Annotated in this window: 48 protein-coding genes and 3 tRNA genes (1 of these 51 running past the window's edge); 34 read left to right on the plus strand and 17 right to left on the minus strand. The window is 37.5% G+C overall.

Annotated elements, in window-relative coordinates; translation table 11 throughout:
• The first annotated feature begins 270 nt into the window (after positions 1-270).
• The 4 genes from LUD75_RS16135 to LUD75_RS16150 are packed head-to-tail and all read left to right on the plus strand — an operon-like array spanning position 271 to position 4,326.
• Entirely contained in the window at positions 271-1,767 is a 1,497-nt protein-coding gene (locus tag LUD75_RS16135; RefSeq protein ID WP_232706852.1) for a thioredoxin family protein, read from the plus strand.
• A 3-nt stretch (positions 1,768-1,770) separates the two neighbouring features.
• Positions 1,771-3,177 (plus strand): 23S rRNA (uracil(1939)-C(5))-methyltransferase RlmD, encoded by a 1,407-nt coding sequence (rlmD, locus tag LUD75_RS16140; protein WP_232706853.1) that lies wholly within the window; start codon positions 1,771-1,773, stop codon positions 3,175-3,177.
• A gap of 41 nt (positions 3,178-3,218) precedes the next feature.
• Positions 3,219-3,692: a DUF6452 family protein gene (locus LUD75_RS16145; protein WP_232706854.1), complete on the plus strand. Its 474-nt coding sequence runs from the start codon at positions 3,219-3,221 to the stop codon at positions 3,690-3,692.
• Entirely contained in the window at positions 3,658-4,326 is a 669-nt protein-coding gene (locus tag LUD75_RS16150) for a DUF6048 family protein (protein ID WP_232706855.1), read from the plus strand. The genes LUD75_RS16145 and LUD75_RS16150 overlap by 35 nt, the downstream gene beginning before the upstream one ends.
• Before the next feature lie 276 nt (positions 4,327-4,602).
• Here LUD75_RS16150 and sppA read toward each other — a convergent pair whose 3' ends face one another.
• Complete coding sequence (sppA, locus tag LUD75_RS16155; protein ID WP_232706856.1) at positions 4,603-6,348, minus strand: signal peptide peptidase SppA; 1,746 nt, start codon at positions 6,346-6,348, stop codon at positions 4,603-4,605.
• Between the two features lie 21 nt (positions 6,349-6,369).
• Between sppA and folK the strand changes: the two genes are divergently transcribed.
• The 6 genes from folK to LUD75_RS16185 all read left to right on the plus strand — a co-directional run bounded on the left by folK (position 6,370) and on the right by LUD75_RS16185 (position 13,786).
• Positions 6,370-6,786, plus strand: a complete 417-nt coding sequence (folK, locus tag LUD75_RS16160) for a 2-amino-4-hydroxy-6-hydroxymethyldihydropteridine diphosphokinase (protein ID WP_232706857.1) — start codon at positions 6,370-6,372, stop codon at positions 6,784-6,786.
• A 21-nt stretch (positions 6,787-6,807) separates the two neighbouring features.
• Positions 6,808-8,238, plus strand: coding sequence for an OmpA family protein (locus LUD75_RS16165; RefSeq protein ID WP_232706858.1), 1,431 nt, complete (start codon positions 6,808-6,810; stop codon positions 8,236-8,238).
• A 22-nt stretch (positions 8,239-8,260) separates the two neighbouring features.
• A complete protein-coding gene (locus LUD75_RS16170; protein WP_232706859.1) occupies positions 8,261-9,703 on the plus strand; it encodes an OmpA family protein in 1,443 nt (480 codons plus the stop codon).
• A gap of 82 nt (positions 9,704-9,785) precedes the next feature.
• Positions 9,786-11,687, plus strand: a complete 1,902-nt coding sequence (locus tag LUD75_RS16175) for an ATP-dependent DNA helicase RecQ (protein ID WP_232706860.1) — start codon at positions 9,786-9,788, stop codon at positions 11,685-11,687.
• 196 nt (positions 11,688-11,883) lie between these two features.
• Positions 11,884-12,834, plus strand: a complete 951-nt coding sequence (gene fmt, locus LUD75_RS16180; protein ID WP_232706861.1) for a methionyl-tRNA formyltransferase — start codon at positions 11,884-11,886, stop codon at positions 12,832-12,834.
• Positions 12,835-12,955: 121 nt separating this feature from the next.
• On the plus strand, positions 12,956-13,786 hold the full coding sequence (locus LUD75_RS16185) for an endonuclease/exonuclease/phosphatase family protein (RefSeq protein ID WP_232706862.1): 831 nt from the start codon (positions 12,956-12,958) through the stop codon (positions 13,784-13,786).
• Between the two features lie 32 nt (positions 13,787-13,818).
• Here the strand turns inward: LUD75_RS16185 and LUD75_RS16190 are convergent, their stop codons facing one another.
• Together LUD75_RS16190 and bglX are read right to left on the minus strand one after the other, a co-directional pair.
• On the minus strand, positions 13,819-14,565 hold the full coding sequence (locus LUD75_RS16190; protein ID WP_232706863.1) for a hypothetical protein: 747 nt from the start codon (positions 14,563-14,565) through the stop codon (positions 13,819-13,821).
• Positions 14,566-14,588: 23 nt separating this feature from the next.
• Positions 14,589-16,811: a beta-glucosidase BglX gene (gene bglX / locus LUD75_RS16195; protein ID WP_232706864.1), complete on the minus strand. Its 2,223-nt coding sequence runs from the start codon at positions 16,809-16,811 to the stop codon at positions 14,589-14,591.
• Between the two features lie 393 nt (positions 16,812-17,204).
• On the opposite strand from bglX, the gene LUD75_RS16200 reads away from it, so the two are divergent.
• Both LUD75_RS16200 and LUD75_RS16205 read left to right on the plus strand, forming a co-directional pair.
• Complete coding sequence (locus tag LUD75_RS16200; RefSeq protein ID WP_232706865.1) at positions 17,205-19,064, plus strand: M1 family metallopeptidase; 1,860 nt, start codon at positions 17,205-17,207, stop codon at positions 19,062-19,064.
• A gap of 114 nt (positions 19,065-19,178) precedes the next feature.
• Positions 19,179-20,714, plus strand: coding sequence for a helix-turn-helix domain-containing protein (locus LUD75_RS16205; RefSeq protein ID WP_232706866.1), 1,536 nt, complete (start codon positions 19,179-19,181; stop codon positions 20,712-20,714).
• A gap of 387 nt (positions 20,715-21,101) precedes the next feature.
• Here LUD75_RS16205 and LUD75_RS16210 read toward each other — a convergent pair whose 3' ends face one another.
• The gene (locus LUD75_RS16210; RefSeq protein WP_232706867.1) at positions 21,102-22,106 is read right to left on the minus strand and encodes a zinc metalloprotease; all 1,005 of its coding nucleotides are present in this window, start codon (positions 22,104-22,106) and stop codon (positions 21,102-21,104) included.
• 398 nt (positions 22,107-22,504) lie between these two features.
• Here LUD75_RS16210 and LUD75_RS16215 point away from each other — a divergent pair, with 398 nt between their 5' ends.
• Both LUD75_RS16215 and LUD75_RS16220 read left to right on the plus strand, forming a co-directional pair.
• Positions 22,505-23,212 carry an FKBP-type peptidyl-prolyl cis-trans isomerase gene (locus tag LUD75_RS16215; RefSeq protein ID WP_232706868.1) on the plus strand — a complete coding sequence of 236 codons (708 nt, stop codon included), beginning with the start codon at positions 22,505-22,507 and terminating at the stop codon, positions 23,210-23,212.
• 122 nt (positions 23,213-23,334) lie between these two features.
• Entirely contained in the window at positions 23,335-24,138 is an 804-nt protein-coding gene (locus tag LUD75_RS16220) for a hypothetical protein (protein WP_232706869.1), read from the plus strand.
• Between the two features lie 106 nt (positions 24,139-24,244).
• On the opposite strand, the gene clpB is transcribed toward LUD75_RS16220, so the two are convergent.
• On the minus strand, positions 24,245-26,836 hold the full coding sequence (gene clpB, locus LUD75_RS16225) for an ATP-dependent chaperone ClpB (protein WP_232706870.1): 2,592 nt from the start codon (positions 26,834-26,836) through the stop codon (positions 24,245-24,247).
• 413 nt (positions 26,837-27,249) lie between these two features.
• Here clpB and LUD75_RS16230 point away from each other — a divergent pair, with 413 nt between their 5' ends.
• From LUD75_RS16230 to LUD75_RS16295, 14 genes are all read left to right on the plus strand, one after another.
• On the plus strand, positions 27,250-28,794 hold the full coding sequence (locus LUD75_RS16230; protein ID WP_232706871.1) for a helix-turn-helix domain-containing protein: 1,545 nt from the start codon (positions 27,250-27,252) through the stop codon (positions 28,792-28,794).
• A gap of 178 nt (positions 28,795-28,972) precedes the next feature.
• Positions 28,973-29,917: a T9SS type A sorting domain-containing protein gene (locus LUD75_RS16235; protein WP_232706872.1), complete on the plus strand. Its 945-nt coding sequence runs from the start codon at positions 28,973-28,975 to the stop codon at positions 29,915-29,917.
• A 215-nt stretch (positions 29,918-30,132) separates the two neighbouring features.
• Positions 30,133-32,805 (plus strand): reprolysin-like metallopeptidase, encoded by a 2,673-nt coding sequence (locus LUD75_RS16240; RefSeq protein ID WP_232706873.1) that lies wholly within the window; start codon positions 30,133-30,135, stop codon positions 32,803-32,805.
• 126 nt (positions 32,806-32,931) lie between these two features.
• Positions 32,932-33,732, plus strand: a complete 801-nt coding sequence (locus tag LUD75_RS16245; protein ID WP_232706874.1) for an enoyl-CoA hydratase-related protein — start codon at positions 32,932-32,934, stop codon at positions 33,730-33,732.
• A gap of 116 nt (positions 33,733-33,848) precedes the next feature.
• Entirely contained in the window at positions 33,849-34,262 is a 414-nt protein-coding gene (locus LUD75_RS16250) for a hotdog fold thioesterase (RefSeq protein WP_232706875.1), read from the plus strand.
• Positions 34,263-34,391: 129 nt separating this feature from the next.
• Positions 34,392-40,541 (plus strand): fibronectin type III domain-containing protein, encoded by a 6,150-nt coding sequence (locus LUD75_RS16255; protein ID WP_232706876.1) that lies wholly within the window; start codon positions 34,392-34,394, stop codon positions 40,539-40,541.
• A gap of 107 nt (positions 40,542-40,648) precedes the next feature.
• Entirely contained in the window at positions 40,649-41,266 is a 618-nt protein-coding gene (locus LUD75_RS16260; RefSeq protein WP_232706877.1) for a hypothetical protein, read from the plus strand.
• Positions 41,267-41,310: 44 nt separating this feature from the next.
• On the plus strand, positions 41,311-41,697 hold the full coding sequence (locus LUD75_RS16265) for a four helix bundle protein (RefSeq protein WP_232706878.1): 387 nt from the start codon (positions 41,311-41,313) through the stop codon (positions 41,695-41,697).
• Positions 41,698-41,747: 50 nt separating this feature from the next.
• Positions 41,748-42,038, plus strand: a complete 291-nt coding sequence (locus LUD75_RS16270; RefSeq protein ID WP_034966172.1) for a transcriptional regulator — start codon at positions 41,748-41,750, stop codon at positions 42,036-42,038.
• 58 nt (positions 42,039-42,096) lie between these two features.
• Entirely contained in the window at positions 42,097-42,936 is an 840-nt protein-coding gene (locus LUD75_RS16275) for a metallophosphoesterase (RefSeq protein WP_232706879.1), read from the plus strand.
• A gap of 17 nt (positions 42,937-42,953) precedes the next feature.
• A complete protein-coding gene (locus LUD75_RS16280) occupies positions 42,954-43,244 on the plus strand; it encodes a hypothetical protein (protein ID WP_232706880.1) in 291 nt (96 codons plus the stop codon).
• An 11-nt stretch (positions 43,245-43,255) separates the two neighbouring features.
• Positions 43,256-43,741, plus strand: coding sequence for a ubiquinone biosynthesis protein COQ4 (locus tag LUD75_RS16285; RefSeq protein ID WP_232706881.1), 486 nt, complete (start codon positions 43,256-43,258; stop codon positions 43,739-43,741).
• A 30-nt stretch (positions 43,742-43,771) separates the two neighbouring features.
• The gene (locus tag LUD75_RS16290; RefSeq protein ID WP_232706882.1) at positions 43,772-45,166 is read left to right on the plus strand and encodes a DUF4173 domain-containing protein; all 1,395 of its coding nucleotides are present in this window, start codon (positions 43,772-43,774) and stop codon (positions 45,164-45,166) included.
• Positions 45,129-45,626 (plus strand): hypothetical protein, encoded by a 498-nt coding sequence (locus tag LUD75_RS16295; RefSeq protein WP_232706883.1) that lies wholly within the window; start codon positions 45,129-45,131, stop codon positions 45,624-45,626. Before LUD75_RS16290 ends, LUD75_RS16295 begins: the two co-directional genes overlap by 38 nt.
• A gap of 129 nt (positions 45,627-45,755) precedes the next feature.
• On the opposite strand, the gene aroQ is transcribed toward LUD75_RS16295, so the two are convergent.
• The 8 genes from aroQ to LUD75_RS16335 all read right to left on the minus strand — a co-directional run bounded on the left by aroQ (position 45,756) and on the right by LUD75_RS16335 (position 49,772).
• Positions 45,756-46,163 (minus strand): type II 3-dehydroquinate dehydratase, encoded by a 408-nt coding sequence (aroQ, locus tag LUD75_RS16300; protein ID WP_232706884.1) that lies wholly within the window; start codon positions 46,161-46,163, stop codon positions 45,756-45,758.
• Between the two features lie 79 nt (positions 46,164-46,242).
• Complete coding sequence (locus LUD75_RS16305) at positions 46,243-46,842, minus strand: hypothetical protein (RefSeq protein ID WP_232706885.1); 600 nt, start codon at positions 46,840-46,842, stop codon at positions 46,243-46,245.
• Between the two features lie 4 nt (positions 46,843-46,846).
• Positions 46,847-47,467 carry a hypothetical protein gene (locus LUD75_RS16310; RefSeq protein WP_232706886.1) on the minus strand — a complete coding sequence of 207 codons (621 nt, stop codon included), beginning with the start codon at positions 47,465-47,467 and terminating at the stop codon, positions 46,847-46,849.
• Between the two features lie 167 nt (positions 47,468-47,634).
• Positions 47,635-47,706: transfer RNA gene (locus LUD75_RS16315), tRNA-Glu, on the minus strand.
• 107 nt (positions 47,707-47,813) lie between these two features.
• Positions 47,814-47,885: transfer RNA gene (locus LUD75_RS16320), tRNA-Glu, on the minus strand.
• 11 nt (positions 47,886-47,896) lie between these two features.
• Positions 47,897-48,151 carry a 30S ribosomal protein S20 gene (rpsT, locus tag LUD75_RS16325; protein WP_034972803.1) on the minus strand — a complete coding sequence of 85 codons (255 nt, stop codon included), beginning with the start codon at positions 48,149-48,151 and terminating at the stop codon, positions 47,897-47,899.
• Between the two features lie 234 nt (positions 48,152-48,385).
• Entirely contained in the window at positions 48,386-49,201 is an 816-nt protein-coding gene (locus tag LUD75_RS16330) for an anti-sigma factor (protein WP_232706887.1), read from the minus strand.
• 1 nt (position 49,202) lies between these two features.
• Positions 49,203-49,772: an RNA polymerase sigma factor gene (locus LUD75_RS16335; protein ID WP_232706888.1), complete on the minus strand. Its 570-nt coding sequence runs from the start codon at positions 49,770-49,772 to the stop codon at positions 49,203-49,205.
• A gap of 283 nt (positions 49,773-50,055) precedes the next feature.
• On the opposite strand from LUD75_RS16335, the gene msrB reads away from it, so the two are divergent.
• From msrB to LUD75_RS16355, 4 genes are all read left to right on the plus strand, one after another.
• Positions 50,056-50,526, plus strand: coding sequence for a peptide-methionine (R)-S-oxide reductase MsrB (gene msrB / locus LUD75_RS16340; protein ID WP_232706979.1), 471 nt, complete (start codon positions 50,056-50,058; stop codon positions 50,524-50,526).
• 111 nt (positions 50,527-50,637) lie between these two features.
• On the plus strand, positions 50,638-51,207 hold the full coding sequence (locus LUD75_RS16345) for a fasciclin domain-containing protein (protein WP_232706889.1): 570 nt from the start codon (positions 50,638-50,640) through the stop codon (positions 51,205-51,207).
• 91 nt (positions 51,208-51,298) lie between these two features.
• A complete protein-coding gene (locus LUD75_RS16350; protein ID WP_232706890.1) occupies positions 51,299-52,012 on the plus strand; it encodes a ferritin-like domain-containing protein in 714 nt (237 codons plus the stop codon).
• A gap of 29 nt (positions 52,013-52,041) precedes the next feature.
• The gene (locus LUD75_RS16355; protein WP_232706891.1) at positions 52,042-52,854 is read left to right on the plus strand and encodes a ferritin-like domain-containing protein; all 813 of its coding nucleotides are present in this window, start codon (positions 52,042-52,044) and stop codon (positions 52,852-52,854) included.
• A 109-nt stretch (positions 52,855-52,963) separates the two neighbouring features.
• On the opposite strand, the gene LUD75_RS16360 is transcribed toward LUD75_RS16355, so the two are convergent.
• Entirely contained in the window at positions 52,964-54,031 is a 1,068-nt protein-coding gene (locus tag LUD75_RS16360; RefSeq protein WP_232706892.1) for an SDR family oxidoreductase, read from the minus strand.
• Positions 54,032-54,287: 256 nt separating this feature from the next.
• On the minus strand, positions 54,288-54,866 hold the full coding sequence (locus LUD75_RS16365; RefSeq protein WP_232706893.1) for a Crp/Fnr family transcriptional regulator: 579 nt from the start codon (positions 54,864-54,866) through the stop codon (positions 54,288-54,290).
• Positions 54,867-54,980: 114 nt separating this feature from the next.
• Here LUD75_RS16365 and LUD75_RS16370 point away from each other — a divergent pair, with 114 nt between their 5' ends.
• On the plus strand, positions 54,981-55,679 hold the full coding sequence (locus LUD75_RS16370; RefSeq protein WP_232706894.1) for a DUF1826 domain-containing protein: 699 nt from the start codon (positions 54,981-54,983) through the stop codon (positions 55,677-55,679).
• Between the two features lie 66 nt (positions 55,680-55,745).
• On the opposite strand, the gene LUD75_RS16375 is transcribed toward LUD75_RS16370, so the two are convergent.
• A tRNA-Glu gene (locus LUD75_RS16375) sits at positions 55,746-55,820 on the minus strand.
• A 58-nt stretch (positions 55,821-55,878) separates the two neighbouring features.
• Complete coding sequence (locus LUD75_RS16380; protein ID WP_232706895.1) at positions 55,879-57,162, minus strand: N-acetylmuramoyl-L-alanine amidase; 1,284 nt, start codon at positions 57,160-57,162, stop codon at positions 55,879-55,881.
• Positions 57,163-57,204: 42 nt separating this feature from the next.
• On the opposite strand from LUD75_RS16380, the gene LUD75_RS16385 reads away from it, so the two are divergent.
• Positions 57,205-57,671, plus strand: partial view of a putative LPS assembly protein LptD gene (locus tag LUD75_RS16385; protein WP_232706896.1) — the 5' portion only. The gene runs 2,155 nt beyond the window's last position; the window shows 467 of its 2,622 coding nt (coding positions 1-467); the start codon lies at positions 57,205-57,207; its stop codon lies off the right edge, out of view.

The raw sequence follows: 57,671 nt of genomic DNA on the forward strand, positions 1-57,671 counted from the left end.
CTCCTTCATTCTTTATTGAGTGAAGGAGTTTTTTTGTGTATATTCAAAACTAATATGAACTTGTGATATTAATTGATATAAAATTATTTAATAATTAGATTGGAATATCATTTAATCTATAATCTTAGATTTATTGTTTACGATAACATCAACTGATTTCTCAAAATGCCATTAAGGATACTTAAAATCTGTTAATCTTATAATAAAAATGTTGATTTCATTTTTTTTCGAATCTTAATTAGATTATTTTTGCACAAATTAATTTTTAAAATGAAAAAATACTTAGTTCTTCTTTTAATTGCTCTAATGGTAGTTTCTTGCTCCAAGATTAAAGTTGAAGGAAATGTAAAAGGAGGTTCTCCTCTGGAAAGAATAGAATTTATTGAAGCATCTGGTGTAGCCACACTTCCGCTTGTGAACATTGGTCTTGATGAAAAAGGTAATTTCAAAGGCGAATTCAAAGCACCGAAAAATGGAATGTATGCGATGACTTACGCTGGTAAAATGAATTTCATTTATCTAAAAAAAGGTCAGACACTAAACATTTCCGGAGATGCTGCTACTTTTCCTGAGGTTTACAAAATCGAAGGCGATGCCAAAAAGAATAATGACTTCATCACAGCCACTCAAAAATATTTGGAAACTTACAGTTCTAAGTTGAACATGCAAATGCTTCAGAAAAAAGAGCCTGAGTTTTTAGCTGATATTAAAAAAATCCATTCTGATCTTGAAAAAAATCTTGAAGAGAATGCTGATAAATTAGGTGCAGACAGCGAAGTGGTTAAACTTAAAAAAGATGAGCTGACAACTAATATTCTGACATTCTTAGTTCAGTATCAATCGACACACGGCCAGGTGAGCGGCGATCCATCTTTCAAGGTGACAAAGAATTTCACAGATTATGAGAAAACGTTGACTGAGAATAATGACAGAATGGTTGAAAATCTTCCAGTCTACAGAAATTATTTGTTAAACAAAGTAGGCCAGGATTTCCAGACTTATGCGGAAAAACAAACTGATAAAAATACAGCCAGTATGTCGGCGATCTTCGCAAGATTCTTATCTACTCACAAAGATCTGTCTCAGAAAACCAAAGATTATTTGTTGGCTTTTGTAATTGCTAAATTTGATCTTAATCCTTATACTAGCGAAGTGGAAAAAGTTAAAAAAATCAGCGACGAATATATCAAGGATTCTGAAGTGAAGAAAGATCTGAACTCTGCTATCAATGCTGTGTTCGGATTGAAAAAAGGTGAAGAAGCGCCTAAAGTAAGCTTAACAAAATTAGACGGTAAATCTGGAAATCTGGAATTGAACAGCAAACCAACTTTGGTTATGAGTTATGCTTCGTGGAATCCTTACATCGGACAATCTACAATTCCTGTCTTGAAAGAGGTTGTGAACTTTTACAAGTCTAAAGTAAACTTTGCATTCGTAAATCTTGACGATACTAAAGATCAATTCACAAAGACAGCTAACGCATTGTTAAAAGGAATTCCTGGAACTAGTTATTATGCAGATGGCGGATTGCAGTCCGACTACGCAAAGAAATTCTTTATCTACGGATTCAAAATTCCTGGTTTCTTTTTACTTGACAAAGATGGAAAGGTAGCAAGCCAGACTTTTTATAATTTAGGTGATGCTAAGTTTGTAGAAGAAATGAATAAAATTTCAGGTCTTCAGGCACCTACTGTAAATCCACAAGCTCAACTGCAAAACGAATTGTTGCAACAGAATCCAAATGCAGATTCTGCAAAAACAAAATAATAAATGAAACAAAGAAGAAACAAAATTCTTGAAAATATTAAACTCCTTTCCGCAGGTGCGAAAGGAGTTTCTGTTGGTAAGACAGAAGATGGTAAAACGGTCCTTGTAAAAGGTGCCGTTCCCGGAGACCTTGTCAACGTAAGAGTCAAGAAATCAAAAAGCAACTATTTCGAAGGTGAAGCGGTTGAAATCCTGGAATATTCTGAGCATAGAGTTGAGCCAAAATGTATCCACTTCGGAGTTTGTGGCGGCTGCAAATGGCAGAATATCGCTTATGAAAAGCAACTCGATTTCAAACACAGTGAAGTGGTAAACAATATCAGAAGAATTGGCGGTTTCCCGGAATTCGAAGAGATTCCAATTCTAGGTGCGCCAGACCAGTACTTCTATCGGAACAAAATGGAGTTCTCATTTTCCAACGCCCGTTGGCTGACACAGTATGAAATCAGTTCAGAGGAAAACTTTGGTAATAGAGATGCTTTAGGATTTCACATTCCAGGGATGTGGAGCAAAATTCTGGATCTGAAAGAATGTTGGCTTCAGGAAGATCCGTCTAACGCAATCAGATTGGCAGTAAAGAAATATGCTGTCGAAAATGGACTGGAGTTTTACGATGTCAAAGAACAAAAAGGTTTCTTAAGAACTTTGATGCTTCGTCAGAATTCCAAAGATGAATGGATGGTACTTTTCCAATTGTACAGAGAAAATAAAGCGGATAGAAATAAGTTATTTGATTTTCTGTTAAGCCAATTCCCTCAGATTAAGACTTTGGTATTTGCGATCAATTCAAAAGGAAATGACAGTATTTACGATCTTGATATCCAGACTTACTTTGGAGAAGGTTTTATTTATGAAGAAATGGACGGTCTCAAATTTAAGATTGGTCCTAAATCTTTCTTCCAGACCAATTACAAGCAAGCCTTAGAACTATACAGAAAAACATTGGAGTTCGCCGATCTTAAAGGTGATGAAGTGGTTTATGATTTATACACCGGAACTGGTACAATCGCACAATATGTTGCAAGAAATGCAAAACAGGTTATCGGAATTGAATCCGTTCAGGAAGCTATCGACGCAGCCATAGAACATGCGGAACTGAACGGACTTACAAACACTACTTTCTACTGTGGCGATATGAAAAACGTCTTCAATGATGAGTTTCTGGCCAACCATCCGAAAGCAGATGTCTTGATCACGGATCCGCCAAGAGACGGGATGCACCAGAAAGTTGTGGAGCAGATTCTGAAACTGGCGCCGGAAAGGATTGTTTATGTAAGCTGTAATTCTGCAACACAGGCAAGAGATATCGCTTTGATGAAAGAAGATTACGAATTGGTAAAGATCCTTCCGGTTGATATGTTCCCGCAAACGCATCACGTAGAGAACATTGCTTTATTGATAAGAAAATAAGGTTTAATTTAGTTTAATATCTAAAGCCTAATATCTAAAAAATGAAAAACTTATTATGGATTTTCGGAGTGTTGCTGCTTCTCACAAGTTGTGGAAGTGATGATGATATCTGTCTGGGCGAAGAATCTACGCCTAGATTAAAACTCAAATTCAGAAATGCTAGTAACAATTTGTTGACAACCGTAGACACACTCTATGTAGATGTAGATTATGGGAAGACACCGCTTACGAGCATAATTTATTCTGCAAACGTGGATTCTGTGTTTGTGCCTTTGAGAATCGATGAAAGTCCTTATACAGATATTTATTTCAGAACCAGAAGAGGGCAGACAGGCAGCAAGTTGCGAGTTACTTATGATAAAAAATCAATTTATGTTTCGCCGGCTTGCGGTTTCAAAATCAATTATGAAAACCTGGAACCTGAACTCACAGGAACTACTCCCGTACAAGATATTCAAACCAATAACACAACATTGACAGATGAGAACAGCATCAATTTTTATCTGCGCTTTTAGCCTCCTATCGATTTCGCTTTTCTCCCAAACAAAAGTGGAAGAGAAGAAGCAGGATTCTGTCAAATGGAAGTACACGCCCAATTTTACCGTTGGCGTGGATGTTCTTAATCTGGGAAGCAGTTTTTTCAGTGACAGACAGATGATTCAGGGATTTGTTTCCAGCAGAATAAGCAAGAAGGTGCACGCTGTTATAGATCTCGGTTACGATAACAATATCTATCAGAAAAATGGTTACGATGTGAAAGCAGATGGCCTGTTTGCCAAGATTGGCGGATTCTATATGCTGTCTATGGATCCTGAGAATGATCTCAATGGTTTCTACGCCGGGGCAAAACTCGCGGGAAGTTTCTACAATCAGGAGTACAAAGCAGTGCCGGTGAAAGGTCTCAACAGTGACGGCGTTTTCATCGCATTCGATCCTTCCACGCAGAGCAGTTACTGGATTGAGGCTTCGTTGGGAGCAAGAGTCCAGGTTTTCAGCAGCAACTTTTTTATTGATGTCAATGCTCAGCCACGATATTTGGCCTACACTACCAAGCAGGAAGAGATTAAACCGATGATTGTCCCCGGTTTTGGGAAGAGTTCCGGAAGCTTTAATATGGGTTTCAGCTGGAGCATCGCTTATAAGTTTTAAAATTTAGAGTCCGCTGTCTGCGGGCTTTTTTTATGCAATCGATTCAATGAGTATAATTTGGGCAGCTATTCTGCTTTCCACTCCCTCCCGATTTTGCATCGGGATTCGTTCAAGTTGATCCGTAGCAGAGTTTTCTATATGGCTATCAAAAATAATTAAAAGTCAATTATTGATGTTATTAAATCTCCATTTCTATTATCAAGGTTTATAAAACAAAAAGCACAAAACAGATTGCCTGCTTTGTGCTTTTTAAAAATTATACTGTTTAGATTTTTACTAATTCACTTTGATATTGAATGGCATTTCCATCATTACAGAGGCTTTAGCATTAGGATCTGTTACCTGTTGGAAAATCTTGAAATTCTCTTTGCCAATTTTATTTTTAATGACTCTAGTAGAGAAATCCTCATCGGTTTCAGAAGAGAAGATTTGCTCAAATTTTGACATTTTTGCAGGGTAAGTTGATACACCGTAGTCTTTCACCTCAGCTTTTTTTGCAGCGTAATTGATGGCGTCCTGCAAAGTTCCCAGCTCGTCTACCAGTCCGATTTGTTTTGCTCTCACGCCGGACCAGATTCGCCCGCCGCCTACAGCATCGATTTGTTCAAAAGACTGTTTTCTGTTTACTGTTACGAAGTGTACAAAACGCTGATAGGTAGATTCTACACTTCTAGTCATAATTGTCAATGTGCCTGGACTAAGACCATTGATGGCGGAGATCATATTAGAATTGGCATTCGTCGTCACCGCATCGCTTCGTATGCCGTTCTTTGCAGCCAACTCTTTGAAGTAAGGAATTACGCCAAACACCCCGATCGATCCGGTGAGAGTATTCGGTTCGGAGAAAATCTTATCAGCGCCCATTGCGATATAGTAACCTCCCGATGCGGCATAATCTCCGAAAGAAACGATCACCGGTTTTTTGCGTTTCAGCTGCTGCATTTCGAAAAGAATTTCGTCCGATGCATTAGCACTCCCACCAGGCGAATTGATTCGGAACACAACTGCTTTGATATCATCATCTTTCTGAAGCTTTTTGATTTCCTTCACAAAGTTTTCAGAATAAATACCGTCGTAACCTTTTCCATTGTTGATGGATCCGGAAGCGTACAGAACCGCGATTTTACTTTTACCATCCTTAGAATCGATGTCGTTTGCATATTTTGCAAAAGAGATTTTGTTGATCTTTTTGTCAGCGTCGATGTTCAGTTTTTTCTTGATGATATTATCGTACTCACTTTTCTGAATCAGCTGATCCGCCAATTTATATTGTAAACTCAAGTTTGGAAGGTAGCTGTATAGGCTGTCTGTAATGGTTTTCAGTTCTCCGGTAGGGATTTTTCTGGATGCAGCAATCTTACTGGAAGTATTTGCCCAGATATCATTGAGGAGCGTTGAAAGCTGCTCTTTGTTTTCAGGAGAGATCTCATCTTTCAGGAATGGCTCAACCGCCGCTTTGAATTTTCCGTGACGGATCACCTGAATGCCTATTCCATATTTTTCAGCAAAGCTTTTGAAGAAAGTAACTTCGGCAGACAGACCTTTCAGTTCTATGCCGCCGGCTGGATTCAGATAATATTTATCCGCTACAGACCCAAGATAGTAAGCACCTTGAGAAACGGAATTACCGTAAGCGTAAACGAATTTGCCGCTCTTTTTGAAATCAATCAAAGCATTTCTGATATCATCAAGTTGCGTAATGCCAGCATTGATATTATCTGCCTCAATACTTATTCCTTTGATTTTATCATCAGTTTTAGCATTATTAATAGCTTTTAAAACATCATACAATAAAACTGCTTTTTGTTCTTTATTAATAGAGAAAAAATCTTCCTGATCTTCGGAAGGGCTGTCTATTATTTTTGTTTTAAGATCTAAAGTGAGAACAGAATTGGATTTGACATCCGAAGTTTCTGATATAGACGATAAAATAATAAACCCGATAAAAAATGCAAAAAACCCTGCAATCACAATAAAAATTGCAGTTAAATTTGCGAGAACTAGTTTGAAAAAACTTTTCATTATAAAATTAATTTGTTTGATATGTCGTACAATAGTGTGGTTTTGTTACTTGGAAGCAATATAAATAATCCGGAAAATAATATCCAAATTGCTTTGAAGAAAATAGAGAATGAAGTAGGCCCAATATTAAAAAATTCTGAATTAATTACTTCTGAACCCGTAGAGTTTGAAAGTTACAATAATTTTTGTAATATTGCAATTCAATTAAAAACACAATTTTCGCCTATAGCACTGTTAGGCCAACTGAAGAAAATTGAAAGAGAAATGGGTCGCACCAGGGATTCTTCGGATTTTGGAAGTTATCAGGACAGGATTATAGACATAGATATCATATTATATAATAATATAAAGTTTATCTCCAATAAGCTTATTATTCCTCATCAAAAAAATCTTTATGAACGGGATTTTGCCAGAGAAATCATAAATGAAATAAGATAAATTGGTTTAACACAAATGATTATGAAGAAAAAATTATTTTTACTACTAATGCTGCCGGTTCTTGGTTTTGCACAAACCACTGAGACCACTACAAGCAGCGAAACTCCTCAAACACAACCATTCAACAACAAAAGCCGACTTTTTAAAGATTGGTCAATTTCCATTGGCGGAGGTGGTGCTTTTATGACCAATGCGGATCTTACGTCTTTCTATGACGGAGATATCAATTGGGGTTACAATGGCTATATCAGTATAGATAAACAGATCACCCATACTTTTGGGCTCTCTCTTTTGTATACAAGAGGAGAAACCAAACAGAAAGCTTATTTGAACGATGCGGCTGGGGTAGCTCACGGCTATACGAAGTTTAATCAGATTGCATTGCTAGGAGATGTTAATTTCTCTAATATTATGAGAAGGGTGGATAACAAATCTACTTTCAGATGGGCATTGCACGGTTACGCAGGAATTGGCTTTATGGGTTACAAAACTTTCTTACAGGATAACAATACCCTAAGCAAATGGCCACTCTATATCGATCAAAAAATTGGAATCGGTACTTTCAGTTACATTGGAGGTGTTGGTTTGAAATATAATGTTTCCAGATTACTCGATTTAGAATTGCGAACCTTGTACATTGTAAGTGGTGATGAAGAATTTGATGGCGGTGGCTGGACGAGAAATGCAGCTCCAGGATATAACTTAATCAATGATTCATACACTGATAATGCCTGGTTGGTAAATCTTGGTATTTCTTTCAAATTAGGAAAACATCCGGATCATCTTCGTTGGGTAGATCCGTTGCAGAAAGCTTATAATAATACTGCCGCATTAGAAGAGAAATTTGCAGACTTCAAAGTTTGTGAAAAAGGAGATCTTGATAATGATGGCGTTTGTGACGATTGGGACAGACAACTTGATACACCGGCTGGTGCGAGAGTAGATGGAGCTGGTGTTGCACTGGATCTAGATATGGATGGTGTAATTGATCTTAATGACAAATGTGTAACTGTTCCCGGACCTATTGCAAATAATGGCTGTCCGACGGAAAAAGCAGCTAGCCCACTTCCAACAAAGCAAATTGCTGTTGACGAAATCAATAAGTATTTCAATGGAATAGAATTTGAATTGAGCAAAGATGTCATCAGACCAAAATCTTACCAGGATCTGAACAAAGCTGCTGATATTATCAAAAGCTTAGGCGGAGGTGAAAGTTTTATTGTAGTTGGTGCTACAGACAGCAGAGGTTCTGCAGAATTTAATAAAAAATTATCGCAAGCCAGAGCTAATGCAGTTCTTGCTTACTTAGTAAATAAAGGTGTATCTTCATCCGTTCTAACTGCAGAAGGCAGAGGAAAAGATGATTTGAAATATACAGAATGCGATCCGGCAACAAAATGCCCGGAGTGGAAGAATGAAGCGAACAGAAGAGTATATTTCATCGCAAAATAATTAATAAAAAAAACATTCAAATATGAAACAAAATTTATTATCATTATTAGCAGTAGGTTTATTGCTACCTATGAGCTTAGCAGGACAGGAGAAATCTACGGATGCCAACTCCGGGTCTCAAAATGTTTCCCCATTTACACAATCTTCAAAAAGATTTAATGACTGGTCTGTATCCATTGGTGCAGGTGTACCTTTGATTCAGTCTGCTGATATGACATCCATTAAAAATGGTAACGGAAAAAACCTTTTTGGTTATTCTGCTTATATTAGTGTTGATAAGGCAATCACGCACGCTTTCGGACTTAATCTACAGTACGATAGAGGCGAAACAAGACAAGGGCAGGCAAATACTAAAGATCATGTGGTGATCACGGGAAATCATCCTGCTGGTAGAACACAATATAATGCGATTTCAATTTTAGGGGATCTTAATTTCTCTAATCTTCTTAGAAGAGTAGACAACAAATCTCCTTTCAGATGGGCTCTACACGGATACGCTGGTATCGGAACATTAGCTTACAAATCTTACAGACAAGATCCAGGTCCGGTTTACAACAGCCAGGTTCTTAACAATGAGATCAAACCATTTAAATTGAACTCTCTTTTCGGACAGGCTGGAGCAGGTCTTAAATTTAAGGTTAACAATAGAATTGATTTAGAGGGTAGAGTAATGTACGTTGTAACTGGCGATGATGAATTCGACGGTGCAGGCGTTGGACAGACAGGTTATAACCTGACTGAAGATCAAATCTCAGACAACTTCTTCAATACAACTTTAGGTCTTACTTTCAAACTTGGTAAGCACGAGTCTCACTTGATGTGGCACGATCCATTGCAGGAAATCTATTACAAATTGGATGTTCTTAATGACAAAACTCAGGATCTTGAAGTTTGTAAAAAAGGAGATGTTGATAATGACGGCGTTTGCGACGATTGGGACAGACAGCTTGATACGCCGGCAGGAGCCAGAGTTGATGGTGCTGGTGTAGCTTTGGATGTTGATTTGGACGGCGTGATCGATCTTTATGACAAATGTGTAACAGTTCCAGGACCGGTAGAAAACAATGGTTGTCCTTTGACAATGAACAATTCTTCGACTGGTGTTGTAACAGATGATTCCACAATTATGAAAGGAATCGAGTTTGATCTTAATTCTGATAGAATTTTGCCTTCAAATACACCAATTTTGAACAATGCAATTAATTATATCAATTCTTCTAACAACAATTTCAAAGTAATCGGAGGAACTGATACAAGAGGAACTGAACAATATAACCAAGGTCTTTCTGAAAGAAGAGCGAATAATGTGAAAAGTTATTTGATCCAAAACGGAGCAGATAAAGCTAAATTGGAAGCACTTGGAAAAGGAGAAACAAATCTTCTTTACCCAGAATGTGAACCAGCTGAGAAATGTCCAGAATGGAAAAACAGAGCTAACAGAAGAGTATATTTTGAAGCTAAATAAAATATATTTTTAAATAAACAAAAACCGTTTCGTTTTATTACGAGACGGTTTTTTTATTTTAAAGAATTGATTAAATTTACAAATGCTTTCTTCTAAAGAATCACAAAATATTTTAATTCATCAAACGCTCAAACAATTTTGGGGGTACGATGAGTTTCGGTCTTCTCAGGAACAAATAATCCTATCCATCATCAATGGTAAAGATACTTTGGCTTTGTTGCCAACAGGCGGTGGCAAATCGCTTTGTTACCAATTGCCAGCGATAATTCTCGAAGGAACTTGTCTTGTGATTTCGCCTTTGTTAGCTTTGATGAGAGACCAACTGCAATCATTAAAAGCCTTAGGAATCGAAGCCGAATTGCTAAGTTCCGACTTAGATGAATTCGAAGAAGAAACCGTTTATAATCGATGTAAGGAAGGTTTGACCAAAGTTCTTTTCGTCTCACCAGAGAGATTGCAAAATCAATTATTTTTAAGGAATATCCAGGAAATTCATATCTCGTTTATCGCGGTGGATGAGGCGCATTGTATTTCCGAATGGGGACAGGATTTCCGCCCGAGTTATCAGAATATCAAAAAGTTCCGTCAGAATTTTAAGAATGTACCTTGCTTGGCATTGACGGCTACTGCGACAAACCAAGTTGTTGACGAGATTTCAATCAAGTTGGGACTTCACCAACCTCAGGTTTTTAAACAAAGTTTCAGAAGAGAAAATCTCAACATTATCGTTGGAAATACGGCCGATAAGTACAATAGAATTTTAGAATTCCTCAGACAAAATCCATCTTCCGGAATTATTTATACCAGAACAAGAAAAGAAGCGGAAGAACTCACGCATTATCTCAAAAATAACAGATTCCAAAATGTGGATTTTTTCCACGCCGGGATGACTGCTCGTGACAGAGAGAATCTACAGAAAAAATGGATTACCAGCCAGTTCCACGTTTTGGTTTCAACCAACGCTTTCGGAATGGGAATAGATAAAGATAATGTCCGATTCGTGATTCACTTTTCGCCGTCCTCAACTTTGGAAAATTACTATCAGGAAATAGGAAGAGCCGGACGAAATGGTCAAGAAGCAATTGTTCTCTTACTTTGGAATGAGCAGGAATTGAAGAACATCGATGATATTTTCAAAAACCAAATCCCCAACAAAACCGAGTACGAGAAAATTCTGATGTATCTGTATTCCATTTTTCAGATTGCAGATTCGGATTTGCCGGAACGGACTTTCCAGTTGGACATCAACAGAATCAAAAATCTAAGCAAATGCTCCAATGCAAAAATCAAAAATATTCTGACGTTTCTGAACAATCAGGAATTGATTTATTATAAAAATTCAATCTCATCGTCCACGCTTCAAAGTTTTATTAACTCCGAGGATTTAGAACAATTGGCGCCGTCAGATGCATATTTTATGGAGTTATTGTTCAGAAATCTTCCAGGTTTGGCCATTCAAAAAGTCCATTTCAGCGATTTGGCATTTTGCAAAAAGAATGGATTTGATATCTTGAGTTTCAAAGAAAGACTGAAGCAAATGCAGAAAGCCGGACATTTGGAATATCTCGACGGCAGTCAACATTCTATCAAGTTTCTGAAACCTCGGAACGACCGACATCTTTCGGGCGAATATTGGTCGCTTTTCAATCAGATTCAGAAAAATAAATTAAAGAAATGGGAGGAAAATAAATTCTTCATCAAAGACACAGACTTCTGCAAAGTGAAATTGATTCTCAGTTATTTCGGAGAACGCGATGCCGATAATTGTGGCAAATGTTCTGTCTGCAGAAAGAAAACAAATACGAAGAGAACTTTGTCAACAGAGATTTTTGAACAACTTGCCAAGCGACCGATGGCTTTGGAAGAGGTGGCTGCCAATCTCAATTTTCACTCCAAAGAATCCATTTCCGACACGTTAATCTTTCTTTTGGACATCGGCAAAGTCAAAATGCTGAATTACAAAACCTATATGTTAAACCAATAAAATTATTTGAATAAGTCGAACCACTTTGTTAGATTTGGGCAGCTTTATCCGCCTTCCACTCCCAATCTTTTTTGCAGACGATTTCCATCTAAATAGAACTTAAGATTACGCAAAAAAGGATTTCCGTTCAAGTCGGGCTGCGAGTGATTCGAATTAAAAAATCAATTATCAACTATCATTTATCAATTATAAATCAATGACGAAATCCCTCAATGTCGTTTTTTTCGGAACTCCCGATTTTGCCAAAGCTTCTCTGGAAGCCATCTTCAAATCTCATCATAAAGTAGTTGGCGTTGTAACTGCTGCCGACAAAGCAAGCGGACGAGGAATGAAACTCACGCCTTCACCAGTCAAAGTTTTTGCAGAAGAAAATGGGCTCCATCTTTTTCAACCCGAAAAACTGAGAAACCCAGAATTTTTAGAGGCCATTCAAAAGCTGAATGCCGATGTTTTTGTCGTGGTAGCTTTCAGGATGATGCCTCAGGTCTTGTTTTCGATTCCGAGGTTGGGAACTTTCAATCTCCACGCTTCATTGTTGCCGGATTATCGCGGCGCCGCACCAATCAATTACGCGGTTATCAATGGCGAAACCAAAACTGGCGTGACGACATTTTTCATCAATGAAAAAATTGACGAAGGAAGCATTCTTCTTCAAGCTGAGACCGACGTTTTACCAGAAGACAATGCTGGAACTTTGCACGATAAGTTGATGAACATCGGCTCGGAATTAATCATCAAAACTTTGGATGGTTTGGCGGATAATTCAATCGAAGAAAAACCTCAACCTGAAAAAGAAAATCCAAAAACTGCCTATAAAATATTCAAAGAAAATCTAAAAATCGATTGGAATCGAAGTGCTGAAACCGTTCATAATTTTGTGAGAGGAATGTCGCCTTATCCAACGGCTTTCACGATTCTGAAAGTTGGAGACGAAGAAAAATCTTTGAAAATCTTCAAAGGAAAATTCGTAATTGAATCCCATTCCCGTGAAGCTGGCAATTTTGATATTTCCAAAACGGAGTTCAAATTTTATACAAAAGACGGAATCTATTATCCAGAAGATGTTCAAATCCAAGGTAAGAAAAGATTGCCAGTCAAAGATTTTTTGAACGGAATCCAGAATTTTGAAGATTATAAGAAGTCTTAGATTGATAGAATATAGACGATAGATAATAGACTAATTATGGTTTTATCAATAGGATTGGGCTTTAGCCCATTTTAGAAATTAAATTCATTGGAGGCTTTAGCCGAAACTTAATATTTTAAAAATGAAAAAACTTTTTCTTGGTTTGTTGTTCGCTTCCAATCTCTTCTTTTCTCAGGATTTGAAAGTGATGACCTACAATATCCGATTGTCATTGGAAAGTGATAAAGAAAACGCTTGGGACAAAAGAAAGGACGATGCTTTGGCGCTGATGAGCTATTATCATCCGGATTATTTCGGCGTGCAGGAAGCCGTTCCTCAGCAGATGATTGATATCAAAACCAATTTGAAAGATTACGATTATGTGGGCGTTGGAAGAGACGATGGCAAAAACCAAGGCGAATATTCAGCGATTTTCTACGACAAGAATAAATTAGAAGTTCTGAAATCAGGAACATTCTGGCTCAGCGAAACGCCAGAAAAACCATCGAAAGGTTGGGATGCGGCTTACAACAGAGTTTGTACTTATGCGTTTTTCAAAATAAAGAAAAGTGGGAAAAAGTTTTTGGCTATGAATCTCCATTTTGACCACGTTGGCGATGTGGCGAGAGTCAATTCTTCCAAACTAATCCTTGAAAAAATCAAAGAACTGAATCCACAAAATCTGCCTTTGACCTTGACAGGCGATTTCAATTTGACGGATGACACAGAACCAATTAAAATTATTTCTCAATCTTTGGACAATGTCTATTACCATTCGAAAAAACCGCATTATGGACCAAAAGGAACATTCACGGCTTTTGATGTGAACACGATTCCGAAAGAAAGAATCGACTATATTTTTGTAAAAGGATTTGAAGTCCAGTCGAACCGAACAATCAATGACAGACGGGAAAATCTTCTTTATCCATCAGACCATTTTCCGATTTTGGCGGAGATTAGTTTTAAGAAATAATTTGAATACTATCATCAACAAAAAAACTTCCTTTAATGGGAAGTTTTTTTGTTTTTGTTTAAGATTTCTAAAAATAGTTTTGCTTTGTATTTTATTTCTTCAATAACAGCAGCATTCTTATTACTTTCTTTAATCATCCAATATTTATTTTCATTCCATTTAAAGTTCCTTTCCATTCCTGAACCTTCTTGTGTTATAAATCCCCAAAACCACAAATCATCCCATACCTCTATTTCAATTCCTTTGTAATATTTTTCGAGTATTGAATTAATCTGTTTAAAATTCCAATTTTTATTTTCTAACTGAGAAAAAACAGCTATGATTACAGCATCAACAGGTAAATAAAATTTGTCAGACTCAGATAAGTTTGCTGGAACATCATTCCAAATTTTTAAGTTTTCGTGATATTCATCATTATGCAAATGATAGATTGTTTTAGTAAATAAAGCGGCTGTTTTATTTCCCCAACCATTTTGATTATTCATTCCTTCATATAAACTATGGAAATTAACTTCCTTATTGGGATTTATGCGGTTCACAAAATCTTTAAATGAATTTAAATGTTTTGATTCTTCAAAAATGAACTTGTAGAAAGATGCTAAATTGTCAATTTTTGGTTGACTTTGTGTTGAAGCAATGTTGTATAGAATTGATATTATTTTTTCTTCTTTAGTATTATGGGAAATAACAATACTAGAATAAAATTTAGATTGTAATTCCTTATTGTACTTTCTATTTTCTTTTAAAAAATTAAAAATTTCATCAAGCTTTTCTTTCATCGAAATATTTCTATTAAACAAAGTTACTTATTCCAAACAATCTTCTTCACCATCACTTCACTGGAATTAGTCCCGACCATTATTTCAAATTCGCCAGCTTCCCAATCGTAATTCAAAGCGTCATCGTAGAATTTCAAATCTTCATGAGTCAATTTAAAAGTAACAATTCTGTTTTCGCTTTTCTTCAAAAATATTTTCTGGAAACCTTTCAATTCTTTGATTGGGCGAACCACTTTCCCGAAAAGGTCGCGGATGTAAAGCTGAACCACTTCCTCACCATCAAATTTCCCCGTATTGGCAACATTCACATTGATGGTCAAAGTTTGATTGCCTTTCAGATTTTCAGAACTCAAATTGAGGTTAGAATATTTGAAATCTGTGTAACTCAATCCAAATCCAAACGGAAATTTCGGGTCGTTGTCCAAATCGATGTAAGCGGAAACGTAATTTCTGTCTGTGGATTTTCCCGCTGGTCTTCCGGTGTTGTAATGGTTGTAATAGATTGGGATTTGACCTTCTGTTCTTGGGAATGTCATTGGCAGTTTACCACCAGGATTCACATTTCCGAAGAGGACATCGGCGATAGAATTTCCTGCCTCCGTTCCCAGCCACCAGCTATAAACAATGGTCGAAATATTATCAACCGCCCAATCAAAAACCAAAGGTCTTCCGGCGTTTATCATCAGAATAATTGGTTTTCCTGTTTTGGCAATTTCTTTCAATAATTCTTCCTGAACACCGGAGAAATGTAGGTTGCTTCGGCTTTTCGCTTCACCACTCATTGCGTGTCCTTCGCCCAAAGTCATTATCACAACGTCTGCTTTTTTCGCCGTTTCAATAGCCTCTGCAAACATCGATTTGTCGTCGTCTTTTTCATTGCAGCCTTTCGCATAAAGCAAAGTTGAGTTTTTGTCTAATTGATTTTTGATGCCGTCAAATTGAGTGACGATTCTCTGCGCATCATCTTTGAAAGGAACCGACCAGAATCCGTGCATCGCGACTGCTTCTTTTCCGAATGGTCCAATCAAGGCAACAGTTTTGGTTGATTTTGAAAGTGGAAGGATTTTCTTTCCGTTTTTCAAAAGAACTACACTTTTTGCCCCGAATTCTCTTCCGAATTTTCTGTGTTCAAGATTATTGGTTTGTTGTTTTTGTCTTTCGGTATTGGAGAATTTATACGGGTCGTCAAACAATCCCAATTCGAATTTCTTGATTAAGATTCTTCTCACAGCATCGTCCACAAATTTGATATCCACTTTTCCTTCTTTTACCAATTTCGGAAGTTGTTCCATATAGATTCTGCTTTCCATATCCATATCGGAACCTGCGAGGATGGCTTTTTCTCCGGCTTCGGCGTTGTCTTTTGCATAGCCGTGTTTTATCATTTCGCCAATGCTTCCCCAGTCAGAAACCACAAAACCTTGGAATTTCCATTGGTCTTTTAGTAAATCTCTCAGGATATATTTATTCGCGGTTGCGGGAATTCCATTGATGTCGTTGAAGGAATTCATAAATGTGGCGACTCCAGCTTCCGAAGCTGCTTTGAAAGGTGGAAGATAAGTCTCGTGAAGTTGACGAAGACTCATATCAACCGAGTTGTAATCTCGTCCGCCAACTGCTGCACCGTAAGCGGCAAAGTGTTTCGCACACGCCATTATCGCATCGATGTTGCCTAAGCCTTTGCCTTGGAAACCTTTGATTCTTGCCAATCCGATTTTGGTTCCGAGATAAGTATCTTCTCCGGAACCTTCCATTACGCGTCCCCATCTTGGGTCTCTTGCGATGTCCACCATTGGCGCGAATGTCCAGTGAACACCGAATGCCGAAGCTTCTATTGCAGCGATTCTTTCGGATTTTTCTATCATTTCCAAGTCCCAGCTGGCGGCCTGACTAAGGTTAATCGGAAAAGTCGTTCTGAATCCGTGAATCACATCTTGTCCGAATATCAACGGGATTTTCAGTCGAGACTCTAAGGCTAATTTTTGGAAGGCTTTGGTTTCTTCTGCGCCAGTTACGTTGAGCATAGAGCCGACTTTTCCACTTTTTATTTCGTCCAAGACTTTTTTGGAATTGGAGTTTTGTGGTCCTGTGGCGTATTCGAAGCCGCTGTATTGGACGAGTTGTCCGGCTTTTTCTTCCAGGGTCATTTTGGAAAGGAGTTCGGTGACTTTTTGGTCGATGCTTTTTTGTGCGGAGATGCTGATTCCGAAGATTAATAATAGGAATGAAAGGCTGTATTTTTTCATTGTAATGTTGTTGTCTCTTTTTGAGAAATTGATTGAGGTAAATGTAATTATTATAAACCACCCCGTCAAAAATTTTTCAAATTTTTGAATCCCTTCCAGTGGAGGGGAATTTAGAGATGTGTTTTTTGTGTTTGGAGTTCGCAAATTGGGTTTTTATGACGACTGTTGTTTTTATGTAGAATCCGCAGCCCGACTTGAGTGGAGCTCTTTTTGTCATTGCGATTGTAAAAAATTTCTATTGAAAAATCAGCGTCGCTCGCAATGGCAAAAAAGCGGGAACGGAAGGCGGATAAAGCTGCCCAAATAATAATTCAAATTCTATGATATTGGATAAATGATGCCCAGCGAGGGAATTGGTTTTAATTCTTTATTTTTGAGTTTTAAATTTTGGAAATGAAAAAATTATTATTGGGATTGATGCTGATGGGAACGGCGATTTCTGCGCAGGAACTGTATATGCCGAGGAATATCAAGAATGCTTATGCGAAAGGGACTCGCGATGTTTCCGGGAAGCCGGGGAAAAATTACTGGCAGAACAAAGGCGTTTATGATGTGAATGTGAAAGTGGATGCGAAAACGAAAATAGTTTCGGGTTCCGAGACGATTCAATATTCCAATAATAGTCCGGATGAGTTGAAGATTTTGGCGATTCGGTTTGTGAATAATATGACTAAACCGCAGTCTCCGAGAGCTGGATATGCTTCGAAGGAATCTTTGACAGATGGTTTGAAAATCAAATCATTCTCCATCAATGGTGAAAAATACAATATTAACAGCGACGATTGGGGAACTGTGGAAGCGGTGAAACTCACGAAAGCGATTGCCTCAAAATCGAAAACGGAAATCAAAATCGATTGGGAATATCCATTGGCAAAGGAAAGTGGGAGAGAAGGGCAGATAGACCCGGAGACTTTTTATGTGGCGTATTCTTTCCCGAGAGTTTCCGTTTATGATGATTACAACGGTTGGGATATGTTGGCGCACAACGGCAGACAGGAGTTTTATAATGACTTCAATGATTATTCTTTTGCGATTTCTGCACCTAAGAATTTTGTGGTCTGGTCAACGGGCGATTTTCTGAATCCTGAAGAAGTGCTGAATCCTGAATATCTAAAACGTTTCAAAGAATCTTTGAAATCAGATAAAATCATCCACGTTGCCAATGAATCTGAAATGAAAGCGGGAAAAGTGACGAAGCAGAATGAGTGGAATGTCTGGAAATTTAAGGCGAATGATATTGTGGATTTTTGTTTTGCATTGAGCAATCATTACGTTTGGGATGCTTCGAGTGTTCAGCTGAAAACTAAGAGAGCGAGCGTGCAATCCGCTTATAAAGTTGGGGCGAAAGATTTCGAGAAATATACAGAATGGATGCGCTATAATTTGAAATGGTTTACGGACAATTGGCCCGGCGTGGAATATCCGTTCCCTGCGATGACGGCCGTGCAAGGTTACGCCGATATGGAATATCCAATGATGATAAACGACACGAGCATTCCGGACGATTTGCAAGATGCGAGATTGACGGCGGACCACGAGATTGCGCACACTTATTTCCCTTTCTATATGGGAATCAATGAAACCAGATATGCGTTTATGGACGAAGGTTGGGCGACGATGCTGGAATATTTGATTGGGATTTCTGAAAATGGGCAAGAATCTGCGGACAAATTTATGAAGAACTTCCGTGTAAAACGTTGGATTAATGATGCTTCTACGGAGCAAGACCAACCGATTATCACTATGAGTTCTCAGCTTTCGGGCGCTGGATATGGGAACAATGCTTATGTGAAATCAGCGTTGTCGTATTTGGCTTTGAAGGATTATTTGGGTGATGATTTGTTTAAGAAAGCTTTGCATCATTATATGGACAATTGGAATGGGAAGCATCCGATTCCGTGGGACTATTTCAATTCGATGAATGCTGGTTCGGGGAAAAATTTGAATTGGTTTTTCAACAATTGGTTTTACACGAACAATTATATTGATTTGAAGATTGCGTCTGTGACTCAGCAGGACAAACAATTAGTTTTAACGGTAGAGAATGTTGGTGGATTTGCGGTTCCGTTTGATGTGGTTCTGACCTATGAAGATGGAACGACGGAAAAAGGACATTTCACGCCGGCCGTTTGGGAGAAAGACCAGAAGTTAACGAATCTGAATATTCCGGTTAAGAAGAAAATCAAATCCATCAATCTGGATGGCGGGATTTTCATGGATTACACACCGGGAAATAATTTGAAAGAACTTTAATTTTATATTAATTAAAAATGAGTTATACAAAAAAATTATTTGTAAAATATTATATTTGAGGAAATAACTTATTTTTTGATTTTATCATATTAAATAAAACTAATTAATCAACATTTGAAACTATTCACTGTAATCCTTTTTTGCCTGCTTGGTACTTTCCATTACCCTCAAAAGCTCAATAAAAATACTGACAGTCTGGTAAATGCACTGGATCAGATAAAATTTTCGGATCCGGAAAAGACCATTAAAATTTCTAATGATCTGTTAAAAACGGATCTAAGTAATAAGAATTTGGCCTATACAAACCGTGCGTTGGGATATTCCTATATGGTGAAAGGTGATATGAAGCAGATGCAGGAATACTTTGGAAAAGCTTATGATTTTGCATTGAAGTCTGATGATCCGCTCTGCAAAGTAAAGGTTTCCTGCAGTGTAGCAGAAGCATACGCCAATCTGAAACTCTATAAAGAAGCAGAAAACTATCTTTCAAAAGGCTTGGATTTTTCCAAAGACCTGAAAAATACGCAGGAGAATCTGATGGCGATTACCAATATCTACGCGTTGTACGGTAATGTCTATCATTTTACAAATCAGGATGATAAAGCGATAACAATGCATCACAAAAATATCAGCATTTCTGAAGATATTAAGGATGAGGCTTTTCTGTATAAGTTAAAGACCTATTCTTATCTTGGACTTGGCAATGCCTATCTCTCTAAGAAAAAGACAGACAGTGCGGATCTGTACTATAAAAAAGGTTTGGCATTAAGCCTTCGCAGTCCGCAAAAGAATAATCTTTATTATTTCTATCTCGGACTTGCAGACGAAAATTATTCTCTGAAAAATTATCCCGAAGCGATCTCTTACTACAAGAAAGTTTTGACGGTAGAAGCTGTTCCAGAGTATTTGAAAGCCGATGCATTCAAAAAACTTTCCGACATCTATCTGGAAATGAATGATGCCAGTCAGGCAAAAGTGTTCTCCGACAGTGCCAACATCAGCACCAAAAAAGTGGCGGATGACAACAACAATGCTGTGCAGGTGGCTGTGAAAAAGATCTATGCGAACAGCGAGGAGAAGATCAATGAGCAAAGCCAGCGGGTTTCATTATTGTACAAAGTCATTTATTTTATTCTGAGTTTACTGGCGCTGGTTACGGTTCTGTATTTTTACAATCTCAGAAATCAAAAAAAACGTTACAGGAACTATTTGAACAAAGTTTCGCAACAGACCAATACGCAGACGGAAACTATTCTTGAGAATTTATCCGTAATGCCGGCAGCCATTAATTCTGAGACAGAGGTAGAGATTTTGAAAAAGCTGAAACGATTCGAAGAGTCAGAAAGTTTCCGGGATCAGAATATGTCTCTTTCTGTTTTATCTTCTCGGCTTAATACCAATACAAATTATCTGTCCAGGGTTATCAACAATCATTACGGGAAAAATTTTAATAATTATATCAATGATCTCAGAATAGATTATATTATTAAAAAAATAAGACAAGATCCAAAGTACAGGAAGTATAAAATAAGTGCTCTCGCCGCCGACTGTGGTTTTGCCTCGCATAGCTCTTTTACAACAAAATTCAAAGAGATTACGGGACTTCCACCATCGCAATTTATGGATTTCAGTGCTAAAGAAGTTTTGTAATCATTATTTTAACTAAATTTCAATTGTCTGATAATTAGTGTTTTATTGCTTTTTTATTTTCGAAATTAATAATTCTGAAAGTCTAAGGCTTTTTTTGAGCAGTTATTAGGTTTAGTTTTGCCAAACAAATCAACAAAAAGCATATTGTCAGATTTAGATTAATAATTGTAGGGCAATAACACAAATGAACACAAATGATGAGAAGCGAATTTTTTTAAATTCTAATTTTAACATCTGATCTTAGACGTTGATCTGTATTATAAAACTTTTTTTCAAACACCACTCTTCATTTGAGCCGGTGTTTTTTTATGGAAAACTATGAATGCGAAAAAACCTTTCTCAATTAAGAAAAAGGTTTTTTTATAGACATTTTTGGGAAAGTATTTTCTACAAAACTCTCAAGCCTGCTCTTGAACCAGAAGCAGCAACTACAGACTGAATTCTTGATTTTTGACCCGCGGAAAACATGTACATCGCAGCGTCATTCACGTAGTCCATATAATTCATAAACATGACAGATCTCTTAACACCGTTGCATCTGTTGTACAAAGGGTATGCAGGCGATCCGCCGTTTGAGCCTGTCTGTGTAGGCGTATCAGCAACAAGATCGTTACCGCATTTTGCGTCTCCCCAGATGTGTCTCAGATTCAGGTAATGGCCAACTTCGTGTGTGGCAGTTCTTCCCAGATTGTAAGGTGATGCAGCGCCGGTTTTCCCGAAAAATGGTGTAGCAATTACAACGCCGTCATTCCAAAGACCGGAAGATTCAGGGAAAGTTGCATATCCCAAGGTAGTTCCTGCACCATAAACGATTTTTCCTACAACCCAAATGTTAAGATAGTTGGCAGGCGAAGTGGCATCAATACCTCCGGTTGAAGATTTCTTCATTGCATCGGTGGTACCGGACCAGGAGCTCGTGGTAACAGATTTTCTAACAACCTTGCTGAGTAGGAATTTTACTTTTGTGTCGCCGGCACTTACCGATTGAAATTCGGTAGGGATTTTGCCAATGTCGGTATTTGTTGCAGCATAGTCTTTGTTCAAAACATCTATCTGCTCCGCGATTCTGGCGTCAGAAACATTTTCTGCAGCAGTACTATAGAGTACATTTACAACTACGGGAATCTCCACAGATCCGTCAGCAAGGACTTTTCCTAATTTTAAATCATTGGCAAAATTTTCTGTGCTTGCTTCCAGCTGTACAAATTTCTGCATCAGCTCGGGATTGCTTTGAAGCGCTTTGTTTCTGATCTCTTCGGAAGGACACATCCTTGCGGCTGTCGTGCCTGTGTTGGTTTTGTTTTCTGCTTCCTCATTTTGATTGGCAACGCTGTCGCTGTTACAAGCGGATAGGAAGCTTAAAATAAAAGCACCCAATACTAATTTTTTCATAATATATTTTTAATTTTTCAGGAAGTGAAATTATATTTTTAAAAATTACTGCGCAAGAGATTATTTAATTTTTATTCATTAATTGGTTAAAAATGTTATGATTTAAATAACAAATAAGATAATTAAATGTTTATTTAATAAAATTGGAGACATATTTTATATTTTGTTTTATAGTTATTTTTTTAGATAATTTGCCAAATGTTCTGTTTTTAATATGTTTTTTATATTTAAATTCTATTATGATTGTAAAAATGATTTTGAGTGATTTGATTGATAATTTTAGCAATCAATAATTTGAGAAAGTTTGTAGTAGAAAAATTCCCATAGTAGGAAGTTTCCTTAATTAATAATAGATTTGCATCCATTAATTCTTAAATCATAAATAATAATATTTTCAAATGAAAAGACATACCATTGCATTGTTTTGCATTGCAGCATTTAGTTTTTCGTGCAACGACAAAAATGACAAGCAGAACGACAGTAAATATACAGATGAGCAAAAAGCTTCTTATTACATAGGAATGAGTATCGCTCAAAATATGAAACAAGAAGGCTTCAAAGTAGATGCCGAACTTTTGGCTCAAGGTATCAAAGAGGAAATGGACAGCACGAAGAAAAAGATGTTACCAGCTGAAGAAATGAACAGCTTTATGCAGGACTTTATGATGAAGCAACAGCAAAAAAAGCAGTCTGAAGCTGGAGCACAGTCCAATGACAATAAGAAAAAAGGTCTGGATTTTCTTGCGAAAAATAAAAGCAATCCAAAAGTGAAAACTACTGCCTCAGGCTTACAATACGAGGTTTTGCAAGAAGGTGACGGTAAAACAACCCCAAAAGCGTCAGACGTTGTGCAGGTAAAGTACACAGGAAAACTTTTGGACGGAACCGTTTTCGATTCTACCGATAAGAACGGAGGCGCACCAGCAGATATCAATCTTTCCGCCGTAATCGCAGGTTGGACAGAAGGAATCCAGTTGATGAGCAAAGGATCAAAGTATAGATTTTACATTCCTTCCGATTTAGCTTACGGTGACCAAGGCGCTGGAGGTGCAATTCCTGGAGGATCAACTATTATCTTTGATGTGGAATTGGTGAATATTAAATAATGTTGATTCAAAAATAAAAGACATAAGCAAAAGGTTAATAAACATATTCTCGTACAGATGTAATAGTATATTTGGATTTTCGTTGTGTAATTGATAACTTTATATTCTAAAAATTAACTATTATGAAAAATCTATTATTTATTTTTGGTGTGTCACTTTTGATCTTCAGCTGTTCGAGTGATGGACTTGAGGATACTTCCAAAACAGAGGAGCCTTTTAGCTACAAAAATGGTAATCTCTCAACAGGCAAAGTTTCATCTACAGGGCTGGTTGCACCAACTGGTTTTGAATTCAGTGAAATTCCCGCTGGGAGTGAAGGTATGTTAAATGCATTTTATCTCAATTGGTCTGAACCTGCGAAACATACTGTGTCAGATGATTTTATTATTCCGCCAAATGAAAGCTGGAAAATCGATAATTTTTCTTTTTTCATCATGAATCCTGATATTTTACCAAATAGTACAAGTTATATTAAAACCCTTGTTTTAGAGATTTATGACGGAGATCCAAAACTGTCCACTTCAAAAAAGGTTTATGGAAATATGAATGATAATTTGTTTAAATCTATAACATCTACTAATATCTATAGAGTTAATCATCTCACAACCTCTTCTACTATGAATCAACAGGCAAAGCTTGTTTATAAGGTTGATACTAGTCTTAAGGATCTAAACTTGCAATCTGGTCGTTATTGGTATAAAATGACCCTTAAATTTAATTACGGAGATGATTGGTTTTGGTTTGTTCCAAGATTGCCAGTTGGTGTCAATGATGTCAATGCTTTTAATGCGTATTACCGTTTCGAAAGCAATGGCGATATAGTTACTGGAGATCAAGGTTTTACAGCGCCGGGAATTCCAGTTCAGCCACCTTATGTAAAATATGAAACACCTTTTGAAATTTCGGGTATAAAAACTATCAATTAAAATTTGTTTTTTTATTAATATAATTAAAATCGAAAACCTCAGCGATAATCAGCTGAGGTTTTCTCGTTTAAAATAATATTTAATATGAAGAAAAATTTAACTTAATTTATTCCATCGGTCTGAAAACCAAACCTGTCTCTTCAAAATAATCCAGCGTAATTCGGTCACCGTCATTCACGGTTCCTGCGAGGATTTCTTTTGATAATTTATTCAAAACTTCCTGCTGAATGACTCTTTTTAAAGGTCTAGCTCCGAAAACCGGGTCGTAACCTTTGTTGGTCAGATAATCCAAAGCATCCTGTGTTGCGGTCATAATGATGTTTCTTTTCAACAACAAATCATTGAAACCTCTCAATTGATACTGAACGATTTTTCCGATCTCTTTTTTTCTTAAAGGCTGGAACAACACCGTTTCATCAATCCTGTTAAGAAATTCCGGACGAAGCGTCTGTTTCAACAAATCAAAAACCTGAATTTTTGTTTTATCAACAATTTCATCCTGATTTTCTTCGGTAATATTCTCAAAATTCTCCTGAATAATATGCGAGCCGAGATTCGAAGTCATAATGATAATTGCGTTCTTGAAATTCACCACACGGCCTTTGTTATCAGTCAATCTTCCGTCATCCAAAACCTGCAGTAAGGTGTTGAAAACATCCGGATGCGCTTTTTCAATTTCATCCAAAAGCACGACTGAGTAAGGTCTTCTTCTCACGGCTTCCGTCAATTGTCCACCTTCATCATAACCCACATATCCCGGAGGCGCGCCAACCAATCGCGAAACGGAATGTCTTTCCTGATATTCACTCATATCAATTCTCGTCATATTGTTTTCATCATCGAATAAAAACTCAGCTAAAGCCTTTGCCAGCTCAGTTTTACCAACTCCGGTTGTTCCCAAAAATAAGAAACTCCCAATCGGTTTTTTCTCGTCGCTTAAACCCGCTCTGTTTCTTCTGATGGCATCTGCAACCGCTTCTATCGCCTCTTCCTGACCCACAACTCTGTGATGAAGTTCTGTTTCAAGGTGCAATAATTTTTCTCTTTCAGACTGAAGGAGTTTGGTCACAGGAATTCCCGTCCATTTTCCAATCACTTCTGAAATGTTATCAGCCGTTACTTCTTCCTTAATCAATTCATTCTGATGGTTTTGCATCTCCAGTTCGAGTTTCTGCAAAGCATCTTCTTTCTCCTTGATTTTCCCATACTGAATTTCAGCAACTTTCGCATAATCTCCAGCTCTTGAGGCTCTTTCTGCTTCTAATTTTAGAGATTCTATATCTTTTTTAATCGAAGTTAAATCTTCAGATTTTTGTTTTTCTTTAAGCCATTTGGCATTGATTTCGTTTCTTTCTTCTGAAATTTTCGAAATATCTTCTTTTAAATGGTCGATTTTCATCTGATTGCCTTCTCTCGAAATGGCCGCCAATTCGATTTCCATCTGCATCAGCTTTCTGTCGAGAACGTCCAGTTCTTCCGGTTTTGAATTGATTTCCATTCTCAATTTCGCTGACGCTTCATCAATCAAATCAATCGCTTTATCCGGTAAAAACCGGTCTGAAATATATCGCTGGGACATTTCCACCGCTGCAATAATCGCTTCATCTTTTATTCTTACTTTGTGGTGTGCTTCGTATTTATCTTTAATACCTCGAAGAATTGAAATCGCCGATTCGGTATCCGGCTCTTCCACCATCACTTTCTGGAAACGTCTTTCTAAAGCTTTATCTTTTTCAAAATATTTTTGATATTCATTCAAAGTTGTAGCACCGATTGCTCTTAATTCTCCTCTTGCCAAAGCTGGTTTCAGGATATTTGCTGCATCCATTGCGCCTTCTCCACCGCCGGCTCCCACCAAAGTGTGGATTTCATCGATGAAAAGAATAATTTGTCCGTCTGATTTGATAACTTCATTCACAACAGATTTCAAACGCTCCTCAAACTCACCTTTATATTTGGCTCCGGCAATCAAAGCGCCCATATCCAAAGAGTACAAAGTTTTATCCTGCAAGTTTTCAGGAATATCACCGCTGATAATTCTGTGTGCAATTCCTTCTGCAATCGCCGTTTTACCGACACCTGGCTCACCGATTAGAATTGGATTGTTTTTAGTTCTTCTCGATAAAATCTGCAAAACCCTTCTGATTTCTTCATCACGTCCGATAACCGGGTCGAGTTTTCCTTCTGCTGCTAATTCATTAAAGTTTTTAGCATATTTATTTAAGGATTGATATGTCTCTTCTGAACTTGCAGAAGTCGCTTTCGAGCCTTTTCTTAATTCTTTTATTCCACCTTCCAAAAGACTTTTGGTTACACCCATATCTTTAAGCGTTTTCGAAACTTCAGAACTGGTTTCCAAAAGTGACAACCAAAGATGTTCGATGGTCACGAATTCATCGCCCATTTTTTTGGCGATGTTCGGTGAGTCCAACAAAACTTTATTCGCTGAATTTGAAAGGTAAATGTTTCCTCCCTGTACTTTCGGAAGTCTTTCTAAATTTTCTCTGTTTCGCTCTCTTACCAAAGTGCCATCTGCTTCAGATTTCTTGAGTAAAAAAGGCGATATGTTTTCATCTACCTGAAAGATTCCCTCCAGTAAATGTTGCGGTTCGATCTGCTGATTGCCGAATTCCATTGCCACTTGTTGTGCAGCCTGGATGGCTTCCTGTGATTTTACGGTATATTGGTTTAAGTTCATATATTTTTGGTATTAAATGATTAAGGAATTAAAAGATGATTGATTAAAATCTGCATCAAATTCTGTTCAATTTTGAGTTTTGAAAAGATGATTTTTATTTTAAAAAAAACATTAAGAAAGTAATTCTGAGGTTTGCTCTCTTAATGCTTTATCAATCATTTAATTCGAATAGCTTATCGCAAAAAGTATTCTTTTGTTGAATTTTTAAGATTATAGGACAAAATTTCCGAATAATTGAATTTTAATTAATATGAGAACGACAAAATTTCCGATAATTTGATTTTTTGCTTTAAAATGATTGTCAATTTGGTAATGTTTTTTAGTCGCCTCGATTTCTTAATATCTCAAATCGAGTTTTTTATTTATAAATTTGAGTATAAAATCTGAAGTTGGCTCGTTTTCTAATTGTTTTGATGACCTTTTGTTTAATGATATTTTGTTCTGCACAGAATCAAAATCAGGAAGACTTGTCTGGTGCTGAGACTTTGGACAAAAGTAAAATTTCGCCGGAATCAATTCTCAATCAAAGTATCGAAAAGCTGGAGCAGCCAATTTCGGAAGAAGAGAAATATGAAGTCCGGATGAAAATGGCTGATGCATATCTTAAAATTAAAAAACCGGATTTTGCAAAGTCAACCGAAATGCTTTTCAAAGCGAAAGAGATTGCTGAGAAATTGGATAACACCAAACTGAAAGCGAAAATCTACGGTTCAATCGCCAATCAATATTCGTTTTTGAATTTTCCGGATAAAATAAAACCATACTTGGATTTATCGAAACAGCAAGTTGATAAATTATCGAATGGTTACGAAAAGAATTTCCTTACCGCAAGATTGTACATTGAATATGGAAATCTAGAAGCCGATAAAGAGAATTTTCTGGTTGCGAAAAAGGATTATCAGAAAGCTTTGAAGTTTTTAGGAAACATCGGTAATCCAAACAAAAAGAATATTTTTCAATTCAGAAGAGCGTTTTACAATATGGGCGTTTCGTATGCTTACCTTAAACAAAATGATTCGGCGGAATATTTCCTTAATAAAGCGTTGGCGATTCGAGATACGGAAAATAAAGAGTTTAAATATTTCATTTATAATACTTTAGCAAAGGTTTATATCGATAAATATGAAAATCAAAGAGCAATTGATTCTTTGGAAACGGTTTTGAAAGAAGATGCTTTTAAAGATAATCGTCTCAAATCTGATATGTACAAAAAGCTCATCGCGTCCTACAAAGCATTGAATAATAAAGAAAAATACATTGAATATTCTGAAAAACTTTTGGAACTTGAACCTGATGTGAAAGATAATAATCTGAAAGCCATCAACACTGCAGTTTCTGAAGAACAAAAAAATCTTTTGGAGAAAATATCCGACAAAGAAAGTTATAATCAACTTTTAATTTTTGGTTGTTTATTGTTGATTTTTGTCGGTGGTGTTTCTGTTTTTTACATCAATCAAAAAAGAAAGAAAGAGAAATTGATTTATCAGAATTTCATTTCAAATTTAGAAACAAAAGATACAGTCGAAATTGCTGAGCAAGAGCCGGAAGTTCTGGTTCAAGAAGAAAAGGAAAAAATTGCGTTTTCTGTTCCAAGTTCTGCAGAAACGATGATTCTCGAAAAACTGGAAAAGTTCGAAGCTTCCAATAAGTTTACCAATTCCAAACTTTCTGTGGCAAGTCTGGCGGTAATGTTCAAAACGAATCCAAGCTATCTTTCCGAAACGATTAAGAAACATAAAGAGAAAAACTTTAATAATTATATCAACGAACTCCGCATCAATTACATCTGCAAACAGATTTTGGAGCGTCCGGAATTCCTTAATTATAAAATAAGTTATCTGGCGGAAGAAGCCGGATTTTCTTCGCATAGTTCCTTCACAACGGTTTTCAAAAGCATCACTGGGATTTCTCCTTCGGCTTTTTTAAGAGAAGCAGAAAAGAAACATAAAAATATTTAATCACTTGATTTTCTGATTTTTAATATTGCTTTTTTCCTTTTAAAATATGATATTTCGAAAGACAAAAGCTGTTTTTTGATTTTTAAAGTATCTACATTTACTTCATCAATAGGGTAAATAATATTTCTATTTGATATGATTATTACAACAAAATTTAGTAAATCTTAAAAAATTAATTATGAAGAAAATTGTATTTTTTTTAGCAGTGTTTGGATCAATGTCGATCTATTCTCAAAGTCTGGGTTATGGAAAATCCTTCTCGGATTCTTCTCCAAGAATTTCTCAAATTCAAAACACGGTTTCAAAAGCAGCAACCTGCAACACAGTTGTCATCAATGATACCGAAGAAGAAAATGGCGTTTTCATTATCGGGAATGGTGGACAGAAAGCAGCGATTGATATTCCGATTGCGGAGAATCAAACCATAAAAATTAATAGTATTGTTGTAACGCTTGCAAGTAAACTGCCGCCGACTTTTGTGAATTTTATCTTTTATGACAACATCCTTTCTACACCGGAAGATCCGGAAGATCCAAGAAGAAATATTCCTAACCAGGAGCTGTTTTCCGTTACCAATACAAGCATAGAATCTTTTGAGGAAGTAGGGTATGAGCCTTTGCACGAATTTATTATCAGAAAAGTTAAGATCAAACTTCAGACACCAATCGTACTAAACGGTACGATGGCACACGAAAGAATCTGGATGAGTACAAAATCGGACGCAAATGCCTGGTCTACAACAGCGCATTACGAGACCGGCGAAGGTGTAGTTGGAGAAAGCCTCGCGATGGGTGGAAATGCTTTTGGTTGGTTTCAGCTTCTTAATCAGGAATGTCTGTACGAGCTAAGTGCTGAATGTGACTTTCTGAATGTTGCAGACGCTAGTTTCAAATCCAAAGTTGACATTTATCCAAATCCAGCGCAGGATTATTTCGAATATAAAAATCTGCAGTCTATGAAAGTGGTTTCCGTTAATATCTACGATGCGAGCGGAAAAGTAGTAAAAACATTGGCTGGAAATCAGTCTAAAGTAGATGTTCAGGATCTTCCAAAAGGTGTTTATGTTGTGAAGACCAAAACTTCTTCTAATATTATACTGACGAATAAGCTTATTAAAAAGTAATTCATATTTTTAAATTCATTAAACCGCTTGATTTACTTGAGCGGTTTTTTTGATGAATGGTTTTCATTATTGATTATGGAAAGGTATAAATATATTTTTGACAACTCTCGGCTCATAAAGTCTTATTATGAATATTATTTAAGGTGTAATTCAATTTTATTGAAATATAATTCTTCTTTTTGCTGTAAAATTCTTAATTTGCGGAAAAATTTAATATGAAGAAGTATTTACTAATGTCTTTATTGGTTTTGCCAATGTTGAGTTTTGCCCAATGGTCTAGAGTGGGCAACACGGGTAAGCAGGTGAAAGCAGAGTTTGCAAATCTGAAGGAAAAGCAGTTGTTTTCTTTGGACAAATCTCTTTTACAATCGAAATTACAAAACGCACCGCAGAAATTCTCCGGACAGAAAGGTGTAGAAATAATGATGCCTGATGCCAACGGTGTTTTGGAGAAATATGAGGTTTGGGAATATTCCAACTTCACGCCGGAAGTTCAGGCGATGTTTCCTAACATCAGATCTTATATGGGTGTAGGAGTTACGGATAAGTCGGCTTATTTGAGATTCAGTATTTCAGATCAGGGGCTTTCGTCTTCTACATTCAGAACGGGAGGTTCCAGCTTTGTTGAAGCTTACACTGCCGGAAATGATGTTTACGCAGCGTATTCTTCTGCATCAAGAATTCTTGATCAGAAAGACGAATTTATCTGTTCTACAATGGATGAAATCATCGAAGGAAATCAGGATGTAAAAACAACAGCGAATAAATCCAGTAATCAGGTTTTTAAAACTTTCAGACTGGCGATGTCTGCTCAGGCAGAATATTCTCAGTACCACATAGAAAGAGCAGGTGCTACAGCTGGAACTGATGCGGAAAAGAAAGCCGTGGTTTTAGCTGCTATCAACAATACAGTGACGAGAGTCAATGCACTTTATGAGAAAGATCTGGCGGTTCATTTTAATTTGATAGACATTCTGCCTATTATTTATCTGGATGCAGCTTCAGATCCTTATACTGGCTCTTATAATTCACAGCTTCAATCTACGTTGAACACTGTGATCGGAGCAGCTAACTATGATATTGGGCACGTGGTGGTTTATGCAAGTCCAAATGGAAATGCAGGTTGTATCGGTTGTATCTGTACTAATGCTAGTAAAGGTTCCGGATTTACATCACATTACATTCCTGTGAGTGATATTTTTGACATCGACTATGTAGCGCACGAAATCGGACATCAGGTGGGTGGAAACCACACTCATACTTACAGTGGATCAGAAGGTTCAGGCGTTCAGGTAGAAGTTGGAAGTGGTAACACGATTATGGCTTACACGGGAATTACCGGTGCTTATGATACGCAGTTTAACTCAAACGACTTCTTTACTTACAGAAATATTCTTCAGATTCAGAATAACCTTGCTAATAAAGCTTGTGCTGTAAACACACCAATTACAAACACGCCGCCGGTTGTAAACGCTGGTGTGGATGTTACAATCCCAATCAGTACACCATTTGTATTGAAAGGCGTAGTTACAGATGCAGAAAATGATACAATGTCCTACGTTTGGGAACAGAATAACTCTGCTACAGCTTCTGCACAATTCGGAACAGGTTCTTACGCATCTCCCACGAAAACAGGAGGTCCTAACTTCAAAATGATGCCGCCAAAATCTGAACCTGTGAGATATTTCCCGGAATTCGGAAAAGTGTTGGCAGGTGTTAATGCGACACGTTGGGAAGCTCTTTCCAGTGTTGGAAGAAATTTGAATTTCACTTTAACTGCAAGAGACAATTCTGCTGCTGGTCCTCAAACTGCAACAGATGAGGTAATTGTGACAGTGAGTGCAGCGGCAGGTCCGTTTGTAGTGACTGCGCCAACTTTTGGAGAAAGTCTTGTTTCTAATGCGGCTTACAATGTAAAATGGAATGTTGCGGGAACAAACGCAGCGCCAGTGAATACAGCTAATGTTAATATCAAATTATCTCTTGATGGTGGTAAAACATTTACAACTGTGGCTGCCAATACACCAAATGATGGCGAACAGTCTATAACAATTCCTGCAGGTTCTCAGGCAGCGAATGCTTACTTTATGATTGAAGCGGTGAATAACGTTTATTTCGCAATGAGTCCAAGTTTTGTGATTGATTATTCTGCGACTGGCGAGGTTTGTAACACTTACAATTACACAGGTCCGGCAGTGGATATTAATGATGGAACAGGTTCTACAGGCGGACCAATTTCTTCGCCTCAGATTATGGTTCCTATCGATGTTCAGGATTCTGGCGTGATTACAAAAATCAGAGTGAAGCCAACAGTTGAGCATCCAAGAACAAGTCAGATTGTTGTAGGAATCCAAGGACCACTAGGTCAAAGTGCTTGGTTGTGGAACAGAAAATGTACAAGTTCCGGAATCACTGCTACATTCAGTGATGAAGGTACGGCTTACGTTTGTGCATCACCAATTGCAGGAACTGTGAAACCAGACGAATCTTTAGCAATCTTCAAAGGAAACGATACCAAAGGTGTTTGGAATTTATTTGCTTCGGACAACGTGAGAAACCTTGCAGGTAAAGTTACAACCTGGTCATTGGAATTGTGTATAAGAGATGCGCAGGTACTTGCGGTGAACGAAAGTGCTTTCAATTCTAATAACATCAAAGTATATCCAAATCCATCAAACGGTAATTTCTTTATCAAATCTAAAGATCTTGGAGGAAATGCTAAAGTAGCGATCTATGATATGAATGGTAGAGTAGTTCACACTTCTGGCTTCAACGTTTTGACGGGAGAATCTACAAATGAGTTTAATGTTAACTTGACAAAAGGAGTTTATTTATTAAAAGTAACTTCTCCAAAAGCCAATTACACTCAGAAATTGATCATCAAATAATCCAGAATTATTTATAAATCCAAAAGCCGGTCAGCAATGATCGGCTTTTGTTATTTTAAGAATAGAACTTTCTCCAAAGCTTTCAATAAAATATATTAAATTGCGACTAACAATAATTATGTCACAATGAATTACACACAAATAGAAATAGACGCCCAGTTCGACGGAAAACTGCAATTGATTTATCTCAATCAACCGGAAAGTTATAACAGTCTGACGAAAACGATGCTTTTCGAATTGCGAAATGCCGTTCACAAATTCAGTGAAGACGAAAATGTGCGTTGCGTTGCTATTGCCGGTAGAGGAAAAGCCTTTTGTGCAGGTCAAAATCTGAAAGAAGCCTTGAGTTTTGGTAATGATGAAGACGACCGCGAGATTCAGCGTTTTGTGATAGAATATTATAATCCTTTGGTTTTGGAAATTGTAAAATGCCGAAAACCTGTGATTGCTTTGGTAAATGGTGCAGCGGTTGGAGCTGGTGCAATGTTAGCTTCGATTTGTGATTTCACTCTGGCTGTGGAAAGTTCCTATTTTTCTTTCGCATTTGCCAATATTGGTTTGATCCCGGACACGGCTGGAACTTACTTTTTACCAAAATTGGTTGGGAAGCAATTAGCAAGTTATCTCTCATTCACAGGGAAGAAAGTACCTGCGTCCGAAGCTAAGAAAATTGGTTTGATAGCCGATTTTTTCCCGGATTCTGAATTTGTGGAGAAATCGATGGAAGTTCTGACTCAACTCGCTCATTCTGCAACAACAGCACTTTATCTGACCAAAAAAGCCTTCAACAAATCCTACGATTTCACATTGAAAGAACAGTTGGATTACGAATCCATCATCCAGCAAGATGCCGCCGAGACAGAGGATTTCCGAGAAGGCGTGACCGCTTTCATCGAAAAACGTTTACCAAATTACAAAGGGAAATAGGTTGGAGCGTTTGAGTGTGGGAGAATTGGAGAGTTTGAAAATTTGAGCATTTTTTCTTCCAACTTCTAACTTCCATCCTCCATCATTTATCATTTATCAATCATCATTTATAACTTATGAACGCAAGAGAAACGGCGGAATATATGTTTGGGAAAGATATGTTTTCTCAATGGCTCGGAATTGAACTTGTCGACATCAAAGAAAATTATTGTTTTCTGAAAATGCCTATCAGACCCGAGATGATCAACGGATTGGGAACCGTTCACGGCGGTGTGACCTTCGCTTTTGCAGATTCGGCGCTGGCTTTTTCTTCCAACAATTCTGGCGATGCGGCGGTTGCGCTCAATTGTTATATTAATTTTACAAAAGCCGTAAGAGATGGCGATATTTTGACCGCCGAAAGTATTTTGCTCACAGACACAAGAAAAACTGCGGTCTATGACATCACCATAAAAAATCAAAATGATGAGGTGGTTGCTAGTTTCCGAGGAACGATTTACAAAATAGGTAAAAAGATAACTGAGTTGTAAAATGCTGTTTCCAGATGGTAATAAAATTAAAATAATAGCTGTCTAAGTAGATAAAATAAATATTATTCATTGATTTAACATTTTTTTAAGAATATTAAGAATTTTTTATATTTTTGAGAAACTTTTATCATGAAAAATTTTTACCGCTATTGTTTGTTAATATCTTTATTTTCAAATATTTACAGCTATTCTCAAAATCAACAAAGTCTCAACAAAATTCAGCAGTCGACAAAGGTTGATTATTTGAAATCATTTTCAGAGACTCAAACCAAGAAATTTGAATTAAGTTTTAATCTCGCCAACTCTTTAGCCGAAAAAAGACATTGGAGTAAAATCATTGTTACAGATTCTACCTATTCGCGATTGGTAGGTGTGACCAAAGATCTCCAGCCGATCTATTACATGACGGAGAACCGCAATGCCGGAATCACTTCCAGGGCAGACAGACTATACTCTGGTGGGAGTCTGGGACTTGCCATAGAAGGTCAAGGTATGTTTGCCGGGATTTGGGATGCGGGAAGTCCTTTACTTACCCACGAACTTTTCTCCAACAGAATTACGCTGATGGATAATTCACTTTATCTCCATCCGCATGCATCTCACGTGGCAGGAACCATAATAGGTACAGATGCTGTGCAGAATGGGAATGCAAGAGGAATGGCTTTTAAAGGAAATGCCAAGGCGTACGACTGGGATAATGACGTTGCTGAAGTTGCAAATGCCGCAGCTGCCGGACTTCTGATTTCAAATCATTCTTATGGTTATAATCCGTTTTTCATCTCTGTGGACAAATTCGGAAAGTATGACCAGATTTCAAAAGATTTTGACGAAATACTTTTTAATGCACCTTATTTTCAAATGGTTTGTGCTGCTGGAAATTCCAGAATTTATGGTGTAAATACTGGTAAAGATGGTTTTGATCTGATTACAGGACACGGACTGAGTAAAAATGTGATTACCGTAGCAGCTACAGAAGAAGTTTTGAATTACAATGGTGCATCATCTGTTGTAATGTCGGAATTCAGCAGTTGGGGACCGGCCGATGATGGTAGAATAAAACCGGATATTTCCGCAAAAGGAGTTCATACATTTTCTGCAGTTAGCAATTCCAATGCTTCGTATGAATATTATGACGGTACATCTATGGCTTCGCCAAGTGTCGGTGGAACGTTGCTTCTTTTGCAGCAATATTACAACCAGCTGAATAATTCCTACATGAAGGCATCAACACTGAAGGGGCTGATGATACATTCAGCAGATGAGGCCGGGGCAGCGCCTGGTCCTGATTACAAATTTGGCTGGGGATTGATCAATGCAGAGAAAGCTGCTAACATTATTAAAGATAAAAATCTCTTTTCAAAGGTCGAAGAGAATACGCTTGCAAATGGAGAGACCAAGAATGTCATCTTGAATAGTGACGGCTTGAATCCACTGGTTGTGACTGTTGCGTGGACAGATCCTGTAGGCAGCTTGCCATCCAGCGTTATAGATGATCCAACACCAAATCTGGTAAACAATCTTGACATTGTTTTGTCCAGAGACGGTGTAGATTATTATCCTTGGAAACTGAATCCCGCTAACGTGAATGCGGCCGCTACAAAAGGCGTTAACAATCTGGATAATGTTGAAAAGATAGAAATCAATGCGCCAACAGCAGGAGCATATCTTCTGAAAATTAATCATAAGGGAACTCTTGCAAATCAATCACAAAATTACTCATTGATTGCTTCCGGGATTATTACAACAGATTTTTGGTTTAATACAGCTCAGAATAATATAAAAATTTGTAAAAGTGCAAGTGATAACTTGTCATTAGATTTTAATTTTCATGTGAAAAATGGGTTCTCAAACCAAGTCCACTTATCAGCATTGAATTTACCAGGTGGATTATCGGCAACCTTTTTACCGTCAGAAATCTCCGGTGAAGGAACTTTCAGTCTTAGTCTGAGCGGAATTGCAAATGTTCAGAAAGGAAAATATAACATAATCATCAAAGGAGAAAGCGGTTCGGATTCTTTTGAATACCCGATTACGATTACTATTTATGATAATATTATCACTACTCCGAGTTTGGTGACACCCATCAACAGCGATGCTTCTGTCAATTTTATAAATACAGAATTCACTTGGACTTCCGACTCCAATACAGAATCATATATTTTTGAACTGTCTAAATTTCCGGATTTTTCTGTCAAAGAGACCTACACTACTTCTATTAATAAATACAACAAAACCTTATCCACCGGTACGAAATATTACTGGCGAGTAAAAGCGCTAAACAGTTGTGGTGAGAGCGGTTTTTCTCAGGTCAACAGCTTTAATACTTATTGTAGCGGACCAGATTATGTGCAGCTGGTAAGCGCCGGCATAAACAGTCTTACTGTAAGCTGGAATGCAGCCAACCTGACCGGAAAATGGGAAGTTGAAGCTGTGCCAACTGGCCAGGCTCCAACCGGAATTGGCGTGATTGCCACAACAAATCCTTACACAATTACAGGACTTACAAAAAATACATGTTACGAGGTTTATGTAAGAATCGTCTGTGCAGAAGAAGGCAGCTATTCTCCTTGGGTGAAGGGCAGTAATTTCTGTACTAATGCGGATTACTGTGGAGGTGATCATTTTTACGATTCAGGTGGAGCAGACGGAAATTACGCACCATCAGATAATCTGATGAAAACCATCTACCCGCAAAATGCAGGCGAGCGCGTAACTGCTATATTTAATAAGTTCAAAGTGGAAAGCTGCTGTTCTTACTTTTACATATTTGATGGACCAAATGAAGGTTCTCCTATTTTGTTTAGTGGTTCAGCAATGAGTCAGTTGCCTTACACTTATAGATCGACCCACCCAACAGGAGCCTTAACATTCAGATTTTATTCTTACGGTGTTGGGGATGAAGGCTGGGATGCGACAATCCTTTGCGAGCCGAAACCGGCTTGTCCGACGATGCCAAAGAATATTGTTCTCACAAATTCGACATCAAGTTCCATCACTTTTAATTGGGAAGGTACTTCAAATACTTCACAATGGGAAGTAGAGGTGGTTCCTGCAGGCACTACCCCAACTGGGAAGGGCGTTATTTCATCTCAAAAACCATATACTTTAGGAGGTCTTACAAAGAATACTTGTTATGATGTCTACATCAGATCTCTTTGTACAGCAGGTTCTTCAGATTGGTCGCTTCCGACGAGGTTGTGTACCGCTCCTGATTATTGTGCTGGTGATCATTTCTATGATTCCGGAGGTGCAAATGGAAATTATAAGGATTATGAAGATTGGTCAAAAACCATTTATCCATCAGTTTCCGGGAATAGAGTAAGAGCTGTCTTTAACGAATTTGCTTTGGAATCTTGTTGTGACAGGCTGACAATTTATGACGGTCCGAATGCAACTTATCCGGTTTTATTCAGTAACGGCTATATGTCAGAATTACCATCGGCCTACAGGTCGACACATTCTTCTGGAGCTTTGACCTTTGCTTTCAAATCTGATGGCAGTTCGGTAAGATCAGGCTGGGATGCTCAGATCTTCTGTGAACCAATTCCTGCGTGCTCAGAATACCCTAAATCGATCACTTTGCAGAATGCAGGACTGAATAGTTTGACCCTTAACTGGACCGACAACTCAAATGCTGCCCAGTGGGAGATTGAAATCGTCAAGGATGGGAATTTGCAAACTGGTGTCGGAACGATAATCAGCACAAAACCTTACACGATTACCGGGCTGCAATCTAATACGCTTTATAAAGTGTATATCCGATCACTCTGTGCTGCAGGAACTTCAGAGTGGAGTATTTCTAAAATATTCACAACCCTTGCAAATTACTGTGGAGGTGATCATTTCTATGATTCTGGCGGTGTTCTAAATGGATATTCCAACACCAATGAGTCATTCACAAAAACAATATATCCTGCAAATTCCGGAGATAGAGTAAAAGCTATTTTTGAAATGTTCGATGTTTACCAGTATGATTCATTTACAGTTTATAATGGCGCTAATTCTTACGGCAGTCCTGTTCTGTACAGCAGTTATGGGAATTTGACAAAGCCTGCAACATTAGTTTCTACAGATGTTGCGACTGGTGCTTTGACATTTACTTTCAGTACTTCAGGAAATACTTATAACAAAGCGGGCTGGGATGCAAAAATTGTTTGTGAGCCAATGCCGCCTTGTCCCAATGCACCTGGAGAAATAACGCTTCAAAATTCTAATTTGAACGCTCTCACGGTATCTTGGCCGGAAAATTCCAATGCTGCCCAGTGGGAAATTGAAGTGGTTAAAGATGGAAATGCTCCTGTAGGAAGTGGAACGATTATTTCAACCAGACCATATACTATCACAGGTTTGCAGAGTAATACCTGTTATAAAATTTACATTAGATCCATCTGTTCTGGTGGCAACTCCAGCTGGACGGTTTCCAAATTGTTCTGCACACAGGGAGATTACTGTGGAGGCGATCATTTTTACGATTCAGGAGGTGCCGTAAGTGGTTATCCTAATACTTACGAATATTTTTCTAAAACTATATATCCTTCAGGAAATGGAAATAGGGTAAAAGCTGTTTTCGAAATGTTTGATATCAATCAGTATGATCAGTTCACCATTTATAATGGCGCAAATTCATACAGCGGTTCTGTTTTATACAGTGGTTATGGGAATTCTACACCGCCGGGAACAATATCATCAACTGATATCTCGACTGGCGCTTTGACATTCTATTTCTCATCATCAGGAAATTCAAATAACAAAGCGGGATGGGATGCGAAAATAATATGTGAGCCAATGCCTGCATGTCCTAATCCTCCAACTTATATCACACTTCAGAATTCTGGATTAAATTCTTTAAATGTTAATTGGACAGACAACTCCAATGCATTGAAATGGGAAATAGAAGTGGTGAAAGATGGAAATTCACCAACAGGAATAGGGACTTTGGTAACAACTCGTCCTTACACAATTATAGGATTGCAAAGAAATACCTGTTACAAAGTTTACATCAGATCAGTCTGTGCCGGAGGTAATTCGGAATGGGGTGTTTCAAAATTATTCTGCACATTGGCCGATTATTGTGCTGGTGATCATTTCTATGACCTGGGCGGTGTGCTTAGTAACTATCCATCAGGTGAATATTTTACAAAAACGATTTATCCATCAGGAACAGGTAATAGGGTTAAAGCTATTTTTGAAATGTTCGACGTTTACCAGTACGATCAGTTTGCGGTTTACAACGGAGCATATGCTACTGGTAATAATTTGCTTTACAGCAATTATGGAACGACTGTTTTACCAGGAACTTTGGCATCTACTGATACTGTAACTGGAGCACTGACATTTGTTTTTTCTCCATATTCCAGCAGTACAGGGAAAGCCGGATGGGATGCGCAGATCATTTGCGAGCCGATGCCGCCTTGTGCCAACAAACCGACTCAGCTAACCTTGGAAAGTTCAAGTTATAATACATTAAAGATCAATTGGACGGAAAACTCAAGTGCAACCCAGTGGGAAGTAGAAATGGTTCCAACAGGTATTACGCCGACAGGTCATGGCATTACGGTAAATAACAAGTCATATCAATTTTCTAACCTTTTAGAAAATACCTGCTATGATGTCTACGTAAGATCTTTGTGTTCCAGTGGAAGTTCAGAATGGACAAAATCTTCTGTTCCATTCTGCACCCTTCCAAACTATTGTGGAGATGCACATTTCTATGATTCGGGTGGACAGAATGGCTATTATTCGGATAACGAAAATTGGGTGAAAACGATTTATCCAATGTCTGCAGGCAAGCTTGTGAGCGCAAAATTTACTTTATTCAATCTTGAAAGCTGCTGTGATAGATTGACGATTTACAACGGTCCGGACATACTTTCTCCAATATTGTTCTCGTCAGGAACTATGAACAGTTTGCCTCAGACCTTCAAATCAACAAATCCTACAGGAGCATTGACGTTTAAGTTTACTTCCGATTCTAGTGCAACTTATCCTGGTTGGGACGCACTTATCAATTGTGAAGAAAATCTTTCCGTAGCTTACAGCGAATTGGAAAATATCAAGATTTTCCCTAATCCTGTAACGATGGGAATATTGAATATCTCTTCACCATTAGAAATTAAAAAGTATGAGATTTTTGATGTCAGCTCAAAACTGATTATCCAAAAATCAGTCTCTGAAAAAGAATTAAAACTTGATATAAGCCACTTTGCGTCTGGGAATTATGTGATTAAGATTACAGACCGAGATTCGGGAATTCACACGTTTAAGATCATCAAAAAATAAATTTATTAAAGGGAGCGTGAATGTTCCCTTTTTTTATTTCAAAAAACTTCAAAATTTATTTTGGAGTTTTAAAATAAATTGTAGCTTTGTAATTCAAAGTTCTTTTTATGGAATCGAAAAATTATCAGGAAGAGTTGGCGCACATCCGTCAGATGATGGAACGCAGTTCGAGATTTATTTCATTGAGCGGTTTGTCCGGCGTCATTGCGGGAATCGTGGCATTGCTGGGTTCCGTTTACGTTTATTTTGTTTTCCAGAGAGAAGGCATCGATTATTTTGATGGCGAACGAAATATCTACGGGCCAGCTTTGGCAAGGGAATTATTCTTTGTCGCGTTGGTTGTTTTGGTTTTAGCGATTTCGAGCGGTTATATTTTCACAGCCATAAAAAGCAAAAAGAAGAATCTGAAGATTTGGGATTCAATTACGAAGAAGTTGCTGTTCAATTTTGCAATTCCATTAGCTGCAGGCGGAATTTTTTGCGTTGCGCTTTGGTATCATAACTTTTTTCCTTTAATTGCGCCGTCAATGCTTATTTTTTATGGATTAGCTTTGATTAATGCAGAACGATACACATTAAGCGATGTCAAATATCTTGGAATTAGTGAAGTTGTCCTTGGTATGATAGCCTTATTCTGGCTTGGTTGGGGATTAATTTTCTGGGCGATAGGATTTGGATTTCTGCATATTTTTTATGGGATTTTGATGTACAGGAAATATGATTAAGAGTTAATTGGTTAGTCAGTTTTTTAGTTAATTAGTTTGTAAAAATGGGAACAATTATATCTTTTACAGATTTGGTAGTTTGGCAGAAGTCACATCAGTTTGTTCTTGGAATTTATTCTGTAACTGTTGGATTTCCTAAAGAAGAAGTTTATGCATTAACAAGCCAGATTCGGAGAGCTGCAGTTTCGATTCCTGCGAATATTGCAGAAGGATTTAAGAAAAAGACTTTGGCAAATAAAATTAATTTTCTATCACATTCTGAAGGTTCATTAGAAGAAGTCAAATATTATTTAATCTTGGCAAAAGACCTTAATTATATTTCAAGGATTGACTTTGAAAAACTAACACTAGATGCAGAAGAAATAAGCAAATTAATTTCTGGGTATGTAAAAGCTGTAAAAAATTACCACCATAACAATCCAACTAACTAACTTATAAACTGAAAACCCATTAACTGAATAACTCATCAACTGACCAACTAATGTTAAACATCAATCAACTCAACAAAGAATTCGAAAGTCGTGTAAGATTGGGCATTATGTCCGTTCTTATGGTCAACGATTGGGTTGATTTTACCGAAATGAAAAACCTTCTGAGTGCTACCGACGGCAATCTCGCCAGCCACAGCACAGCGCTGGAAAAAGCAGAATACATCGAGGTCAAAAAAGAATTTGTAGGCAAAAAACCGAGAACCTCTTACCGTGTGACGCAAAAGGGCAGAGATGCGTTCACAGAACATATCAATAACCTTGAAAAATTGTTGGGACGATAACTCACTATTTTTTTTGAAGATTAACTTTGTAATTCAAAGAACTTTACAATTGAAAAAAATGAATCGAAGAAAATTTATTACCAAATCACTACTCGCGACTGCTGGACTTTCGCTGGGTTTCTATTCCTGGCAAATCGAACCATTGTGGCTGGAGTTTGTTCATCAGGATTTACCTATTAAAAACCTGCCTTCAAAACTTCACAACAAAGTGCTGATGCAGATTTCAGATTTACACGTCGGCAATCGCTTCGACTATAATTTTCTGATTGATTCTTTCAAAAAAGCAAAAACTTACAAGCCAGACATCGTAGTTTATACTGGCGATTTTGTCTGCTGGAAAAATAATCCGGAGCAATTTCAACAACTGAAAATCGTAATGAAGGAAGCTGTTCTCGGAAATTTAGGAACAGTCGCAATTCTGGGAAATCACGACTACGGCGCAGAATGGAGAGAAGAATATGTGGCTGATGAGATTACAAAAATCATCAGTGATGCGAAAATTAAAATGCTTCGTGATGAAAAAGTGGATATTTCAGGCCTCAACATTTATGGTTTTGAAGAATTATGGGGAACTAATTTCCATCCTGAAAATCTGACCAAAACCATCAATCCAGATGAAGCCAGTCTTGTCCTTTGCCACAATCCCGATGTTTGCGATTTGGATGTCTGGAACGGTTATCAAGGTTGGATTCTCTCCGGACATACACACGGCGGACAAGCTAAACCTCCTTTTCTTCCACCTCTGATTTTACCTGTGAAAAACAGAAAATACACTTCAGGAATTATTGATTTGAATGATGGGCGAATGCTCTACATCAACCGTGCTTTGGGACATTCTTACCAGGTCAGGTTCAATTGCAGACCGGAGATTACACTTTTCAAATTGAAATCTATTTAATATTAAAATCAACACTTATGGAAAACTTTAAAATTCTACACATCGGGAAGTTTCTGTTTTGGCTTTCATTTATCTTGGGAAATATTTGTCTCTTTGGTTACATTTTTTCTCGTGAAGGAGCATTTCAAGTTGGTGGCTTTTTGCTTTTGATATATGGGACAATCGTCAATCTCGTTGCATTTTTTGGATTGATTTTATTTGGAATATTCGCTCCAAAATATACAACCGAAGCCATCAAATCCGCATTGATTCTGCTCATCAATATTCCCATCGCCATTCTCTATTTCTACATTGGAATCTCAATTTAAAAATAAATGTTATGAAAAAAATCCGCATCCAGTTTCTGCTTTTTGTTTATGACAACACACAAAAGCTTTACAGAAAATATTTTAAGAAAAAGAAAAGACAATGGGCATTTTCCCAGCAGCAATTACTGGCTTTTGAAGAAGATACTTTGGGAAGAAAGCTCGGCGAGTTCTGCAGGAAGCACGGTTTTACAATGATTCCAAAAATGGAAAATCACGATGTTCATCATTTGCTGACAGATTGCGGAACCAAGTTCGAGGAGGAAGTTGCAATGCAGTTTTTGCTCCTGGGAAATGGAAAAACAAATGCGCATCTTCTTGCTGCTATCTTGTTGGGAAGTCTGATTCTTCCTGAATATTTCAGGATTTATATTCAGGCTTACAAGAAGGGAAAGCGTATGAGGCCTTTCTACTATTGGGATTTCGAAAAGTTAGTCACTCACAATTTCGAGAACCTCAGAGATTTTGTTTATCAAAAGCAAACGCCGGTTTTCTATTAGACTTATTTAAATTAATAAAACATCATAATTATGAAAAAGCATCATTTGATTTTCATCACAGTTCTGGCGGTTATCGTCCTTTTCTACAAAGAATATGTCGCGCTCAATCTTGGAATTTTCGGGATTTTCCTGAGTATTCTGACTTTTGCCCAAACCAAATCTGAGTTTCGGACCAAATCATTTCTCACACTTTTTGTCACTTCGATTTTCTCTTCATTTGCGTTTGCTTGGTTTGGCGATGCTATTTCTTTTGTCGCCGTTTTCGTTTCTGTATTTTTATTAAGGTTCAAAGGAACTTATCCGAAACTCAAACCATTTCTTTACATCGAAGTTTTATTATTCAATCTTTTTTCATTTCTGGGAAGGGTTTTCTACACAGAACAATGGTTTGAAAAACCAAAGGAAGGCGGCGGTTTTGGCAAAAAACTGATTACGTTTATCTTAATTCCCGGCATCTTGATTACCATTTTCCTTTGCATCTATTCGGCAGGAAGTTCACATTTCGACCAATTTTTCAGTGAAATCAAGTTGGATTTTAGTTTTTTTGATATCATTATTCTGGCCGTCATTGGATTTTATGTTGGTTTCATTTTCTGGAATTTCGGAGTGGAAAGATTCATCTTCAAACAAAACAGATTTTTGAATGACGATTTTTCTGGATTAATAAAAATTCAGAAACCAACTTTCTCTTTCCTTGATATCGATTCCGAAAGAACCAGCGGATTGATTTCCTTTTCTGCGCTTAATGTCTTGCTTTTGGTTTTCATCGCCACTTACAACTACGAGCAGTTTTTCGAAGTTACGAAGTCTGCGGACGGATTGAGCGCGGAAACCCACGAACGTGTAAACGCTGTGATAATGTCCATCGTAATGGCAATTCTCGTCATTCTTTTCTATTTTAAAAGAGGTTTTAACTTTGATGAAAAAGCAAAGTCTTTGAAAATGTCTGCAAAAATCTGGATTGTTCTGAACGCAGTTCTGGTAATCTCAGCTTCACTCAAAAACTCAGAATATATTATTAATTGTGGTTTGACTTACAAACGTCTGGGTGTTTACGCTTTCCTCACAATGGCTTTGATTGGATTGATTTTTACCTTCATCAAAATTCAAAACAGGAAGACCAACGCTTTCCTTTTCAACAGGATGTTTTGGGCGTCGTATGGCTTGATTTTGGTTTGCAGTTACGTCAATTGGGGCGGAATCATCACGTCCAATAACATTAAGAGAAAGGATTTTGCGGACAATTACCACTTGGTTTCCATCAATTATAACGAAAAATTATTGCTGGATTACGCCGAGAAAACCGGAAACTCCGAAATGAAAAACCAACTCAAAGAAAGAATCGAATCTTATCAAAAAGAAACTTTCCTCTCAAAAATTTTATATTATGAAACGATTAACATCGAAAAACCAAACCGTCAATAGTTTAAAATATTTAGTTTTAATTCCCTTGTTTCTGGTCGCTTGTAAAAAAGAACCGGAAGTGAAAGAAACCAAAGTGGACACCATCACAACCATCGAAAAACCAGTAGATTCTTTGTCAACCATTGTGAAGACGGAAAGAGAATCCAACCAAAAAATCATTACAGTCGATGCATCCAAAATGCCAATCCGACTGAACCTCGAAATTACAAATCCGAACGACCAGATTATTCTGAAACTGGAAAACCTGGACCAACCAAAAATCAAAGGCTACGTGAAAACCGAAACGCCAATGAATGTCAGAATCAACCAAATCAGAATGCCCGACAATACTTTCGACGGACCTTTCGGACCAACGATTGAATATGACACCAAGCAAAAAGGAGAATATTGGTTAATATTTGCCAAGAACAATATGGCAGACGGCGAACCAGTCGGAAAATTTTTCGTGAAAATAGAATAACAAAAATTTAAACCACATAGGCACATAGAAAAATTGAACAGATTTCATAAAAAAGAGAAAATAGAATTTGAACTATTTTCTGTTTTTGTTATAAGATTAATAAAAATCTATGTGTCTATGTGGTTCAATTCATTTCAGACTCTGAATCGCCAATCGATAACCTTTCATCCCAAAACCAGAAATCACAGCGTCGCAGCTTTCCGCCGTCACAGATTTTTTGCGGAATTCCTCACGCTTGTAGATGTTGCTGATATGAACTTCGATTTTCGGTTTATTGATATTCTTAAGACAATCCGAAATCGCGTAAGAATAATGCGTAAACGCGCCAGGATTGATGACCAAAGCGTCGAAGTTGTCTTCCTGCAGACGATTGATGAGTTCGCCTTCAATATTGGATTGGTAATAAAATAAATCATCAGACTCGAACTCATTCTTCAAATCGGAAAGATAATCTTCCATAGAGACCGAACCGTAGATTTCTGGTTCGCGTGTTCCGAGTAAGTTGAGATTGGGGCCGTTGATGATGAGAATTTTCATAGGATTCAATTATTAGTGTAAAAATAAAAAATCCCCGGAGATTTCTGAGGATTTATTTATAATAAGAATTTTGGATTCGTTATTTAAAAAGGTCATTTAGGTCTTTCTGAGCTTTGTCAATCTTTTCGTTAGCTGCTTTCTTCGTTTCTTCAGTCGATTTTTTGAAGTCGGCTTTTACTTTTTCAGCTTCTACTTTAGCATCAGACACTTTTTTATTGGCATCTTCCACCAATTTTGCCTTCTCTGTATTCACCTTATCTTTGATTTCTTTCGCAGCATTGTCGATTTCAGCATTGGTTTTCCCTGTGATTATGCTGTCGGTTCTCTTGATTGCATTGCTTACAATTCCGGTGGAAGAGTTTCCAAGGATTTGCGTAGACGTCGCCAGATTGTTTTCATATTCGGTCTTCACAGTTCCGCCTTCCGCTACATACACTTTTTTGGACTCCACGTATTTGTCCTGCGCTTTCTGCAATTCTATTTTGGCCGCTTCTATTCTTGCCGGGTCTTTGCTGGCAACCGCTTCCTGATAATTTTGTTGTGCTGTAGCCAATGCCAGTGCAGCGTCTTCATAAGACTGTGTGAAATCTATCTTCACATCAGAGGTTTCGTTCTTCTTGCAACTTGCGGCCGTCAGTAGCAATCCTGCTAAGGCCAATGACATAAGTGTTTTTTTCATTTTATTATTGATTGTTAATAATCTGTTTTGTTAATTTTTGTAATTCGGCGTTCTCGTCAGACTCAGAGATTTCGCCATTCAGCCTTTTAATTTCCAAAGTGTTGACTTGTTTCGCAAGGCTCAGGTAGGCTAAATATTTTTCTAAAATCAAAGTTTTCTTCTCAGAACTTGCGTTGGCCGCGTTGGCACCTTTTACGAAAGTCTGCAGATTGTCATTACACAAAATATATGCCTGAAAAGCATTGGACAAAAAATAATCGCTTACCAGAGAATTTGTTTCAAGATTCGTGTAAAGCTTAGGAATTTCTAAAGGTGAATACTGAATGATTTCTGAAACATCCACGCCGCTTTTTGCCGGATTCAGATACATTCCTTTGGTTTTCATTTCGCTGTTTTCGAGAGAAAGGTTGGTAGCGTCCAAAAGTTTTACCAGATTCTCTTTTTGATTGATGTCTGCCAGCATAGTGTTTAGACTCAAGGCAAAAAAGAAACCGATGAATGTTGAGATAAGAGAGATGAAGAATTCCAGAGTTCTGCCGCGCTTGCTTCGGAAACCTTCCAGTTTAGAAGAGTTGATAAGGAAGATGACAACTAAAACAAGAATGACTGCGATGATAATGTACATAATTGTGTTTTTTTATTAAAGATATTAAAGTCTGCTATTTCTTAAAAAAAATATAGATGAACGAAGAGTTTTTGTAGACGAATCGTCCAGGAATATCAACGAAGGAATTCCAGAGATATTACATATAAACCAAAAAAAATCCTTAGAAAATTCTAAGGATTTTTAAGTAGCCCGTAGGGGAGTCGAACCCCTCTTACCAGGATGAAAACCTGAGGTCCTAACCGATAGACGAACGGGCCTAGTTAATTTTTCTTTTATTTATTATCTGCATAATCTTAGTGGAATAGACAGATTTTAAATGTTTCATAAAAAATACCTTCAGAAAAATTAGTGAAGGTATTTTAAGTAGCCCGTAGGGGAGTCGAACCCCTCTTACCAGGATGAAAACCTGAGGTCCTAACCGATAGACGAACGGGCCAAGGACTTATATTAAGCTAAGCTGTTTACGTGCTTAGTTAATTTGCTTTTTAGGTTAGCTGCTTTATTCTTGTGAATAATGTTTCTTTTAGCTAATTTGTCAAGTAAAGAGATTACTCTTGGCAATTGCTCTACTGCTACTGCTTTGTTCTCTTCAGTTCTTAGTGACTTCAAAGCTGTTCTAGCAGTTTTGTGGTTGTATTTATTACGAAGTCTTCTAACTTCGTTTTGTCTGATTCTTTTAAGTGCTGATTTATGATTTGCCATATCTTTCAAATGTGGGTGCAAAGATAAAAACTATTTTTTAATTTGCAAACCTTTTTTTTAAAAATTAAAATTTTTTATTTTCCCTATTCGGAGCTAATTGAACGATCCGAAATCATTTCTAATTATGAAGAATTAGTATCTTCTTGTTCTCCTTTACGGTGGTGCAAAAGTATGGATATTTTTTAAATTTCAAAATATTTTCAAAATATTTTTCAACTTTTTTAATACCAAAATTTAGATGTTTCCTATCACGAACATATTTTCCATAGTAGGAGCAATGCTACCACCTTCTTTTTCAAGGGTTATGGCAAAAGCTTGTGCTTTCGGGATATTGGCCAGGATTTCTTTAGTGTCTTTCTCAGATGAGTACATTCCTGCACTCACGGGCTTGCCATCTACAAGTGCCCAAAGCTGATATTGCATTCCTTCTGGTGCTTTTGGTAGATTGTCTGCGTTTAGGTAAACAGCTTTAGAATTAGAATCCCAATACACTACTGCTTTAGAATCCGGATGTTTTTCAACACCTTTCAGTGGAACGGAAATAATATTTGGATTGGATAAAACGGCTAGTTTTTCCTGAGAAGTTTTCAAAGCCAGGTCTTGCGACTTTTTCTCAGTCTGCAATTGAGCGATTTCTTTCTTACTGTTAGAACTGTCATTCATCCAGAACAAATTTCCGAGAATGCTCACAAGGAAAAGAATAGACGCAGCAATTGCGTACTTCTGCCAGTTGGTCTCTTTGTTCGGATAAATTTTCTGAGTGATTTCTCCAGCTTCTAATTCCACTTTTTTGGCTATCAAAGGCTTGATGTCTTCAGTGGTTTGTTCCTGCTGGATTTTGGCCCATATTTTGGTTTCCAGATCATTAGGAGGCGTTACAGCCTGTGCTGTAGCCAGATCTTCCAAAGTTTTTTGTGCTTCTTCAAATGCCGATCTTACCTCAGCGCTGTTCTTCATGACACACTCCAAAATGCCTGCTTCCTCGGGAGAAGCAAGACCTAGAATATAGGATTCTAAGATTCCGGATGATATGTATTCTTCTATGTTCACTTTATTTATAATCTTTTAAGAGATCTTTCAGTTTCACAAGTGCAGTACGCATCTTGGTCTTTATCGTGCCTAATGGGATTTTAAGTTTTTCAGAAATTTCGCTTTGGGTGTAACCTTGATAATAAGCCAAATCGATCATTTCTCGTTTATCAGACTCCAAATTACACAAAACATCTGTAAAACCAATGAAGTCTGAGGATTTATTCGTCGTAGAAAGTTCCGCACTGTTATATACGAAATCGGGAAGCGATTGGTTTTTAAGTTCGTTTTGGAAAGATTTGGATTTGAGGTAATCAATAGCCGTGTTTCTGGCGATATTGATCATCCAGGTGTAGAATCGGCCTTTGACAACATCGTATTGATGGATGGAGTTCCATATTTTGACAAAGACATCCTGGATTATTTCCTCCGTGTATTCTTTAGACTGTACTATCCGGAAAATAACACCATACAACGCACCGGAATAGTGGTTGTATAAGTATTTGAAACCTGCTTCGCTCTTTTTTCTCAGCAATTCCAAAAGTTCCTCTTCAGAATAGGTTGTCTTAATAATCAAGAATTTACAATCCAAATATAGAAAAATTATACCAATAATGATTTATTATTTCAAATTGTTGAAATTTTTATTTGTTCAAATTATTGGGCGCCTATATCCGCCCTCCACTCCCTCCCGATTTTACATCGGAATCCGTGCAGGTCGGGCGCGCTTTGCAGAGTTCAAGGTTTGCATTTCCATTTAATGGGAGTCAATCATTTAAAATAAAACCAAATTTATCAGGATGTCGTAAGTAATTGTAAATATCACGACAATGAAAAAGTTAAAAAAAATATTTCTGGTCAGTTCCGTCGCGTTGATGCATGGGAACATCGCCGCACAGTCAGCCAACTTCAAAACTAAAAATCCATACTACTCAAAAACCGAAACTGCAAAATTAAAAGTTTCCAATGCAGAATGGAAAAAGATTCTGAAGCCGGAACTCTATCAGGTGGCAAGAGAGGCTGCAACGGAAAGAGCCTTCACAGGAAAGTTCTATGAATTTGATGAAAAAGGAACTTACTACTGTGCGGTCTGTGGAAATGCGTTATTCCTTTCGACTTCCAAATTTGCGACCACTTGCGGATGGCCTTCGTTCTATGAGCCAATCCGTAAAAATAGTGTCATCTACAAAAAAGACGATTCTCACAATATGGTCAGAACGGAAGTACTCTGCGGAAGATGTGATTCCCATTTGGGACATATCTTCGATGATGGCCCTGCGCCAACCGGAAAACGATTCTGTATGAACTCTGTTTGTCTGGATTTTGTTCCAGTGGCTAAAAAATAATCAACTGATTATTAATTAGTTGTAAATTATTTTTAAATCCTTCAATCCAAAACCAGACTTAACTCGTAACTGCAATTAACACACAAAATATTAATATAAAAAATATTCAAAATGAATTCAAGAACTAAAATCGCAGCATTCGGAATGATCGCATTATCATTCGCATTCAGTGGCAATGCAGCTGCACAGACAATGAAAGAAAAAACAGTAATGGTTGGCGGCGCTGCAATGTATCCATCAAAAAATATTGTTGAAAACGCAATGAACTCCAAAGACCATACAACATTAGTTGCGGCTGTAAAAGCTGCTGGCTTGGTAGAAACATTACAGGGTAAAGGTCCTTTCACTGTTTTGGCACCAACCAACGAGGCTTTCGCAAAACTTCCGAAAGGAACTGTTGAAACTTTGGTAAAACCGGAAAATAAAGAAAAGCTGACAATGATATTAACTTATCACGTTTTAGCAGGTAAGTACAGTTCCAAACAAATCTGGGCAGCCGTGAAAGCAGGCAACGGAAAAGCGCCTATGAAAACTGTTGAAGGCGAAGAAGTAACTTTCTGGACAAGGGGGAATGACCTTTACGTAACGGATGCAAAAGGTGGAAGCGCAAAAATTACCATCGCAGATGTGAACCAATCAAATGGCACGATTCATGTTATCGACACCGTATTGATGCCTTAGTGATTACGTAAAATAACACAAGTATTCTTGTGTTATTTTGCTTTAAAATCAAAATTACTTATAAACTAAACAAACATTTAAAAATATTATTATGAAAAAAACAATTAGTGTTTCCAGCAGTTCAGCGACTCTGGATACCAACAGAAGAAACTTTTTGAAGCTCAGTGGTGTGGGTCTTGCGATCGCAGGACTTGCGCTTGTAGGATGTAATGATGACGATGATTTTACAATCGTAGACGGCAATGTTTTCGATTTAGGAAAAGGAGATGTAGGTGTTTTGAATTACGCTTACGCTCTTGAACAGCTGGAAGCAGATTTCTACACCAAAGTAGTTAATAACTTCTATTCCGGCATTTCAAATGATGAAAAGACAGTTCTTACAGATTTGTACAACCACGAAGTAATCCACAGAGATTTTTTCAAAGCTGCAATCACAGGTGCTGCTCCAAATGCGATCCTGCCAACTTTGGAATTCCAATATCCAGGCGTGAATTTTAGCAACAGAGCATCAGTTCTTGCAACTGCAAAAGCGCTTGAAGATACAGGCGTAGCAGCTTACAACGGAGCCGGAAAATATATCACAAATGCGGATTATCTGGTTCTTGCAGGCAAAATTGTCTCTGTTGAGGCAAGACATGCATCTGCAATCAGAGATCTTATTAATCCAAAATCTGCAGATTTCTCCGGTGATGATATTGTAACTGCAATGAATGGGCTGGATGCTGCAAAAGAACCGAAAGATATCGTAGCTGCTGCCGGACCATTTATTAAAACACCATTTACCTGGAAAGAGAGAGGTATTTAATTTATTATTAATTTCAAAAATTTACTATTATGAACATTCTTAGAATATTAGATAAGCTCTCCAATGACAAATTCTTTACAGGAGAAGCTACAAGATCACAGACATTATCCAGTATTGCCGACTTTGGCAAAAAAGCAGCAGTTGCGGCTGTTCCACTTGGATTGGCAGGATTGATGTCAACACCTGCGCACGCAGAAACCACAGCTACCAGTTCAGCAGCATTTGCAACACCTTTAATAGATGCTTTGCAATTGGCTTTGACTTTAGAATATTTGGAAGATGAGTACTATCGAATGGGCTTAGCAAAAGCAGGACTTATACCATCAGCAGATAGAACTATTTTTACTCAAATTGCTAAACATGAAACTGCACACGTAGCATTTCTTAAAACTACTTTAACAGCTCTAGGAACAGCTCCGGTAACAAAACCCGAATTTGATTTCACAGCCAAAGGTGCTTTTGCTCCAATGGATGATTATCAAACATTTTTAACATTAGCTCAAGCATTCGAAGATACTGGAGTAAGAGCATATAAAGGACAGGCTGGAAACGTAATGTCCAACAAAGATGTTTTGACAGCGGCGCTTCAGATTCACTCTGTAGAAGCAAGACACGCTTCTGAAGTAAGAAGATTGAGAGGTCAGAAAGGCTGGATAGAACTTGCAGTTGGTGGAAATATGCCGCCAGCAACTAACGCGGTTTATGCCGGAGAAGGTGTAACTGTTCAGGCTGGTTTTAACACCGCAACCGCATTTGGACCTGCAGCAGGATCTGCAGCTTATGACGAGCCAATGAGTGGTAGTGATGCTACAGCAATCGCTAGTTTATTTATTAAGTCATAAAATAAAATGACACATATTTAAAAATCCTTTTCCTCAATTGGAGTAGGATTTTTTTAAATTAAAAAAGCCAAGTTCCTTTTAATTGAACTTGGCTTTTTACATTCACGTCTTAAGGGATCAATTTTTCTTTTTTTAATTTTTCAAAAAGATCTGTAAAAGAATCCAATGTACTTTGGAAAGTCGTAAATCCTAGTTTTCTGCTTTTTGCCATATCAGTCATCACTTCTATTGGCCTTCCGAGATCTAAATCTGTGTGCCATGCACTCGATATTTTGGAGAGATTATTTTCTTTAAGATCATATTTTTCTGCAATCTCTTCCCAAAGTGTATGGTCGTTTTGAAGTTCTTTTTCAAGTGGTCTGATTTCATTTTCAAAGCCTTCAAATTCGATTTGGAAATAATCTGCCATCTTTTCCCAAAGCCATTTCCATCGGAAAACATCGCCATTAGCGATATTGAATGCCTGATTCTTCGCGGCTTCAGTTGTGGATGCCCAAATTAATTGCTTGGCAAGAACTCTGGCATCAGTCACGTCGGATAAGCCGTTCCATTGTGCAGATGATCCGGGGAAGATGAATTTCCTGCCGGTTTCTTTGCAGATGCTGGCATAGATCGCCAATGTTGTTCCCATATTCATCAGATTACCAACCGCATATCCAATAACGGTGTGAGGTCTGTGGATGCTCCAGGTAAAGTTATCCCGCTCAGCAGCTTCATACACTGCGTCTTCCTGAGCGTAATAAAAATTGGGATATTTCAATCGTGGCTGTTCTTCACGCAACGGTGTTTCCGGCAAAGATCCTGCTTTTGCATAGGCTTCGAACGGTCCTAAATAATGCTTCAGTCCGGTAACCAAAGCCACGTGTTGAATGCTTTTTTTTGGAGATAATACATTTAATAAATTTCTGACAAGTGCGCTGTTGATTTTAATATTCTCTTCCTCGGTGTCATTCCGCATCCAGGTTGTGAAAAATAGGTGAGTAGGAGAGATGTTTTGTAGAGCTTCTGTAAGATTTTCTACATCTAATAAGTCAGCTTTTACAGGAATCAAACCTTCGATGTTTGAATTGGGATTTCTCGCCAAACCATACGTTGTCCAGCCTTCTGAAATCAGTTCCTGAGCAAGATTGCTTCCCGTGATTCCGGTTGCGCCAACCACTAATGCAATATTTTCCATAATTAAATTATTTGACTGCAAAGTTAAAGGCGTGCGGACAGAAAAAACTTGATCCAGATCATGAGTTTGTTTAGAACCTGTTTAAATTACATTGTAAAGTTTTACTAACCACATGGGCACATAGTTAATGCGGGGATTTAAGATAAAATAGTGCTTAATTAGTTCTATTTCATCTTGTCCCAAGCAAATATTGCGTTTTTCTATGTGACTATGTGGTTATTATTTTTTAAAAAGGTCAATATAAATCGAAAAAATACTATTGTTTGGAAATTTTCTTTCGTATTCTGCTGACGGTTTCAGGGCTGAGACCAAGGTAAGAAGCAATCAAAGCGTGAGAAAGTTTTTGTGTAATTTCAGGATGTTTTTCCACCAACTGAATGTATTTTTCTTCCGCCGTAAAATTATTGGAAATAACCAGTCTGTAATCCTTTGTAACCAGACTATTTTGATAGAGAATCCTAAAGTACCGATCCATTATTGGAATTTCCAATGTCAGTTTGTCGTAATTCTCACGGCTTATCATCAATAATTCTGAATCTTCGATTGCATCAATATTCAAAAAAGCTTTTTCCTGATTCAGAAAACTGTTAAAATCCGAAATCCACCAGCCTTCGAAAGCAAAGAGATTGATGCGCTCATTTCCTTTTTCATCAAGAATGTAAGATTTTAGAATGCCCTTGCTTACAATTGTCAAGTATTTGCAAATGTCGCCTTCCTGAAATAAAAATTGCTTTTTGCGTAATGTTTTTTGAACAAAAAAAGTTTTTAATAATTCAATTTCCTCCTTTGTTAAATCAACTTTTTCCTGAATATGAGATATTAAGACATCAAACATAAAATCAATTTTTGAAATAATCAGCACATTTTAATAATGTAAAGTTATTGTTTATAATTCGCTGAGCTCGCATTCATCTTATATATTATTTTTGCAATAAATTAAATCCAGATTATGAGTGATCAATTTTCCTGCAATCCGCAAGTCGCTGTCGTTCCAACTTTTGCTGAGCTTGTAGATGATAATTTTCAGGAAGCTGTGAATGCAGTATGTTGGGAAAGAAATCTGGAGGGCGATTTTAAAGAAATTGTTTCGAAACTTCAACTCAGGGAAAATATTACTGAAGTCACAAGCGATGATCTTTTATCTCTTCAGTTATCAAAAAAAGGTCAGTTGGCGAGGGAAATTATCCTTAATGATTTAAAATTATTATCTGATTTTGAAGCAATGCCGACGCTTAATTTGCTTAAAAGTTATGAGCGCGATGACGAGTTTGATTTCATTGAGACTGACGTCTATTCTTATCACGTAGATCGATCGCCTGTCGGAACCAATACATTTTTGTGTACTTATTACGGCGCTGCCAGCGATATTTTGCCTAATGATCAGGCCACTCAAAAAATTCTGATTCCTGAGATTAGGGAAAAGCTTAGAGCAATTTACGAAGGCTCGGAAGATGGATTTGAAAATTTTTTGGAAGAAAATTATTTTGATCTCCATTATCAGCCAAACTCAGATGCGCTTCCAATCAATTTGGGGCTGGGACATCTTTGGAAATTAGCTGTAGATAATCCCGAACAAAAAGTTTTACCCTGCATTCACAGAGCTCCAAAAGAAAATGATGGCGAATACCGATTGCTTTTGATTTGCTGATAAGTGACTTGAAATTTCGAATTGAAAAATAAAAAAGCAGCAAGAATATTTGCTGCTTTTTCTGTTTGGTAGCCTATAGGGGAATCGAACCGCTGTTGCAAGAAAGAAAATCTTGAGTCCTAACCACTAGACGAATAGGCCGTTGGATTTGTGGACTGCAAAAATAAAGACTTTATATTCGTTAGACAAATGATTTTTTCTATTTCAGTTTTTTCTCAATGACAGTATTTGTGATTCCTCTGTTTTCAAAATCTTTCTGAGCTTTAATCGCGTCTTCAAGAGATCTGTATTTTCCGTAAGTATAATAAAAAATACCGCTCTCCTTATTTCTGATGATGTCGGGAATGGTTTTCATAATGGTTGATTTGGAATCCAGTTTGTCTTTTCCGGAATAGATTTCCAAAGTATAATATCCAGTTCCCAAAGTCTGATTCGGAACAAAACTGATGGCCATAGAATTTCTGAAACCGGCATCTTTAGCAGTTTTAAGATTCGTATCCCGTACGGAAGCGAAGTTGGTAGTTCCGTAATAATATTTATAGAATCCGTTTTCTTTGATTGGCAGGATGTATTTCAAACCTTTCAATGCAGGATCTTCGTCTCTGTATTTATTTGGCGTGCTCATCAGTAAAATTCTGAAATCATTTTTCAATGGCTGCTCAGCAGGTTTTTCCGGTTCCGGTTCTTTTACGTTTCGGTCCACCAGTTTTTTGTAGCTTACAATAGCGTTGTAAATACTTTCTGCAATCGCCTGCTGACCTTCCTCTGTAGAAATGTAATGTGCATCATCATAATTGTTGACAAAGCCGGTTTCAATCAGGATTGACGGCATCGCATTCATTCTTAAAACGTGCAGATTTTCCTGTTTCACACCGCGAGACATTCTTTTGTCTTTTTTTACAAAATTATCCTCTACCAATCCGCCGATGATTAAGCTGGCTTCCAGATATTTGCTTTGCTGGATTTTGAGAGCGATCAGAGATTCGGGAGAGCTTGGATTGTATGAGGCGAAGTTTTCTTTATCCTTTTCATCAAGGAAGATTACATCGTTTTCCGCTTTTGCCACATCCAGATTGGCTCTGTTTTGATTGGGACCCTGTACGAAAGTCTCGGTTCCCTGGGCGGTTGCGCTTTTACTTGGCGAAGAATTCACGTGAACTGAGATGAAAAGATCCGCTTTGCTTCTGTTGGCAAGATCTGTTCTGTATGTTAAGGATGGATATTCGTCAATTTTTCTGGTGTAGATGACTTTGTATTCTTTATTTTTTTCCAGCATTCTTCCCAATTTCAGAACAATGCCTAGTGTGACGTTTTTTTCCTGTACAGATCCGATGTCTCCATAGTTTCTATTAGCGCCAATGTCGCTTCCACCGTGGCCTGCATCCAGAACCAACGTGAATTTTTTCTGCGAATAAAAGCAACTAAAACTAATAAAAAACGTTAACAGAAAAAAAAATTTATTATAAAGTGTTGACCTAATCATTTTAATCTTTAAAATTTAATTAATTTTGAACCCAATTTCAGAATGACTGCCTTGGCTCGAAGTATTTTCAAAAGTATATTACTAATTTTAAATATCCTAATTTTTAACAATATTTTAGCACAAACTGTGCCTACAAATACTGCTGAAAAAAATGATGTTCGGGATTCTATCAGTATAACCAAAGATTCCTTAGGAATAAAGAAAGATACCATCATCCCAAAGGAACAGCTGGAGGATGTGGTCAAGATGAAAGCGGAATACAAAACCAGCTCTTCCATCTCCAACAAGCAGACTACGCTTCAAAAAAACGCCCAGATCATCTATCAGGATATGCAGATCGATGCAGACTACATCAGATTTGAATGGGAAACAGGAAAAGTCTACGCTAGAGGCGAGCAGGACAAAAACGGTAAGATCATAACGCCGGCCGTTGCCACACAGGGCGGTAAAAAATTCGAGTACAGCGAGGTTATTTATAATATCAAAACCAAGCAGGCCATTGCCTTCAA

This window comes from Epilithonimonas sp. JDS (assembly GCF_021261315.1).
Classification (GTDB): domain Bacteria; phylum Bacteroidota; class Bacteroidia; order Flavobacteriales; family Weeksellaceae; genus Epilithonimonas.

Excerpts from the sequence above, each read along its gene's own strand:
- LUD75_RS16135 (WP_232706852.1), top strand. The coding sequence starts at position 271 with ATGAAAAAATACTTAGTTCTTCTTTTAATTGCTCTAATGGTAGTTTCT.
- rlmD (WP_232706853.1), top strand. The coding sequence starts at position 1,771 with ATGAAACAAAGAAGAAACAAAATTCTTGAAAATATTAAACTCCTTTCC.
- LUD75_RS16145 (WP_232706854.1), top strand. The coding sequence starts at position 3,219 with ATGAAAAACTTATTATGGATTTTCGGAGTGTTGCTGCTTCTCACAAGT.
- LUD75_RS16150 (WP_232706855.1), top strand. The coding sequence starts at position 3,658 with ATGAGAACAGCATCAATTTTTATCTGCGCTTTTAGCCTCCTATCGATT.
- sppA (WP_232706856.1), bottom strand. The coding sequence starts at position 6,348 with ATGAAAAGTTTTTTCAAACTAGTTCTCGCAAATTTAACTGCAATTTTT.
- folK (WP_232706857.1), top strand. The coding sequence starts at position 6,370 with ATGTCGTACAATAGTGTGGTTTTGTTACTTGGAAGCAATATAAATAAT.
- LUD75_RS16165 (WP_232706858.1), top strand. The coding sequence starts at position 6,808 with ATGAAGAAAAAATTATTTTTACTACTAATGCTGCCGGTTCTTGGTTTT.
- LUD75_RS16170 (WP_232706859.1), top strand. The coding sequence starts at position 8,261 with ATGAAACAAAATTTATTATCATTATTAGCAGTAGGTTTATTGCTACCT.
- LUD75_RS16175 (WP_232706860.1), top strand. The coding sequence starts at position 9,786 with ATGCTTTCTTCTAAAGAATCACAAAATATTTTAATTCATCAAACGCTC.
- fmt (WP_232706861.1), top strand. The coding sequence starts at position 11,884 with ATGACGAAATCCCTCAATGTCGTTTTTTTCGGAACTCCCGATTTTGCC.
- LUD75_RS16185 (WP_232706862.1), top strand. The coding sequence starts at position 12,956 with ATGAAAAAACTTTTTCTTGGTTTGTTGTTCGCTTCCAATCTCTTCTTT.
- LUD75_RS16190 (WP_232706863.1), bottom strand. The coding sequence starts at position 14,565 with ATGAAAGAAAAGCTTGATGAAATTTTTAATTTTTTAAAAGAAAATAGA.
- bglX (WP_232706864.1), bottom strand. The coding sequence starts at position 16,811 with ATGAAAAAATACAGCCTTTCATTCCTATTATTAATCTTCGGAATCAGC.
- LUD75_RS16200 (WP_232706865.1), top strand. The coding sequence starts at position 17,205 with ATGAAAAAATTATTATTGGGATTGATGCTGATGGGAACGGCGATTTCT.
- LUD75_RS16210 (WP_232706867.1), bottom strand. The coding sequence starts at position 22,106 with ATGAAAAAATTAGTATTGGGTGCTTTTATTTTAAGCTTCCTATCCGCT.
- LUD75_RS16215 (WP_232706868.1), top strand. The coding sequence starts at position 22,505 with ATGAAAAGACATACCATTGCATTGTTTTGCATTGCAGCATTTAGTTTT.
- LUD75_RS16220 (WP_232706869.1), top strand. The coding sequence starts at position 23,335 with ATGAAAAATCTATTATTTATTTTTGGTGTGTCACTTTTGATCTTCAGC.
- clpB (WP_232706870.1), bottom strand. The coding sequence starts at position 26,836 with ATGAACTTAAACCAATATACCGTAAAATCACAGGAAGCCATCCAGGCT.
- LUD75_RS16230 (WP_232706871.1), top strand. The coding sequence starts at position 27,250 with ATGACCTTTTGTTTAATGATATTTTGTTCTGCACAGAATCAAAATCAG.
- LUD75_RS16235 (WP_232706872.1), top strand. The coding sequence starts at position 28,973 with ATGAAGAAAATTGTATTTTTTTTAGCAGTGTTTGGATCAATGTCGATC.
- LUD75_RS16240 (WP_232706873.1), top strand. The coding sequence starts at position 30,133 with ATGAAGAAGTATTTACTAATGTCTTTATTGGTTTTGCCAATGTTGAGT.
- LUD75_RS16245 (WP_232706874.1), top strand. The coding sequence starts at position 32,932 with ATGAATTACACACAAATAGAAATAGACGCCCAGTTCGACGGAAAACTG.
- LUD75_RS16250 (WP_232706875.1), top strand. The coding sequence starts at position 33,849 with ATGAACGCAAGAGAAACGGCGGAATATATGTTTGGGAAAGATATGTTT.
- LUD75_RS16255 (WP_232706876.1), top strand. The coding sequence starts at position 34,392 with ATGAAAAATTTTTACCGCTATTGTTTGTTAATATCTTTATTTTCAAAT.
- LUD75_RS16260 (WP_232706877.1), top strand. The coding sequence starts at position 40,649 with ATGGAATCGAAAAATTATCAGGAAGAGTTGGCGCACATCCGTCAGATG.
- LUD75_RS16265 (WP_232706878.1), top strand. The coding sequence starts at position 41,311 with ATGGGAACAATTATATCTTTTACAGATTTGGTAGTTTGGCAGAAGTCA.
- LUD75_RS16270 (WP_034966172.1), top strand. The coding sequence starts at position 41,748 with ATGTTAAACATCAATCAACTCAACAAAGAATTCGAAAGTCGTGTAAGA.
- LUD75_RS16275 (WP_232706879.1), top strand. The coding sequence starts at position 42,097 with ATGAATCGAAGAAAATTTATTACCAAATCACTACTCGCGACTGCTGGA.
- LUD75_RS16280 (WP_232706880.1), top strand. The coding sequence starts at position 42,954 with ATGGAAAACTTTAAAATTCTACACATCGGGAAGTTTCTGTTTTGGCTT.
- LUD75_RS16285 (WP_232706881.1), top strand. The coding sequence starts at position 43,256 with ATGAAAAAAATCCGCATCCAGTTTCTGCTTTTTGTTTATGACAACACA.
- LUD75_RS16290 (WP_232706882.1), top strand. The coding sequence starts at position 43,772 with ATGAAAAAGCATCATTTGATTTTCATCACAGTTCTGGCGGTTATCGTC.
- LUD75_RS16295 (WP_232706883.1), top strand. The coding sequence starts at position 45,129 with ATGAAACGATTAACATCGAAAAACCAAACCGTCAATAGTTTAAAATAT.
- aroQ (WP_232706884.1), bottom strand. The coding sequence starts at position 46,163 with ATGAAAATTCTCATCATCAACGGCCCCAATCTCAACTTACTCGGAACA.
- LUD75_RS16305 (WP_232706885.1), bottom strand. The coding sequence starts at position 46,842 with ATGAAAAAAACACTTATGTCATTGGCCTTAGCAGGATTGCTACTGACG.
- LUD75_RS16310 (WP_232706886.1), bottom strand. The coding sequence starts at position 47,467 with ATGTACATTATCATCGCAGTCATTCTTGTTTTAGTTGTCATCTTCCTT.
- rpsT (WP_034972803.1), bottom strand. The coding sequence starts at position 48,151 with ATGGCAAATCATAAATCAGCACTTAAAAGAATCAGACAAAACGAAGTT.
- msrB (WP_232706979.1), top strand. The coding sequence starts at position 50,056 with ATGCATGGGAACATCGCCGCACAGTCAGCCAACTTCAAAACTAAAAAT.
- LUD75_RS16345 (WP_232706889.1), top strand. The coding sequence starts at position 50,638 with ATGAATTCAAGAACTAAAATCGCAGCATTCGGAATGATCGCATTATCA.
- LUD75_RS16350 (WP_232706890.1), top strand. The coding sequence starts at position 51,299 with ATGAAAAAAACAATTAGTGTTTCCAGCAGTTCAGCGACTCTGGATACC.
- LUD75_RS16355 (WP_232706891.1), top strand. The coding sequence starts at position 52,042 with ATGAACATTCTTAGAATATTAGATAAGCTCTCCAATGACAAATTCTTT.
- LUD75_RS16360 (WP_232706892.1), bottom strand. The coding sequence starts at position 54,031 with ATGGAAAATATTGCATTAGTGGTTGGCGCAACCGGAATCACGGGAAGC.
- LUD75_RS16365 (WP_232706893.1), bottom strand. The coding sequence starts at position 54,866 with ATGTTTGATGTCTTAATATCTCATATTCAGGAAAAAGTTGATTTAACA.
- LUD75_RS16370 (WP_232706894.1), top strand. The coding sequence starts at position 54,981 with ATGAGTGATCAATTTTCCTGCAATCCGCAAGTCGCTGTCGTTCCAACT.
- LUD75_RS16380 (WP_232706895.1), bottom strand. The coding sequence starts at position 57,162 with ATGATTAGGTCAACACTTTATAATAAATTTTTTTTTCTGTTAACGTTT.